General features: G+C 45.9%; 51 protein-coding genes, 1 tRNA gene and 1 pseudogene (1 of these 53 running past the window's edge). 30 read left to right on the forward strand and 23 right to left on the reverse strand.

All coding sequences use genetic code 11. The features are described from left to right. Positions 1-133: 133 nt before the first annotated feature. Both nagA and ACTTKA_RS03340 read right to left on the reverse strand, forming a co-directional pair. Positions 134-1312, reverse strand: a complete 1179-nt coding sequence (nagA, locus tag ACTTKA_RS03335) for an N-acetylglucosamine-6-phosphate deacetylase (RefSeq protein ID WP_442723967.1) — start codon at positions 1310-1312, stop codon at positions 134-136. Between the two features lie 30 nt (positions 1313-1342). After that, positions 1343-2527, reverse strand: a complete 1185-nt coding sequence (locus tag ACTTKA_RS03340) for an iron-containing alcohol dehydrogenase (protein WP_442723968.1) — start codon at positions 2525-2527, stop codon at positions 1343-1345. 338 nt (positions 2528-2865) lie between these two features. Between ACTTKA_RS03340 and ACTTKA_RS03345 the strand changes: the two genes are divergently transcribed. From ACTTKA_RS03345 to ACTTKA_RS03360, 4 genes are all read left to right on the forward strand, one after another. After that, on the forward strand, positions 2866-4269 hold the full coding sequence (locus ACTTKA_RS03345) for a 3' terminal RNA ribose 2'-O-methyltransferase Hen1 (RefSeq protein ID WP_442723969.1): 1404 nt from the start codon (positions 2866-2868) through the stop codon (positions 4267-4269). After that, on the forward strand, positions 4259-6835 hold the full coding sequence (locus tag ACTTKA_RS03350) for a polynucleotide kinase-phosphatase (RefSeq protein WP_442723970.1): 2577 nt from the start codon (positions 4259-4261) through the stop codon (positions 6833-6835). The genes ACTTKA_RS03345 and ACTTKA_RS03350 overlap by 11 nt, the downstream gene beginning before the upstream one ends. A gap of 222 nt (positions 6836-7057) precedes the next feature. After that, entirely contained in the window at positions 7058-8284 is a 1227-nt protein-coding gene (locus ACTTKA_RS03355; protein ID WP_442723971.1) for a beta-ketoacyl-[acyl-carrier-protein] synthase family protein, read from the forward strand. 37 nt (positions 8285-8321) lie between these two features. Then, positions 8322-9782: a phytoene desaturase family protein gene (locus tag ACTTKA_RS03360; RefSeq protein WP_442723972.1), complete on the forward strand. Its 1461-nt coding sequence runs from the start codon at positions 8322-8324 to the stop codon at positions 9780-9782. A 238-nt stretch (positions 9783-10020) separates the two neighbouring features. Here ACTTKA_RS03360 and ACTTKA_RS03365 read toward each other — a convergent pair. Both ACTTKA_RS03365 and ACTTKA_RS03370 read right to left on the reverse strand, forming a co-directional pair. Further along, a pseudogene (locus tag ACTTKA_RS03365) lies at positions 10021-10126 on the reverse strand (transposase); the annotation flags it as partial. Positions 10127-10140: 14 nt separating this feature from the next. After that, entirely contained in the window at positions 10141-11679 is a 1539-nt protein-coding gene (locus tag ACTTKA_RS03370) for a capsule assembly Wzi family protein (protein ID WP_442723973.1), read from the reverse strand. Between the two features lie 115 nt (positions 11680-11794). Between ACTTKA_RS03370 and rpsF the strand changes: the two genes are divergently transcribed. The 6 genes from rpsF (at position 11795) to dnaA (ending at position 16826) form a co-directional block, all read left to right on the forward strand. Continuing rightward, positions 11795-12151 (forward strand): 30S ribosomal protein S6, encoded by a 357-nt coding sequence (rpsF, locus tag ACTTKA_RS03375; protein WP_014226424.1) that lies wholly within the window; start codon positions 11795-11797, stop codon positions 12149-12151. A gap of 2 nt (positions 12152-12153) precedes the next feature. After that, positions 12154-12438: a 30S ribosomal protein S18 gene (gene rpsR / locus ACTTKA_RS03380; RefSeq protein ID WP_014226425.1), complete on the forward strand. Its 285-nt coding sequence runs from the start codon at positions 12154-12156 to the stop codon at positions 12436-12438. Between the two features lie 20 nt (positions 12439-12458). Beyond that, positions 12459-12905 (forward strand): 50S ribosomal protein L9, encoded by a 447-nt coding sequence (gene rplI, locus ACTTKA_RS03385; RefSeq protein ID WP_014226426.1) that lies wholly within the window; start codon positions 12459-12461, stop codon positions 12903-12905. Positions 12906-13010: 105 nt separating this feature from the next. Then, positions 13011-14153: an N-acetylmuramoyl-L-alanine amidase family protein gene (locus tag ACTTKA_RS03390; protein ID WP_442723974.1), complete on the forward strand. Its 1143-nt coding sequence runs from the start codon at positions 13011-13013 to the stop codon at positions 14151-14153. A 21-nt stretch (positions 14154-14174) separates the two neighbouring features. Then, positions 14175-15059, forward strand: coding sequence for an MlaD family protein (locus ACTTKA_RS03395; RefSeq protein WP_442723975.1), 885 nt, complete (start codon positions 14175-14177; stop codon positions 15057-15059). Between the two features lie 363 nt (positions 15060-15422). Then, positions 15423-16826 carry a chromosomal replication initiator protein DnaA gene (dnaA, locus tag ACTTKA_RS03400; RefSeq protein ID WP_442723976.1) on the forward strand — a complete coding sequence of 468 codons (1404 nt, stop codon included), beginning with the start codon at positions 15423-15425 and terminating at the stop codon, positions 16824-16826. Between the two features lie 11 nt (positions 16827-16837). On the opposite strand, the gene ACTTKA_RS03405 is transcribed toward dnaA, so the two are convergent. Continuing rightward, the gene (locus ACTTKA_RS03405; protein WP_442723977.1) at positions 16838-19198 is read right to left on the reverse strand and encodes an ABC transporter permease; all 2361 of its coding nucleotides are present in this window, start codon (positions 19196-19198) and stop codon (positions 16838-16840) included. 609 nt (positions 19199-19807) lie between these two features. Here ACTTKA_RS03405 and ACTTKA_RS03410 point away from each other — a divergent pair. The 5 genes from ACTTKA_RS03410 to ACTTKA_RS03430 all read left to right on the forward strand — a co-directional run bounded on the left by ACTTKA_RS03410 (position 19808) and on the right by ACTTKA_RS03430 (position 22709). Beyond that, a complete protein-coding gene (locus tag ACTTKA_RS03410) occupies positions 19808-20089 on the forward strand; it encodes a hypothetical protein (RefSeq protein ID WP_442723978.1) in 282 nt (93 codons plus the stop codon). Then, entirely contained in the window at positions 20068-20337 is a 270-nt protein-coding gene (locus ACTTKA_RS03415; protein ID WP_442723979.1) for a hypothetical protein, read from the forward strand. Before ACTTKA_RS03410 ends, ACTTKA_RS03415 begins: the two co-directional genes overlap by 22 nt. Positions 20338-20407: 70 nt before the next feature. Continuing rightward, a complete protein-coding gene (locus ACTTKA_RS03420) occupies positions 20408-21256 on the forward strand; it encodes a helix-turn-helix domain-containing protein (RefSeq protein ID WP_442723980.1) in 849 nt (282 codons plus the stop codon). 91 nt (positions 21257-21347) lie between these two features. Then, a complete protein-coding gene (locus ACTTKA_RS03425) occupies positions 21348-22229 on the forward strand; it encodes a nuclear transport factor 2 family protein (protein ID WP_442723981.1) in 882 nt (293 codons plus the stop codon). A 69-nt stretch (positions 22230-22298) separates the two neighbouring features. Next, positions 22299-22709, forward strand: a complete 411-nt coding sequence (locus ACTTKA_RS03430) for a pyridoxamine 5'-phosphate oxidase family protein (RefSeq protein ID WP_442723982.1) — start codon at positions 22299-22301, stop codon at positions 22707-22709. A 245-nt stretch (positions 22710-22954) separates the two neighbouring features. On the opposite strand, the gene ACTTKA_RS03435 is transcribed toward ACTTKA_RS03430, so the two are convergent. The 4 genes from ACTTKA_RS03435 to ACTTKA_RS03450 form a co-directional block, all read right to left on the reverse strand. Continuing rightward, positions 22955-23041 (reverse strand) — tRNA-Ser (locus ACTTKA_RS03435). A 297-nt stretch (positions 23042-23338) separates the two neighbouring features. Continuing rightward, the gene (locus tag ACTTKA_RS03440; RefSeq protein WP_442723983.1) at positions 23339-23923 is read right to left on the reverse strand and encodes a uracil-DNA glycosylase family protein; all 585 of its coding nucleotides are present in this window, start codon (positions 23921-23923) and stop codon (positions 23339-23341) included. 1 nt (position 23924) lies between these two features. Beyond that, complete coding sequence (locus ACTTKA_RS03445) at positions 23925-25094, reverse strand: proline dehydrogenase family protein (protein ID WP_442713590.1); 1170 nt, start codon at positions 25092-25094, stop codon at positions 23925-23927. A 272-nt stretch (positions 25095-25366) separates the two neighbouring features. Then, positions 25367-26674 (reverse strand): alpha-L-fucosidase, encoded by a 1308-nt coding sequence (locus ACTTKA_RS03450; RefSeq protein WP_442724020.1) that lies wholly within the window; start codon positions 26672-26674, stop codon positions 25367-25369. A gap of 373 nt (positions 26675-27047) precedes the next feature. Here ACTTKA_RS03450 and lysS point away from each other — a divergent pair, with 373 nt between their 5' ends. Genes lysS through ACTTKA_RS03465 form a run of 3 tightly spaced genes read left to right on the forward strand, consistent with a single transcriptional unit; the run spans position 27048 to position 31198 of the window. Then, positions 27048-28784, forward strand: coding sequence for a lysine--tRNA ligase (gene lysS / locus ACTTKA_RS03455; protein ID WP_442723984.1), 1737 nt, complete (start codon positions 27048-27050; stop codon positions 28782-28784). A 31-nt stretch (positions 28785-28815) separates the two neighbouring features. After that, positions 28816-29814, forward strand: a complete 999-nt coding sequence (locus ACTTKA_RS03460) for an NAD(P)H-dependent glycerol-3-phosphate dehydrogenase (RefSeq protein ID WP_442723985.1) — start codon at positions 28816-28818, stop codon at positions 29812-29814. 37 nt (positions 29815-29851) lie between these two features. Then, complete coding sequence (locus ACTTKA_RS03465) at positions 29852-31198, forward strand: glucose-6-phosphate isomerase (protein ID WP_442723986.1); 1347 nt, start codon at positions 29852-29854, stop codon at positions 31196-31198. Positions 31199-31454: 256 nt separating this feature from the next. On the opposite strand, the gene ACTTKA_RS03470 is transcribed toward ACTTKA_RS03465, so the two are convergent. The 7 genes from ACTTKA_RS03470 to ACTTKA_RS03500 all read right to left on the reverse strand — a co-directional run bounded on the left by ACTTKA_RS03470 (position 31455) and on the right by ACTTKA_RS03500 (position 37368). Next, positions 31455-32936 (reverse strand): bifunctional metallophosphatase/5'-nucleotidase, encoded by a 1482-nt coding sequence (locus ACTTKA_RS03470; RefSeq protein WP_442723987.1) that lies wholly within the window; start codon positions 32934-32936, stop codon positions 31455-31457. Positions 32937-33048: 112 nt separating this feature from the next. Further along, positions 33049-33201: a hypothetical protein gene (locus ACTTKA_RS03475; protein WP_442713584.1), complete on the reverse strand. Its 153-nt coding sequence runs from the start codon at positions 33199-33201 to the stop codon at positions 33049-33051. Positions 33202-33630: 429 nt separating this feature from the next. Then, positions 33631-33993, reverse strand: coding sequence for a hypothetical protein (locus ACTTKA_RS03480; RefSeq protein WP_442723988.1), 363 nt, complete (start codon positions 33991-33993; stop codon positions 33631-33633). 221 nt (positions 33994-34214) lie between these two features. Beyond that, on the reverse strand, positions 34215-34757 hold the full coding sequence (locus ACTTKA_RS03485) for a pyruvoyl-dependent arginine decarboxylase (protein WP_442713582.1): 543 nt from the start codon (positions 34755-34757) through the stop codon (positions 34215-34217). A 179-nt stretch (positions 34758-34936) separates the two neighbouring features. After that, positions 34937-35815 (reverse strand): phosphatase PAP2 family protein, encoded by an 879-nt coding sequence (locus tag ACTTKA_RS03490; RefSeq protein ID WP_442723989.1) that lies wholly within the window; start codon positions 35813-35815, stop codon positions 34937-34939. Continuing rightward, on the reverse strand, positions 35812-36393 hold the full coding sequence (locus ACTTKA_RS03495; protein WP_442723990.1) for a phosphatase PAP2 family protein: 582 nt from the start codon (positions 36391-36393) through the stop codon (positions 35812-35814). Before ACTTKA_RS03495 ends, ACTTKA_RS03490 begins: the two co-directional genes overlap by 4 nt. An 18-nt stretch (positions 36394-36411) precedes the next feature. After that, complete coding sequence (locus ACTTKA_RS03500) at positions 36412-37368, reverse strand: NAD-dependent epimerase/dehydratase family protein (protein WP_442713579.1); 957 nt, start codon at positions 37366-37368, stop codon at positions 36412-36414. Positions 37369-37646: 278 nt separating this feature from the next. On the opposite strand from ACTTKA_RS03500, the gene ACTTKA_RS03505 reads away from it, so the two are divergent. The 6 genes from ACTTKA_RS03505 (at position 37647) to ACTTKA_RS03530 (ending at position 46432) form a co-directional block, all read left to right on the forward strand. Continuing rightward, positions 37647-38216 (forward strand): RNA polymerase sigma-70 factor, encoded by a 570-nt coding sequence (locus ACTTKA_RS03505; protein ID WP_442723991.1) that lies wholly within the window; start codon positions 37647-37649, stop codon positions 38214-38216. Positions 38217-38267: 51 nt separating this feature from the next. Then, positions 38268-39248: a FecR family protein gene (locus ACTTKA_RS03510; protein ID WP_442723992.1), complete on the forward strand. Its 981-nt coding sequence runs from the start codon at positions 38268-38270 to the stop codon at positions 39246-39248. Between the two features lie 202 nt (positions 39249-39450). Beyond that, a complete protein-coding gene (locus tag ACTTKA_RS03515; RefSeq protein WP_442723993.1) occupies positions 39451-42915 on the forward strand; it encodes a TonB-dependent receptor in 3465 nt (1154 codons plus the stop codon). Positions 42916-42939: 24 nt separating this feature from the next. After that, on the forward strand, positions 42940-44475 hold the full coding sequence (locus ACTTKA_RS03520; protein WP_314749160.1) for a RagB/SusD family nutrient uptake outer membrane protein: 1536 nt from the start codon (positions 42940-42942) through the stop codon (positions 44473-44475). 19 nt (positions 44476-44494) lie between these two features. Next, positions 44495-45481: a TIM barrel protein gene (locus ACTTKA_RS03525; protein ID WP_442713575.1), complete on the forward strand. Its 987-nt coding sequence runs from the start codon at positions 44495-44497 to the stop codon at positions 45479-45481. Between the two features lie 615 nt (positions 45482-46096). Further along, complete coding sequence (locus tag ACTTKA_RS03530) at positions 46097-46432, forward strand: hypothetical protein (RefSeq protein ID WP_442713574.1); 336 nt, start codon at positions 46097-46099, stop codon at positions 46430-46432. 84 nt (positions 46433-46516) lie between these two features. Here the strand turns inward: ACTTKA_RS03530 and ACTTKA_RS03535 are convergent, their stop codons facing one another. The 6 genes from ACTTKA_RS03535 to mutY form a co-directional block, all read right to left on the reverse strand. Next, positions 46517-46684, reverse strand: coding sequence for a hypothetical protein (locus tag ACTTKA_RS03535; RefSeq protein WP_442723994.1), 168 nt, complete (start codon positions 46682-46684; stop codon positions 46517-46519). A 392-nt stretch (positions 46685-47076) separates the two neighbouring features. Continuing rightward, positions 47077-47700: a 4'-phosphopantetheinyl transferase family protein gene (locus ACTTKA_RS03540; RefSeq protein ID WP_442723995.1), complete on the reverse strand. Its 624-nt coding sequence runs from the start codon at positions 47698-47700 to the stop codon at positions 47077-47079. 2 nt (positions 47701-47702) lie between these two features. Then, entirely contained in the window at positions 47703-48266 is a 564-nt protein-coding gene (gene gldD / locus ACTTKA_RS03545) for a gliding motility lipoprotein GldD (RefSeq protein ID WP_442723996.1), read from the reverse strand. Positions 48267-48268: 2 nt separating this feature from the next. Then, entirely contained in the window at positions 48269-49570 is a 1302-nt protein-coding gene (locus tag ACTTKA_RS03550; RefSeq protein ID WP_442723997.1) for a transporter associated domain-containing protein, read from the reverse strand. 29 nt (positions 49571-49599) lie between these two features. Next, positions 49600-50064: a single-stranded DNA-binding protein gene (locus ACTTKA_RS03555; RefSeq protein WP_442723998.1), complete on the reverse strand. Its 465-nt coding sequence runs from the start codon at positions 50062-50064 to the stop codon at positions 49600-49602. Positions 50065-50158: 94 nt separating this feature from the next. After that, positions 50159-51235 (reverse strand): A/G-specific adenine glycosylase, encoded by a 1077-nt coding sequence (gene mutY, locus ACTTKA_RS03560; RefSeq protein WP_442723999.1) that lies wholly within the window; start codon positions 51233-51235, stop codon positions 50159-50161. Between the two features lie 237 nt (positions 51236-51472). On the opposite strand from mutY, the gene ACTTKA_RS03565 reads away from it, so the two are divergent. From ACTTKA_RS03565 to ACTTKA_RS03580, 4 genes are all read left to right on the forward strand, one after another. Next, positions 51473-51751 carry an HU family DNA-binding protein gene (locus ACTTKA_RS03565; RefSeq protein ID WP_442713568.1) on the forward strand — a complete coding sequence of 93 codons (279 nt, stop codon included), beginning with the start codon at positions 51473-51475 and terminating at the stop codon, positions 51749-51751. 210 nt (positions 51752-51961) lie between these two features. Then, complete coding sequence (locus ACTTKA_RS03570) at positions 51962-53536, forward strand: Rne/Rng family ribonuclease (RefSeq protein WP_442724000.1); 1575 nt, start codon at positions 51962-51964, stop codon at positions 53534-53536. 80 nt (positions 53537-53616) lie between these two features. Beyond that, positions 53617-54501, forward strand: coding sequence for an alpha/beta hydrolase (locus ACTTKA_RS03575; RefSeq protein ID WP_442724001.1), 885 nt, complete (start codon positions 53617-53619; stop codon positions 54499-54501). Positions 54502-54615: 114 nt separating this feature from the next. Continuing rightward, the gene (locus ACTTKA_RS03580; RefSeq protein WP_442724002.1) at positions 54616-55353 is read left to right on the forward strand and encodes a DUF1266 domain-containing protein; all 738 of its coding nucleotides are present in this window, start codon (positions 54616-54618) and stop codon (positions 55351-55353) included. A 57-nt stretch (positions 55354-55410) separates the two neighbouring features. Here the strand turns inward: ACTTKA_RS03580 and ACTTKA_RS03585 are convergent, their stop codons facing one another. After that, on the reverse strand, positions 55411-55872 hold the full coding sequence (locus ACTTKA_RS03585; RefSeq protein ID WP_442713564.1) for a type I restriction enzyme HsdR N-terminal domain-containing protein: 462 nt from the start codon (positions 55870-55872) through the stop codon (positions 55411-55413). A 47-nt stretch (positions 55873-55919) separates the two neighbouring features. On the opposite strand from ACTTKA_RS03585, the gene ACTTKA_RS03590 reads away from it, so the two are divergent. Together ACTTKA_RS03590 and holA are read left to right on the forward strand one after the other, a co-directional pair. Beyond that, positions 55920-56696, forward strand: a complete 777-nt coding sequence (locus tag ACTTKA_RS03590) for an AMP nucleosidase (RefSeq protein WP_442713563.1) — start codon at positions 55920-55922, stop codon at positions 56694-56696. A gap of 11 nt (positions 56697-56707) precedes the next feature. Beyond that, a protein-coding gene (gene holA, locus ACTTKA_RS03595) for a DNA polymerase III subunit delta (protein WP_442724003.1) crosses the window boundary here: on the forward strand, positions 56708-57671 show its 5' portion. It continues 62 nt past the right edge of the window; only the first 964 of its 1026 coding nucleotides appear in the window; it begins with the start codon at positions 56708-56710; its stop codon lies beyond the right edge, outside the window.

Here is a 57671-nt window from a genome sequence, read left to right on the forward strand (position 1 = left end):
AAACGACTTTTAGTCGAAATCGAACCTATGGATTTTCAATCCATAGTGGTTCAGTCCTTCGCTAACCCTCTCTCCGGAGGTGATTCTTCCGGAACATCCATCATCCGGAAGGGATTTTAAGATTCGAGGAGACCTACTCTCTGTTCACCTCCACGCCTTTGCAAAAGGTTTTTACGACGTTGAACCGTGCATCGACGAGATTGATATCGGCGTCTTTGCCGACGGCAATCGAACCTTTGCGATCGAAGATTCCCATCATTTTGGCGGTCGTGCCGCTCGTCATCCTGACGACATCGGTCGCCTGCAGTCCGACGTTGAAGATGAGATGACGAACCATCCCGTCGATCGGAGTGATAGACGAGGCCAACGAAGTGCGCGCGCTGTTCATGACAACCCCGTTTTCGACGACGTACGTCTCTCCGCACGAATGAATCGTGTCGCCGTGCGTTACGACGCCGGCCGCTCTGCCGGCATCGGAGCAGACCGAGAGCCTATCCGCCCCTTTGCAGCGGTAAGCAATCTGAATCAGTTCGTTGGGCAAGTGATAGCCGTCGCAGATGATTTCGGCATACAGCGCGTCTTGCGTCAATGCCGCCTCAACGACACCACCGATGCGGAACGGCCCCGTTTTCTTCGTCTGCGACATGGCGTTGTAGAGATGCGTCACGCTCGTCGCTCCGGCCTCTATCGCCGCCAGCACTTCGCTGTATTCGGCACAGCTATGCCCTACCGACAGTTGGATGCTCATCGCCTGCAACGCCGGAAAATAATCGAGGTTATGCCCGACTTCGGGCGCGATGGTAGTGCGCCGGATGACATCGCTGTAAGTTTCGTAAAACCGCAGATGATCGTCTGTCATGGGGAGAATGGCGTCTTCGGACTGACTTCCTTTGTAGACCTTGTTCAGGAAAGGTCCTTCGAGATGACAGCCTGCGATCTCCGTCTCTCCCGCCTGGTTCTGCCGCATGACCGAACGGATGGCTTGCAGCCCTTGCTCAAGTGCGGGCAGCAGGTCGGCCGCCAACGTCGGGTAGAGCGTGGTCACGCCGTGCTTGCCGTAAAATGTACGCATCTTCACGACGGCTTCTTCCGTTCCCTGATTGCAGTCGTACCCGCCTCCTCCATGGCAATGCACGTCGATGTAGCCGGGCACCGCCGCAAGTCCTCTCCCGTCAATCACGGTCTCCGCGTCTGCCGTCTCTTCCGAAGTACGACAGACCGACGCAATAACACCGTCGGACAGCAGCAGACTTCCGTCGCGGATGATTTCCTGTTCGGTATAAATATCGATGTGAGTAATCCGAATATTCATCGGTGTTTTGTTGTTGAAGTGTTTGAGGGTTTATTGGTTGGCCATGCGGTAGATGGCTTCCATATCCTCACGATTCAGTTTCTTAAAGTTACCGGCCGTCACGCTGCCGTTCCGACTACATTTATCGGCCATCAGCCGGATCTCTTCGTCGGTAGCTTCGCGCTCGATCAATTCTCGGATGCCCACCGGCATATCGATAGCCCGGTAGAAGTCTTCCATTGCCTTGATGCCGGCTAGCGCCGTACCTTCGGGATCGGTAAAGTCGTTGTCGATCCTCATCACATTGACGGCAAAGCGAACGAAACGGGATACGTTCTCACGGTAGGTGTAACGCGCCCAGCTTCCCCAGAGGGCCGCCAGCCCCGCGCCGTGAGCTACGTCGAACAGAGCGCTCAGTTCGTGTTCGAGCATGTGCGTGGCAAAGTCGGGCGTTGTCCCGCATCCCGTCAGATCGTTGTGCGCAAGACTGCTGGCCCACATAATCTGAGCGCGATGTCGATAATTCGTCGGGTCGTCCAGCACCTTAAACGTACTGTCCCTGACGACGCGCAGCAATCCTTCGGCCAGCGTATCGGTAAGCGTCATATCGTCGTCGTGAGAGAAATAGCGCTCCATCGTGTGCATCATAATGTCTACTGCTCCGCAGGCTGTCTGATAGGGAGGCAACGTATAGGTGCGCTCCGGGTTCATGATGGCGAAACGGCAACGTCCCAAGTTGCTGTCGTAAGCCCGTTTAAGCTCTCCTTCTTCCTTCGAGATCACGCTGCCGCTGCTCATCTCACTCCCTGCCGCAGGGATGGTCAGTACGGCCGCCACGGGATAGCAGGCTCGTGCTTTCGCTTTACCCTCGAAGAAGTCCCACACATCGCCCTCGTAGGCCAGTCCGTAGGCAATCGCCTTGGCTGAGTCGATGACACTTCCTCCTCCCACGGCAAGGATAAAATCGACACGCTCGCTGCGTCCCAACTCGATACCTTCGTACACTTTCGACAGTCTGGGATTAGGCACGACACCGCCCAACTCTACGAAAGGAATCTGTTCGCCGTTGAGCAGGTCGCGAATTTTCCCAAGCAGACCGGAGCGCTCGGCGCTGCCTCCTCCGTAATGTATCAACACCTTGTTCCCTCCGTAACGCTTGATCAGCTTCGCAACCTTCTCTTCCGAGTTTGCTCCGAATACCACTTCGGTAGGAGCATAATAAGTAAAATCTTTCATGACGCGATTTATTTAAATTTTTGGAGAGACAAAATTAAGCGAAAATCCCTGCAAATCCAAACGCTCACAATCAAAATAATATTCAGCAACAAGCGTGAATATATGTATAAAATAAATGAAGTTTGTATCTTTGTACGTTAGAAAAAAATGATCAAAAGATCAGTCATAAAACAAACAGATATACGAATAAACAAACGAATCAATATTTCATCAACGTAAAAATAGTACAATCCCCATCATACCTTTGCGGCTTACGGATATGTTTCGATATATCGATAAAGGCATCGTAAGAAGCAAGTTTTGAATGGGATAAATATATAAAAAGACATCATCATAATATGATCTTAAACATTACAACAACACATCGACCGACTGCAGACTTCGGCTACTTGCTTCATAAACATCCGGACAAATTTCAAACGTTCGACTTGTCGGTTGGAAAAGTTCATGTGTTCTATCCGGAAAAGAGCGAGGAGAAGATTACCGTCAGCCTTTTGCTCGACATCGATCCGATAGAGATGGTTCGTAACGCAAGAAATTTGGGCAGAGACGGATTTGCCCTCGCACACTATGTAAACGACCGGCCTTATGTGGCTTCCTCGTTTATGAGTGTAGCTCTTTCGAAAGTCTTTTCATCGGCCATGAACGGCAAATGCAAAGAGAGGCCGGAACTTGTAGAGATGCAATTGCCTTTCGAGATTTCAATCGCCTCGCTCCCTGCACCCAAAGGTGGAGAAATGCTGATTCGAAAGTTATTTGTGCCTCTCGGATACAAGGTGGAAGTGAAAAATCATACGTTAGATGATAAATTTTCGGAATGGGGAGTCAGTAAATACTTCTCCTTAAGACTGGAACATACCATAACCACAAAGGAAATGCTTTCGCATCTGTACGTCTTAATCCCTGCGCTGGACAATGACAAGCATTATTTTGTGAGCAAAGACGAAATGGAGAAGCTGCTTCAAAAAGGAAAAGGATGGCTCAACGATCATCCCGAAAAAGAATCGATTATCAAGCGTTATTTGATTCATCTGCATTCGCTTTCGCGCCAAGCGCTCGAACGGTTAAGCGAAGGAGAAGAAATAGACCGTTCGATCGAAGCGCCCGCCGAAAAAACAGAATCGGAGAAACGGAAAGAAACGCTCCACGAAAAACGAATCAAGTTGGTGGCGCAGAAATTAGCCGAATCCGGTGCGGAACGCGTGTTGGACTTAGGATGCGGAGACGGAAAGCTGATTAGGGAACTTTTGCAACAAAAACAGTTCACTGAGATTGCGGGAATGGACGTTTCATATCAGGAATTGTTGAAAGCCAAAGAAAAGCTTCATTTCAATGAGATGTCTCCGAAGCAGCAAGAGCGGATTCATCTTTTTCAAGGCTCATTAACGTACAGAGACAAACGTCTCGAAGGGTTTGACGCGGCAGCCGTTGTAGAGGTGATCGAACATTTAGACCTAAACAGACTCCGGGCATTTGAACGTGTATTGTTTGAATGCGCTCAACCGCAAACCGTCGTCCTGACGACGCCCAACAAAGAATACAATGTGATGTGGGAGAAGTTGGATGCTGAAAACATGAGGCATGACGACCATCGCTTTGAGTGGACCAGAGAAGAGTTCGCCCAATGGGCAAACAAGATAGGAGAAACGTATAACTATAACGTGGAGATTTTACCGGTCGGTGACGAAGAAGCACAGATCGGAGCTCCGTCACAAATGGCAATCTTTCGATATGGAAATTAAAATCCCCGAACTTTCATTAGTCGTATTAATCGGTATTTCAGGCTCCGGAAAAAGCAGCTTGGCTAAAAAATTATTCAAACGCACGGAAATCTTATCGTCCGACGAATGCAGAGCGATCGTTTCGGACGATGAAAACAATCAGGCCTCTACGAACGACGCGTTTGATGTTTTATATTACATCGCGGGCAAACGTTTGAAGAATGGCTTATTGACCGTGATCGATGCGACCAATGTACAGAAAGAATCGCGAAAAGGATTGGTAGAGTTAGCCCGAACATACCATTGTTTACCGGTGGCCATTGTGTTGGACCTGCCTGAAAAAGTCTGCGAAGAAAGGAACAAAAACAGACTATCGCGTAACATCGGAGCACACGTTATTCATCAGCAAAGTCAACAGCTGAAAAAGAGCATCAAGCATTTAAAAGAAGAAGGCTTCAGACAGATTTATGTGTTAAAGTCGGTGGAAGAAGTAGAACAAGTGCTTGAAATCAAAAGGGAAAAACTGTATAACGATAAGAAGGATGAAACAGGGCCGTTCGATATCATCGGTGATGTGCACGGATGTTTCGATGAGCTATACGAACTTCTTACGACGCTCGGCTACCAAATAAACCATGTGGAAACGGACGATTCGAACTTCGGATTTGAGGTGCTCGCTCCTCACGATAGAAAGGCCGTCTTTGTCGGCGATCTCGTTGACCGGGGACCTGATTCGCCCGGTGTACTACGCTTGGTGATGAGCATGGTCCACTCCGGAGTGGCCTATTGCGTGCCGGGCAATCATGATATCAAACTGCTGAAATATCTGAGCGGCAAACAAGTTCAAATCAAACACGGCTTAGAAGTGACGGTAAAACAATTGGAAAGCGAATCTATCGCGTTTAAACAGAGCGTTAGGCAGTTTTTGTATGGCCTGATTAGTCACTATGTGCTTGACAAAGGCAATCTGGTTGTTGCCCATGCGGGACTGAAAGAGGAAATGCAAGGCCGTGCCTCCGGCGCTATTCGTTCTTTCTGTATGTATGGAGAAACGACGGGAGAAATCGATGAATTTGGGTTACCAGTCAGGTATAACTGGGCGAAAGAATACAGAGGGAAGGCCAAAGTCGTTTATGGGCATACTCCCGTTCCGGACGCCGAATGGTTAAACCGGACAATGGATATTGACACGGGTTGTGTGTTTGGAGGTAAACTGACGGCATTACGCTATCCGGAAGAAGAACTCGTCTCCGTCAAGGCCCAACAGGTCTATTACCAACCCGTAAAGCCCTTAGACTACCCTGCATCGGAAAAGAAACTCAGCTCACAACACGAATATGACGACTTACTGAACATTGAAGATGTTACAGGAAAGCGTATTGTGCAAACACGGCTCAGGAAAAACATCACCATTCGCGAAGAAAACTCGATTGTTGCCTTAGAAGTGATGAGCCGCTTTGCCATCAATCCCAAATGGCTGATTTATCTCCCCCCGACGATGTCTCCATGTGCCACCAGTGACTTACCCAACTTCCTTGAACATCCTGTACAGGCCTTGAATTATTACCAAAAAAGAGGTGTCGAGAAAGTTGTTTGTGAAGAAAAACACATGGGCTCAAGAGCTGTTTTGGTTATTTGTAAAGACGAAGAAACAGTCCTCAAACGATTTGGTATTGAAAATGAAGGTATCGGAGTTTGTTATACACGAACGGGCAGGAACTTTTTCAATGAGCCGGTCATGGAAAAGGCTTTTATGACAAGAGTCAATCAATGCCTGTCGGAAGCGAACATCTGGGAAAAATTCAACACAGACTGGATCTGTCTGGATGCGGAATTAATGCCATGGTCTGCCAAAGCGCAAGCTTTGCTGAAAGACCAGTATGCGTCGGTCGGCGCAGCAGCAGGAAACGCATTGACGGTCGTTGAACAGGTACTGCAAAAGGCTGTCGGCAGAGGCATGAAAGAGGCGCAGTCTTGTTTAGAGAAGTTTGAGGCTAAGGCTAAGGCGATCAATAAGTATGTAAAGGCCTATCAAAACTATTGTTGGACCGTTCGAAACATCGACGATTACAAATTAGCGCCTTTCCATATTTTAGCGACTGAAGGCCAAGTACACGTAGACAAAACGCATGAATGGCACATGGAGCACATCGCCAAGATATGCCAGAACGATCCTCGATTGTTTATGACAACTCCATACAAGATCGTCGAACTCAATGATCCGTCCAGCTTTGATGATGCCGTGCAATGGTGGCTCGACCTGACAAGCAAAGGAGGAGAAGGCATGGTGGTAAAACCGTATCACTTCATCGCTTATGGCTCGGAAGGTCTTTTGCAGCCGGCCGTAAAATGTCGGGGAAGCGAATATTTGAGAATTATCTACGGGCCTGAATACGATGCTCCCGAAAATATCGAACGACTTAAAAATAGGAGTCTTTCGAGAAAACAATCGTTGGCGCTCCGAGAATTTGCCCTTAGCATAGAAGGGCTGGAAAGATTTGTGAAAAAAGAACCTTTAAGACGAGTACATGAAAGTGTATTCGGGATATTGGCCTTGGAAAGTGAAGAAGTGGATCCGAGATTATAACTCCCAACTCGCTGTTATACAGATTGGGCAGGATTACTATCGGACGTATCGGCCGCGCACTTGGTAAAGAGTTTCCTTGCCAAGCGATGCGACCGGCAAATAACATGGGTCTCATTTTATACCTGAATCTGTGGATGTTTTTATTGGCTCATGTATCGGAATCTCGGCTTTTTTATCTATGTTTGCCGAGTTTTGCACAGACGATAACATAACAAGAACAACGTGAACAGAAGAGTAGTTATTACCGGAATGGGCATTTATTCGTGCCTCGGGAAGAATCTGGACGAAGTGCGAGAATCGCTTTATCATGGACAATCAGGAATAATCTTTGATCCTGTCCGGAAAGAGATGGGATTTCGTTCGGCGTTAACGGGGCATCTCGAAATTCCCGAATTGAAAGGGATACTCAGCCGCAGTCAACGCGGATATATGCCCGAGCAGGCCAAATATGCTTACGTAGCCACCTGTGAAGCGATGGCGCAGGCACGGTTGGATACCGATTATATCGAACAGCACGAAGTAGGTATTCTTTATGGGAATGACAGTACTTCCGAAGCCATGGTCAGAAGCGTGGACATCTTGCGTGAAAAGAAGGACACGACTTTGATCGGTGCAGGAGCTATTTTTCAGTCAATGAATTCGACGGTCACGATGAACCTCTCGTGCATCTTTAAGTTGAGAGGTATGAACCTGACGGTTTCGGGCGCTTGTGCCAGTGGATCGCATGCGATAGGTCTGGGCATGTTGCTGATCCGTGACGGACTGCAAAACTGTGTGATTTGTGGGGGCGCCCAAGAGATAAATCCATTTGCCGTTAGCAGCTTTGACGGAATCAGTGCGTTTTCGGTCAGGGAGAGTGAGCCGACGAAAGCTTCCCGCCCGTTCGACCGCGACCGTGACGGATTGGTGCCCGGTGGGGGTGCCGCAACGGTGATCCTCGAGGATTATGAATCGGCCGTACGCCGGGGGGCACCGATTCTCGCCGAAGTGTGCGGATACGGTTTTTCGTCGAACGGCGACCATATTTCGGTGCCGAACGTCGAAGGACCGGTACGCTCATTGCGTATGGCGCTTAAGCAAGCGGGCATAGACATCCGCGAGATCGGCTATGTGAATGCACATGCGACTTCAACCATTGTGGGCGATAAGAATGAAGCGAAATCTATCGACAGTGTGTTTGGCGACCGGAAGCCGGAAGTTACTTCGACCAAGTCTATGACCGGACATGAGATGTGGATGGCGGGAGCAAGCGAGGTCATCTACTCGATGCTGATGATGAAAAATGATTTTATCGCGCCGAATCTCAATTTTGAAAATCCTGATGAAGACTCGGCCAAACTCAATATTCCCGCAACACGCATCGATAAGCATTTTGAGATGTTTCTGTCGAACTCGTTTGGCTTCGGCGGAACAAACTCGACCCTTGTTATCCGAAACATGAACGGCTGACCGTTAGTATCACCTGCCTGTCAACATATATACTACAGTGAATTACGACGTAATTATTATCGGAGGAGGCTTGGGCGGTCTGGAATGCGGTTTTATATTAGCCCGTCACGGGTTGAATGTATGCGTACTGGAACAACATACACAGGTCGGCGGTTGCTTACAGACTTTTCGGCGAAAAGGCGTGACGTTCGACACGGGGTTTCATTATGTCGGAGGACTGGGCGAAGGTGAATCGCTTTATCCTTTCTTCCGTTATTTTGGACTGCTCGATTTGCCGTGGCAACGAATGGACGATCTGTTCGACGAAGTGATTATCGGGGAACAGCCTTACTTCTTTGCCAACGGACACGAACGTTTTGTCGATACATTGGCAGAATCCTTTCCGCATCAGCGCAAACAGTTGGAGGCTTATACCGCTTTTCTGAAAACGGTCGGCGAGCATCTGCTCGACGTGTTCAATCCAGACGTAATGAATGGAAAATATGTTCTTCCCTTGTTCGGACGTTCGGCGTATGAATTTCTGCATGAAACAATCGACGATCCGCTGTTGCGAAAGGTACTTTCGGGCACTTCGCTCAAGATGGAGCTGGATGCCGACAAGCTGCCGCTCTATACGTTTGCCCAGATTCATAATTCCTATATCCAGAGTGCGTGGCGGCTGCGTGGCGGAGGCTCACAGATTGCCGATCGTTTGGTGCAACAGATCGAGGCGATGGGAGGGACCGTGCGTACCCGGGCAGGTGCAACACGGCTGATTGAAACGAACGGACGAATCACCGCCGTCGAGGTGAACGGTGACGAACAGCTTACCGCTCGCTTCTTCATCTCTAACGCCCATCCTGCCTATACGTATTCGATGCTCGAAGAGAGTCGGTGTATTCGTAAAGCTTTCCGCAAACGTATCACTCATCTACCTAATACGGCCGGTGTATTTACGGCCAACATCCGGCTGCGTCCCGACAGTGTGCCTTACTGCAACCGCAACATTTACCTTCACGACGAGACGTCCGACCTTTGGCGATATCGTTTTGATAAAGAGCCTTCCGGTATGTTTATCAGTTATAAGATACCGGAAAACGGTGACAGCTATACACCGAACATCGATTTGCTTACCCCCATGTCATGGGCCGAGGTAGAACGATGGAAAGATGCGCCTCGTGATGCAGACTATGCCGCGATAAAGCGTGAAAAGGCCGAGGCATGCGTTGCTTTTGCTGCGCGCCGGCTGCCTTGGCTGCGCGATGCCGTCGAAGAGATATATACCAGTACGCCCTTGTCGTACCGCCGCTATACGAATACGGTCGACGGTTCGGCTTACGGTATCCAAAAAGACTGTACTTCTCCGATCAGTACCGTGCTAATGCCACGTACGCCGGTCCCTAACCTGTTTCTGACAGGACAGAACCTGAGTCTGCACGGTATCCTCGGGGTATCCGTAACATCTTTCTTTACTTGTGCCGAAATCCTCGGTATGAAGACGGTAACGAAAGACTTTTGAATAGAGTAGGGGAGAAGAGAGAAGCTATCTTTAAAGGGTGAAACCCGCTCGGATTTTACGTACATACGGACGCGCGTAAACTTACATACGGACGAAAATTTATTTTCTCCCGTATGTAAATTTTGCTGCATACGGACGCAAGTGTTTTTGCGTTTTTTCGCTCTTCTTTTTCTCGCGCCTTAAAGGTTCTGCACAATCTGCCAGAGCGTGATTTCTTTTGTTCTTTCTTCCATGGTTGAAATATGCCTGTTTAAGCATTGTCTGTTTAAAACGTGAAACTCTATTTCTGCCATATTGAGCCAACACCCATGCTTTGGGGTAAATACGAAATTAAATCGATCGACAGTCCGGACGTTTATCATCTTTGAAACGTACGATCGAATACCCCTTGTTTTGTTACAGAGAAGCTTAGTCCCCAATGATTTCCAAGCAACGAACCGCGGTCTATTCCGGCAGCTACTCCAAATTCCCAGTCAGGCAGTTCGCGCTCCTCTTTCCTGCTGCGTGAACGATACGTATAACGCCAGTCGGTCACTATCGAAAAAAGGGTAAGGTTACGCAAAGTCGGCGCATACGGTGTTCCAAAGCTCTCGACCGAAGAGGCTTTTACCCGGTAAGTCACATCCCTGCAAACTTGGCCCGAGATGCCCAGATGCCATGCACGTACCCGGTTATGACGGAAACCAAGCAGTCCGTTTTTATTATATTCCGGCGAAATCAGAAACGGAGAGCCAAGCGAACGGTTAAAATACGAAGCGCCTGTCGTATATTCGCCGTTATTGTAGTAATTATCTGCTCCGCCTCCGTAGCCCGGATACTTATCATGATTGAAATCAATAAAATGAAGCGGGCCGCTCTGATCCATGGTAGAGAGATGCTCCACAACCACCTTATTTAGCCATCGCAGACGAGGCAGACGGAGTTCAATCCCTCTCAGGCCATCCCACGTGTTGTACCACTCCATACCTGATCGGTCATCGAAAAAATGTTGGTAATATCCGAAAACCGACCAGTCTCCGGCCTCGTATCCGAGACGAAAATCGTAGGAACCGTAATGGTTTCCCAAGACATTGATCCGGTCCGAAATGCTCGCATCACTCCCCCCCGACGTACCCGCCACAATACGCAGGAAATCTTTCAGTGATTGGGGTTGTTTGCCCAACCGGGGATGAGTGGATGTTCCTCCCCATTGCGCAAAATGACGTGCGCCGAGTATCAGCGAAACGGGAAAATCTCCCTGCAAATCTTTTATTTGTAGATAAATCGACTTATGATGCCACAATACATTCCGTACGTATGTTTGCTTTGCTTCTCGGAACGACTCCAAATAGTCCGTATCGAACGAACGTCCGACGGCAAAATTTCCTTTTGCCTGCAACCACCCCGAGGTGCCGGGAATGCTCAGGAAACGGGGGACATACAGATTGATCTCCGGAATAGGACGAGCATTCGACGAAAGCACCAGATCGCCACTGCTCAACTGCCGGTCTCCAAGCGACTGATTATATCCGTCGTTTCTTCCTTCACGACTTCCTATACTCAAATGAAACCGTTCTTTATATGATAGCTCCGCATAAAGTTCTTGCAGATAAACATTTCGATAACGCGACGTTGAGGCGATCCATTGCATTCCCGCATCCCAGCGGAAGTTTCTCCCTATTTGTTGCCGGTGATAGACAGCGGTACAAAGGTAACCGTTATTAGCCTTCAAAGGCACTTTCCCGTATCGACCATTTACAATCCCAAAAGGCGTAAGGCCATTCGAAGCCACCGATCCGAATGCTCCGATATAATATAATGTACGAGGAGGTAAGGAATCCGGTTGTTCGGCATATCCCTCCCAATAGAAAACCGTACCAACAGCAGCTAAAAGATAGCGAAAAAATCGTATCATCATCCCGTATTACATGATAAACCGCCGCAAAGCTACGAAAAAAAACTTCATCGGGAAAAGTTGGATATATCAAGAAAATGACTACCTTTGCACCGCAAATTTTAAAACAGTAACATTTATGAACAATTACGAAACCGTTTTCATTTTAACTCCCGTTTTATCTGACGCACAGATGAAGGAAGCGGTAGACAAAATCAAAGCAGTGCTCTCTGCCGAGAATGCAGAGATTGTGAATGAAGAAGATTGGGGCTTGCGTAAATTGGCTTATCCGATCGAGAAAAAGACAACCGGCTTTTATTGGCTCATCGAGTTTAAGGCGAATCCGGAAACGATTACGACATTGGAAACACAATTCCGCCGCGACGAGCGCGTAATCCGCTTCCTGACTTTCCGTCAAGACAAATATGCGGCCGAATATGCTGCGAAGAGAAGAGGTTTGAAGAAAGCATCGAAAGAAACAGAAAAGGAAAATTAATCATGACAACAGCAAATACAAACAGCAATCAGACGGAAATCAGATACCTGACTCCGATGTCGTCGGATGTGAAGAAGAAAAAATATTGCCGTTTTAAAAAGAGCGGAATCAAGTATATCGATTATAAGGATCCTGAATTTCTGAAGAAATTTCTGAACGAACAGGGTAAGATTCTTCCGCGCCGTATCACCGGAACTTCATTGAAGTTTCAGCGTCGTGTGGCACAAGCCGTGAAGAGAGCGCGCCATTTGGCATTGCTTCCCTACGTAACCGATTTGATGAAATAATTTTAAGGAGGAGACAGAATATGCAAGTTATTTTGAAAGATGATGTAGTAAACTTAGGCTACAAAGACGATATCGTAAACGTGAAAGACGGTTACGGACGTAACTTTCTAATCCCGCAAGGTAAAGCAGTGATTGCTTCGGAGTCGGCACGTAAAGTGTTGGCTGAAAACCTGAAACAACGTGCGCACAAATTGGCCAAGATCAAAGAAGATGCACAGGCACTGGCTGCGAAACTCGAAGGCGTTTCGTTGACGATTGGCGCAAAAACAAGTTCGACCGGTACGATTTTCGGTTCGGTAACGAATATTCAGATTGCTGAAGAATTGGCTAAGAAAGGATTCGAAATAGACCGCAAGACAATCCTTATCAAGGATTCGGTAAAAGAAGTTGGCTCATATCGTGCCATACTGAAACTCCACAAGGAAGTTTCGGTCGAAATTCCGTTCGAAGTTATTTCGGAAGCCTGATATTCCGATTTGCCATAAATGTTAAAAAGGCCTCTATTGAGGCCTTTTTTTATATCTATTCGGAAATTATTATATTTGCTGCATGATTCGTAAAAGATATATACGATGAACAGATTACGGCTTCTTTTCGTCATATCGGCAATCTGTGTATTGCGCGGGATAGCTCAGCCTCTTTTAGCTAAAGGAGATACTTTTATCGTAGTAATCGATGCCGGTCATGGCGGGAAAGACCCCGGAGCCAAAGGGGTAAAGACGAATGAAAAGACAATCAACCTTGCCGTCGCCCTCAAGTTAGGGAAAATGATTGCCGCCGGACATGATGATGTGCAGGTAATTTACACCCGTAAAACAGATAAATTCGTGGAATTGAGCGAACGCGCCAATATCGCCAACCGGAATAAGGCCGATCTGTTTATCTCTATTCATACCAATTCGTTAAAGAAAAAAAATGCTTCGGTGAAAGGAGGAGAAACGTATACCCTTGGTTTGGCAAAGACGCAAGAAAATTTAGAGGTCGCCATGCTGGAAAACTCTGTTATTCTGTTAGAAGAGAATTATAGACAGCGTTATGAGGGCTTCGATCCGAATTCTTCGGAGTCATATATTATCTTCGAGTTTATGCAAAATAAGCATATGGAACAAAGTGTTTCGTTTGCCTCAGAGATTCAGAAAGAGTTCGTAGCAGCCCGACGTGTAAATCGCGGAGTTCGACAGGCCGGATTTCTTGTGTTGAAAGCTACCAGTATGCCCAGTGTACTTATCGAGTTGGGATTTATTTCCAACCATGAAGAAGAGCGTTACATGCGTTCGACCGAAGGGCAAAACAGATTGGCCAGAGCGATATATAATGCCTTTTCGCGTTATAAGCGAGATTATGTTCGTAAGCAGGGAGGAATCACGAATACTCAGATAATCGGCAAGGCCGAAAGCACGCTGCAGTCTCAGAAAAAGGAGCAGCAAAACGCAAAAGAAATGACGAAAAATAGACCTCGTCCTGAAACAAACGAAAAGAGTCACGGAACAATCGTTTACAAAGTACAGATTCTGACTTCCGACAAACGGTTACCGGCACACTCTCCCAAACTGAAGGGTTACAAAACAAACTTCTATCAGGAAGGTAAAATCTACAAATACACGTACGGAGAATCATCAGACTTCAAAGAAATTCAAAAGATCCAGCGAAAAATATCTAGCGATTTCCCGGAAGCCTTCATTATCCGGATGAAGGACGGAAAACGTTTAAAATAAATTTATAAAATTGCAAAAACAATGAAGATGAAATTTAGTAAAGAGGTAACAATTGGTGTTGTATCCATTATTAGCCTCGTATTGTTATATATTGGCGTGAATTATCTGAAAGGGATAAATCTCTTTCGTCCGGCCAATCATTATTACGTAGCTTGCTCGAATGTCAAAGACGTAACCATATCGAGCCCTGTTTTTGTTGAGGGCTTTAAAGTCGGACTCGTACGAAGTATCTCTTATGACTATTCAACAACCGGAAAAATTCTTGTCGAGATCAGTCTGGAAAAAAGCATGCGCATCAACAAAGGCAGTTATATCTCTTTGGAAAAAACGCTTTTGAGTGGAGGTGAATTGCATATTCACTTAAACAAATACGTGGATGAATACTTGAAGTCCGGCGATACGATCGAAGGACGGTCTCCCGAAGATATGATGGCCTCGGTACAAGAAAAGATGTTACCGCAAATCATCGACCTGCTCCCCAAGTTAGATTCAATCTTGTACAGCTTGCAGATATTGGTAAGTCATCCGGCGCTCTCGCAGTCGTTAGATCATATCGAGAAAACAACGGCAAGCCTCGAAATCTCGTCGCGGCGATTAAACCAGTTACTCGGTAATGATGTACCGGTGATTGCCTCAAACTTAAAAACAACAACCGATAATTTTGCCGCCTTGAGTGAGGAGATGAAAAATCTGAATTTAAAAGGCAGTATCCAGTCGTTGAATTTAACAATCGACAATTTGGGACAAACAACCACGAAATTAAATGCAAAAGACAACTCATTGGGACTTTTACTTAATGACACATCGCTATATAACAACCTGAATAAGACGGTTGTAAACGCTTCCGATCTGCTTATTGACTTGAAGCAGAACCCGAAACGGTATGTTCGTTTTTCATTGTTTTAATCCCATAAAAGAAAAATAAACTTAGAGCTATTCTATATAAAAAAAAAACTTGCTTTTTTAGAAATAGAAGAACAGACCGTTTGTTGGCGACTTTTCCGGGAAAAGAAGAAAAGTTTATGCAATGTGTAAAAAAAGAACACTCCGATATAAAACAGTCGTATTTTCAAGAAGTCATGTTCTCAAAGTAATCATAAGACATAAAAAATCAGTATAGTATACACAAACAGTTAGTATACAATCTCCTATTAGCCGTCAACCGGCTTATACCGGAGCACTCCTCATTTTTTATTTTGAAAATAATGTCGACCTTTACAACTCGAAAATCAAATTGAATATTGTGGAATTATTTATATACTGTTAAATATGGGATCAGACTGTCAATTATTATGGAGCAGATGCTTATCCATTATCAAAGATATCGTGCCGGAAGCCGCTTATAAGACATGGTTTTTACCGATTGTTCCTTTGTCTTACGAAGACCGTAAGGTCACAATTCAGGTACCCAGCCCTTTCTTTTACGAATATTTGGAAGCAAACTACGTCAGTGTACTCAAAATGACGATCCCCCGTGTCTTTGGCGAGGGAACGATTTTGAATTATCGCGTAATGGTTGATCAAGGTTCTTCAAACGGAACAGTGGATTATCCGACCGAAAACGGCGTTGCCGCTCCTCGACGGAACACGCCGATCGATGTGAACAAAGTTCCGTTCACTCCCTTTTCGCAGGTGGCTCCGCAAGATCTCGATTCACAATTGAACCGGAAATACACTTTTGAAACGTTCTTCGAAGGTGTCAGTAACAAATTGGCACGCACAGCTGGCGAGGCTATTGCAAACGACCCGGGAAAAACAACCTTTAATCCGTTGTTTGTCTATGGTCCGTCTGGGGTCGGGAAGACCCACTTGTGCCATGCCATCGGCGTTCGCATTCGGGAGTTACATCCGGAAAAACGCGTATTATACGTGTCGGCTAACCGTTTCCGCATACAATATACGGATGCTGTACGGAAAAATACGTCGAACGACTTTTTGAACTTCTACCAAAGTCTGGATGTCTTGATTCTGGACGATATCCACGAACTCGTGGGACTCGTCAAAACACAGCAGGCATTCTTTCATATATTCAACAATTTACACCAATTAGGCAAACAACTGGTACTGACGTCGGATAAGGCCCCGGTTGATATGCAGGGTATGGAAGAGCGACTGATCACGCGTCTCAAATGGGGACTCACGGCCGAACTGGGACGTCCCGATCCGGAATTACGCAGAAAAATTCTGCGTAATAAGATCGCTCACGAAGGATTAGTTATTAACGATGACGTGTTTAACTATATCGCCGAGAATGTAACGGATAATGTCCGTGATCTGGAAGGTGTCTTAGTCTCTCTGATGGCTAATTCATTGATAAACAATAAAAGCATTGATATGGCAATGGCTCAGCGGGTGATTGCCCAGACGGTAAGAATTGAGGAGAAGCAACTCTCTATTGAGAAGATTCAGGAGACGGTATGTCACTATTTTAACCTCGAAGAGGCGCTGATTCAAACGCCTTCGCGGAAAAGAGAAATTGTACAGGCACGTCAAATCACAATGTATCTGGCCAAGAAATATACCGAATCGTCATTTTCGCATATCGGTAAAATCGTTGGAGGAAAAGATCATGCAACCGTTTTGCATGCTTGTAAGACCGTCAAAGATCAGATGGAAATAAATAAAACTTTCCGTTCGACCGTTGAAACCATTGAAGGTTGTTTAAAAAACTAATGAATAAATCCCTATTCGCTTTTCAGCGTTTTAACAGGGTTGATCGTAGCGGCACGCCAACTTTGCCACGAGACCGCCGTAACGGAGAGCAGCAGTACAGATAATCCCGCGAACAGGAAAACCCACCAGTCAAGAGTGGTTTTGTATGCGAATATCTCGAGCCATTTTGTCATCGCCATATAAGCTCCCGGTACGGCTAACAAAAAGGCTATTCCTATCCAGATCACAAAGCGATAATTCAGCATACGAAGGATGTCGGAGGGCTGCGCTCCGTTTATTTTACGGATACCGATTTCTTTTGTCTTCCGTTTAACAATGAAGGCCATTATAATAATCAATCCCAATGTGGCCACTAGCAGACACAATGCCGAAAAGATATGGGTAAGTTGCTCTGCATGCAATTCGTTATAGTAGATGCTGTCGTACACATCGTGCAGGAAGGTGTACTGTGCCGGATATTCCGGGTTGATTTCCTGCCATACACGGTTAAATGTGCGGAGAGCTTCTTTTGTGTTATCGGGTGAGAGATAGACCATAAGGCAATGTTGAAAGAGGGCGCGTTGCAGCAACAATTGAGGGATAGCATCGTCATAAGTTGTCGTATAGTTAAAATTTTCCGTTACTCCTACAATCATTCCTTTGTTGATGTAATCAACTCCACCCTGCCCATGACGAATATGCAGCCGTTGCCCGACTGCTTCGTCCGGAGTGCTGAATCCGAGTATTTCCGCCGCTTTTCGGTTGATAACGTATTCTTCCGTTATGTCAGGCGCAGGTCTGCCGTCTATCAAATCGAAAAACATTTGCTCTTCTTCTTCGAGGGTACGTAATTCTTTGCTAAAGCTCGTTCCCGCAAGAAGACGGATATCGAAGAATGGGACAAAATCTTCACCGACAACCAGTACCGGTATTCGTCGACCTTCGTCTTCACTCTCCTGGTCGGTACGTACATATACGCCGTCGCGAATAGCTGATCCGGGTAACTGCATGGCTGAGGTTACTCGATGGATTTCTGGGTGTTTAACCAGTTCGGCTTTCAACAGGCCGTAGCGTCGTATCACACTCGACGGCTGTTCTTTCAACACTAAAATCGTGCGCTCTTTACCTCCGACCTGTATGGTACGGATCAGCCCGATTTGGCGTGAGATACAAACACTCACAATGACTACAAACATAACTATCGCATATTGCCCGATCAGCATATACCTGATATTCGACAGTGTAAAACCCGTACCGTGAGGATGAAACTGCATGCTTAAAAAACGTGTGGAAGACATCTGACGGATAACCGGTATAACGGACGTTATCACCACCAAGATCGGAAATAAAACGCAGAGCGAGAGTAGAACTTTTGTATTTGATATTACTTCGGAAAATAAACCGGGCATCACCGATTGTGCCAGAAGTAGCCCGGCAAGCACCGCAGCGCCTCCAAGAATCAGCGCCAGCAGACATTCGTCCCAAAAGACGCGCCACGATGAAGCACCATTGAGTCGTAACAACTGATAATATCGGCGATTGAACGAAAAAATCAGTCCGGCATTCAGCCATAGATTAAAAAGGACAATTAACAGCAAAAGTAGATTGGCGCAGGCAATTAAATAAATGTAATAGATGTTACTGTTGGGTTCGTGTTCACGCTGGAAATGGCTATGCAAATGAATATCGGTCAGCGGAAAAAGCAAAGGAAATACCTTACGCGGAGCATTGCTGTTCAGTTTTTCCAGATTGGCGGTAATCCCTTGTTGCAAGTCTGCTATATTGGTTTGAGGATGGAGCAACAGATAAACATATGAAAACAAATTCGTGGCATCATCCGGTAAATGAACAAGTAAATCCGTATGGAAGTGAGACGTTTCCGGAAAATCTTCAAAAACACCGCTGATAAACACTTTACGGTCGGCGAATTTACGTCCGTTAACAAGCTCCAACTCTTTCCCTATGGGGGAAGTGTCGCCAAACAGTCGATTTGCATAACTGCGGCTAATTACGGCTTTCTCCGGAGCGTTCAGGACGGTATGCGGATCACCATCCAAAAGGCTAAAATCAAACACCTCAAAGAAATTTTTGCTTACAAAATAGAAATGATCTGTCAGGTAATTTTTTCCTTCGTGCCGCAATTCTCCGCTCTCGCTTTTGTGCATCCTGACGACGGCTTCTATTCCTGTGATGCCTGCTAATGCCGGATCGGATGGTGCAAATCCGTAGATACGCACATCGGTCGGTTCATTATCTGTCTGGAAAGATAACCGGACGATCTGCTCGGCATACCGGTGAAACCGGTCATAGCTCGTTTCTTTGCGGATATAGGCATACGAAAGCAACAGACATGCAAAAATAACCGAAAGTCCCAACAAGTTGACTAATCTCAATGATTTACTTTTTTTCAACCGCCTTAATAACATCTTATTTCGTTTTTTAAATTCTTCCGATCATGTTCTTCCAAAAATGATGCCAATGTATTAATTAGTCAAGAAATCAGTTAATTGTCAAAATTCTATTTGCTTTATGGTGTCCAAAAAATGGACATCATTGTCTAATTTTTGGACACTTTAGTCTTTAGCATAAATGTGAACCATCCGGAAAATGAAATAATCTCAGATGATTAAGGACAACATTGGGAGTTGGAGCTCTTTACTAAGATAACATTTTATTTCTTAGATCTACTTCCTTCTTTTACTTTCCTCACAAAACGTTTAGGACAACATTGCCAGATAGTAAAATTGTGACTAAAAACATGCAGGAGGGAACAGGAAGCAAGTCGTTGGCCTTGTCTTTTTATCCGGCCGGTGTAGAATTGACTCCAATCAAAAATATCTGCTCGTTATGTTTATCGCCGATGCCAGCACAGCTGGCAAAGGAGCTAAAGCTCCGCTAATGCAGGGTCACGGCGGAATTATTTGGGCTACGGACGAAAGTCGAGCCAAAAATCCTGCTTTTGTGCTTGTACCTGCTTATGACACCAAAGCCACAAACGATGAATGGGAAGTGAGCAGGTAGTGGCAACTCCTAACTTGGTTCGCCAAATTATTAAAAATTACCCGATTGATGCCAACCGAGTCTATACCACGGGACAGTCAATGGACGGTATGATTTCGTTTTACCTTAACAGTGTAGAGCCCACTTTGTTTGCCGCCACTCTGTTTGCCGGTAGCCAGTGCGACATCAATGTTTTGAAACCGTTGAGAAAAGCCAAATTTATTTACATCGTTTCGGCAGGCGACCCCAAAGCATCGAAGGAATGGCAGAGGTTATTGCAATGATGAAACAACATGGTGTGAAATACGGCGAAATCGAATTCTCTGCCAAGCTACCCCAAGACCCAAAAAACCAAATAGTCAGTGAACTATTGGTACAAGGCAATAAAATCAATTTCATACGTTTTGAATCCTCTACCGTTTTACCTCCACAAGGGACAACGATGAAAGCAGGCGAGCATATGTACTCTTTTGATTATGCGTATTTGCTTGCTCCTGCCCGTGAATGGCTGTTTGAGCAGAGAAAAAAATAGTGTTTTTTAAAGACATGAAATTTTTCCTTTCACTACCTTTGTCTTTGGAAAACGGATAACTCATTTTACAATGCAACGGTACTTTTTCAGAGCCGACACCCCTTTTGAGTTCGAACTCAAAGACCTCGCCGAAATAACGCACAAGAAATCGCAACTTTCGGGCGTCCCTCATCGTACCGATTTTTATCAGATTATCCGTATCACATCGGGCGAGTTGGTGCAAACGGTCGATTTCAACAAAATAACCATCGGGCAGGGCAAGATCCTTTTCGTTGCCAAAAATCAGGTGGTGAAGTTCGATACACATTCCGATTACAAGGGGCAAATCGTGCTTTTTACCGATGACTTTTTCAACCGTTACGACACCGAAGAGGCTTTTCTCAAACGCTTGCAGTTGTTCAACCTCTTTTCCGTCAATCGCCCTGTAAATACTACACCCAATATTGATGCTTTGTGGGGCATGCTCACGCAAGAGGTCTCAGCAAAACGCGAATTTCAGCACCGACTTATCCATAGCTACCTAACAGCTATGCTTATTGAGGCGGATAGGCAGCTTGAAACTCCCGAGAATCAGGTGCGGTGCGAAAAGTTTGAACAGGTAATGCTCTTTACCGATTTGGTTGAAACTCACTATAAACAATGGCGAAAAGTCAATGACTATACCGACCATTTGGGCATTTCGGCAAAAAGCCTTTCGAAAAACCTGCAAGCCATAGTCGGTAAAACGCCCAAAGAGTATATCGACGACCGTATCCTGCTCGAAGCCAAACGTTTGCTTGCACACAGTTCGCTAAATATCAAAGAGATAACATTTGAGCTTGGCTTTGAAGAACCTACCAATTTCAGTAAATTTTTCCGTGAAAAATCGGGCAAAACGCCCTTAGAATTTAAACAGTCGGCACTCGCCGAAAGACCGTAGCCGTTTTTTATCCTTTTTTGCCCTTTTTCTATCCTTACCGTTTGATTTACAGGCAATATTTTTGCATTGTAATTTTAATTCAAAAAAGGATATGAAAAGGAGATTTATTATTATGTCGGTAATAGCCCTCAGCCTTGGGGTGGTTGCTTGCGGAAACAAAAAGGGCGATAATCAAGAACAAACTAATAACGATACAAGTATGCAAATTTCAAAAAAACAACAAGTAGTAGAATTGCTCAAAGCAATTGAAACAGGGGCAAGTGAGCCTGTAGGTTACATCAATGCTGATAATTACAAACAGCACAATTTAGGTATTGCCGATGGTTTGGCAGGATTTGGCGAGGCTCTTGCAGCATTGCCAAAAGGGTCGGCACGTGTCAATACCGTGCGTGTGTTCGAAGACGGCGACTATGTGTTTGCTCATACCGATTACAACTTTTTCGGCGATAAAATAGGTTTTGACATTTTCCGTTTCGAGGACGGCAAAATCGTGGAGCATTGGGACAATCTTCAAGAGACCCCCAAACAGCCCAACCCAAGCGGTCGCACTATGACCGACGGAACAACTGAAATCAAAGACCTCGACAAAACAGCGGATAACAAGGCGTTGGCACGTAATTTCGTAGATGATATTTTGGTAAATGGCAGAATGGAGAAACTCGCAGGCTATTTCGATGGCGACAACTACATTCAGCACAACCCCAGTATCCCCGACCAACTTTCGGGATTAGGCAAAGCATTGGAAGCAATGGCAAAACAGGGTATCACAATGACATACAGCCAAATTCACAAGGTGTTGGGCGAAGGTAATTTCGTGCTCGTGGTTAGCGAGGGGCAAATAGGCGGAGTACACAGTTCGTTTTACGACCTGTTCCGTATCGAAAACGGCAAAATAGCCGAACATTGGGACACCATCGAACCAATCGCGGCAAAAGCGACGTGGAAAAATCAAAACGGCAAATTCGGATTTTAAAAGAACAGTATTAATTTCATTACACCCTACCCGAAAACGGTGGGGTGTCTTTTCTGAAAAAATAGATTCATGGAAGCTATATTACGTTTTTTGAAAAGCCACCCAGACGTTGCATTGGCAACCGTAGGCGACGATGGATTACCCAAAATTCGTGTTTTTCAAATTATGAAGCAGGAAAGTCATACGCTTTACTTTGCCACAGCTCCGCATAAGGAGGTTTACCAACAACTGCAACGCAGACCGCAGGTAGAGTTGCTTGCCATGAGTGGGGACGTATCGGTACGCTTGGCGGGTACAATCTATTTTGATGTAGCCGATTCCGTCGGAGAGGAAATTTACAACTCTACGCCGGTACTCAAACGCCTGTATGCCAAGTATTCCGATATGGTATATATGCGTTTTCCCATTGTGCAGGCAACTTATTTTGACCTTGCCCCAACACCGCCTTTGGTTAAACATTATGATTTACGAAATGAGTGATAATATGCAGCCATAGCCGACAAAAAGCCCTTATAGATATGGAAAAACAAAAATGCATTTTCGATAATATTAAGCGAAAGGATGGTAAATATGTGTAAAACAGATCTTTGCAAGGATGAAAGGTGATTGTTTTTTGAATTACCAATATGATATTCAACTGTCCTTCAGGAGATAAAAAAATCCTGTAAAATATTGATTTTACAGGATTTGTTCACTGTTGACTTTTATAAGTCCTTATATTTCGGCGGAAGGAGGGGGATTCGAACCCCCGGTACGGTTACCCGTACGACAGTTTAGCAAACTGTTGGTTTCAGCCACTCACCCATCCTTCCTTCAGATATGCTTTTGAACGGCACTTTCTGAAAAAGCGTTGCAAAGATAGACCATTTTTTTGAATCTACAAATTTTTATGTTGGCTTAAAAATGTCTCATGCCAAAATTTCAATCAATGCTTGATCCGGAGTAATCACTAAATTGTTTAGCAGAATTCGGTAGTTATAATAACCGTATAACTTTTAAATATTTATAAGACCCATCTCCTTTTTATTCGGCGTTGCAAAGTCGAATGGCTCATACAGTTTACAATATCAAAGACAGGAAACGGACCTTACCCCACTATTATAACGCGCTTATGTTGCTATGCCAATTTCTTCAAACATTTTCTTATATACGACCGCTTTTTCTTCCAAAGGTTTTGGATAGGCTCTTGATGACGAAGGCATTCGGTATATTCGCAGTTGGCGAGAGCAAAAGACAGTGCCGGTCGACGAACCGACTTTCGGTTCTTTTGCTCCTGTCAGCATTAATAAGATATCTAATGCTTTCTGACCGGTTGTCACGATCGTTCGGCAGTCCGGTAGTTGGGACAAGACTTGTTCCAAATCAATCGGACGAAGCACCTCGAGGTACTTATCCGACGCATTTCCTTTTTGTCGATTTACCTCCATTGCCGTATCCCAGAGAGCAATGCCTTTTTCAGTCAGAAATTTACGGATTTTCGCTTCATGGAAGGATTTTTGATCTTCCGTCAAGAAATAATATTTGTCTTTAAAAAAGACGACCCCGAAAATCCGCCACATATCATTCTGAAAATTCGGGTAGAAAAAATCCATTTTCCAACGTGCTCTGGGTGGAGGAAAACTGCCAAGCATCAACATCTTTGCACCTTCCGGAGCAAAAGGAGGCAAAGGATGAACTTCTATCAATTGCTCCATCTTACTTCTTGTTGCGACGTTTCATTTCGAGACGAAGCATATTCAATTCACGTGTGGTTTGACCGACAACGGAAGTGTTCTCTTCGGCACGGCGAATAAGGTAAGGGATTACGTCTCTGACGCTCGCATAAGGTACATATTTAGTAACCCGATAGCCTTTGTGAGCAAGATTAAATGAGATATTGTCACTCATGCCTAATAATTGTGCGAAAAAGATTCGTTGATCGTCATGCTTTAAGCCTTTCTCCTCAATCAGCTCAGCCAGCCGATAGTTACTTTTTTCGTTATGTGTTCCCATAAAAAGCTCAAAATGTTCGAGATTATCCATAACATACTTTACGCCTGCATCAAAATTGTCGTCTGTTTCCTGCTTCGTTTTGAAAATCGGATCAGGATATCCCATCGCCGCGGCACGAGCACGTTCGTTTTCCATATAAGCTCCACGCACAAATTTTATTCCGGCAATGTATCCTTTTTCCTTGGCATCGGTAAGGATTCGATGCAGGTAGGGAAGTCGGTCATGACGATACATCTGAAGCGTAGCAAATACGATTGCACGCTCTTTATTAAAGAGCCGCATAGCTTCGTCCGTCATGCTGTCTATTGCATCTTGAAAACAATAATCCTCAGCGTCCACCAGAATACGTACTCCATTCTCGTACGCCCTTCGGCACAACGTCATAAAGCGCTGTTGAAAAATCTCATAATCGCTGCTTTCCGCATCAGTCAACTGATCCGGATGTTCGGATGCTTTCGATAACAAAGCATCGGTAGTTATCGTTGATGGTTTGAATACAGCATAAGCGATATCCGGATTATCCTTTGCATTATCGATTGAGCGTAAGGTTTCTTCCATGGTTGCCTTGATGCCATCGGAGCTCTGTTCTCCCTCTGCCGAAAAATCAAGCGTCGACTTAACACCGAAACGCTTCAACAGATGGATTGTTTTTTGGCAGTCTTGCAACGTTTCTCCTCCTACAAACTGTTTATATAATGTAGGCTTCACGATCCATCCTAAAGGAAAATGTATTTTCAATGCAAGATTGCTTCCCCACTTCGCAAGTTTTACGAGAGAAGGATACTTAATGGTATTAAATAATATGTACGCATTTCTCAATTCTGCGTCTGTCTTTGCTTCAAAAGCAATCTTTGTGTTATTAAAGTCCAACATATTGATGTGTATTTTCAGGTAAAAAACGCGCCGAATATATCATATTTTATTCGGATGAGCAATTTTTTTGTGTTATTTTTTTAGGCAGAAAAGAATGGGTGGATATATGTATTTGAATTTCAGATGTAAAATGTCGTGTTTTTTGGAAATTGCGCCTATTTATCTCAAGACTCCTATTCTTGTTTTATCTTAACTCATAATGTGGAATTAGATTTTTATATTGATCTTTATGAAACACCCGATCAATAGGATGTTTCATAAAGATATTTCTGTTAGTTTAAGGGCAATTCATTGGCAAATGTCAGCTCCAGCACATAATCGGGCGAATGGGGTTTATCGTTAAATTTTAGCAAAATACCATCTTTGTCCTGTGTAAATCGAACGGCATTACGGCTCTCAAACTCTACCGCACTTTTCAGTTTATTGCCCGCATAAGGAAGGAACAGGGCTTTATCGTCGAGATTCAGCACATGCACATACAGCGTTTTTCCTTTCTGAGTCGTTACTCCCCAGTCGCGCGGAGTGACTACTCCGCCCCGCGTACCCTGTATGGTGGGAGCGTAGATTTTCATCCATTCACCCATTTCGCGAAGCCGCTGCACTGCCACGGTCGGTAACTCACCATTTGGTTGAGGACCTACATTCATCAGCAGATTCGCATTTTTTCCGGCGGCTTTGACAAGATATTGAATCAATGTTTTCGTCGATTTATAATCTTGGTCGGTAATTTTGTAACCCCACATTCCATTCATTGTCTCGCATGTCTCAAGTGGCAATCGACTGATATCCTGTCCCGAAAGTCCAGCCTTGTTCTCGCCGGGCAGGTCTCGCTCAAAGATCTGTATATCCTCACCTGCGAACGGAGTGATGTGGTGATTATTCCCGATCAAACAAGCCGGTTGCAAACGATGTATTAAAGTATATTGTTCATTGAGATTCCATGTTTTGGCTGTCATCCCGTCGGGATGGATGTCCTTATCCCACATTCCGTCAAACCATATAGCTCCGATGGGGCCATAGTTAGTAAGCAGTTCCGTCAACTGATTGTTCATGAATGTACAATAATCTTCCCATTTGCCCTGTGTGGTACGACCGGTTCCTTTTCCTGTGCGTCCCAACGGATAATAATCATCGCGTCGCCAGTCCAAATGTGAATAATAAAGGTGCAGACGGATGCCCTGCTTACGGCATTCATCGGCCAATTCGTGAATCACGTCACGTTTAAACGGCGTGGCATCCACAATATTATAATCAGACTGTTTGGTGGCATACATGGAGAAACCGTCGTGATGACGTGAAGTAATCGTGATGTACTTCGCTCCCGAAGCCTTGATAGCAGCAATCCACTCTGCCGCATTAAACTTGACCGGATAGAAACCCGATGCCAGTTTGGCATATTCTTCCCAATTCAGGTTTTTGTTGTGCATAACCCATTCGCCATCTGCCAGCATACTATAAATACCCCAATGGATAAAGATCCCGAACTTATCATCCTGAAAAGTTTCCCGGGCTTTCAGATTGTCTGCCGAAGGAGTGTAGCCGGGCTGTGCCGGTGCGTGCATCAGGCTTGTGAGAGCCATTGTTGCACAAAGAAATAATGTTCTTGCTTTCATAGAATAGTTTTTGTTGATTATTAAAAAAATAACGGGCACATGCTGTCACCCGACCTCACAAAGGTAAGTGTTTTTTCGACAAAAACAAGAATCTCTTTAGTGTATTTATAGGAGATTCATATCCATGTATATAGTTCTTTGTTGTCCGAATTTAACATCATGCATCGATTGACGGTTATAACGAATGTATTCATCGATTATTTTGGAAAAGTTTCGGTCTATATTGTAATATGTATCGGGTCGGAAGGCATGTTTTTCGTAAGTCAAAAAAAAGAAAGACATGGACTATCCGAATATTTTTTTGTACTTTTGCACGATTATTACCATTTTTGACCAAGTAATGAACGTATTAGATTTAAGTGAACAGGAAATCATCCGGCGTGGCAGTCTCGAACAGTTGCGCAAGATGAATATCAACCCGTATCCGGCTGCCGCATATCCGGTTAACGGATATGCCGATGAAATAAAAGAAAACTTCAACGACGATGCCCAGCCACGGCAAGTAACGATTGCCGGACGCATCATGAGCCGTCGCATCATGGGTAAAGCCTCATTTATGGAATTGCAGGATTCGACCGGACGTATTCAAGTATATATCACTCGCGATGATATCTGCCCGGACGAAAACAACACGGAACTGTACAACACCGTGTTCAAAAAACTGCTCGACATCGGCGATTTTGTCGGTGTCAAAGGATTCGTTTTCCGCACGCAGATGGGCGAAATATCCGTTCATGCACAAGAGTTGACGGTACTCTCGAAGTCGTTACGTCCGTTACCCGTAGTCAAAGAAAAAGACGGTGTGGTGTACGACGGCTTCAATGATCCGGAGTTGCGTTATCGGCAGCGCTATGTCGATCTGGTCGTCAATAACGACGTGAAAAATATTTTCATCAAGCGTAACAAAATCTACGCTTCGATGCGTGAATATTTCAATACCCGGGGCTATCTGGAAGTGGAGACGCCAATTTTACAATCTATTCCGGGAGGAGCTGCAGCACGTCCGTTTATCACGCACCACAATGCTCTTGACATTGACCTGTATCTTCGTATTGCCAATGAGTTATACTTGAAACGTCTGATTGTCGGCGGATTTGAGGGCGTTTACGAGTTCTCGAAAAACTTCCGTAACGAAGGTATGGACCGCACGCATAATCCCGAATTTACCTGCATGGAAATTTATGTAGCGTACAAGGATTACCATTGGATGATGGAGTTTACCGAACAGATGATTGAAAAGATCTGTCTCGACGTGAACGGTACGACGGAAATAACGGTTGGCGATAAGACCATCAGTTTCAAGGCTCCGTTCAGGCGAGTAACAATGATCGAGGCGATCCGTGAATTTACGGGAGTCGACATTACAGGTATGGATGAAGCCCAGTTACGTGAAACGTGTAAACAACTCAACATCGAAGTAGACGAAACGATGGGTAAAGGCAAACAGATCGACGAAATATTCGGTGAAAAATGCGAAGGAAACTATATCCAACCTACGTTTATCATAGATTATCCGATCGAGATGTCGCCACTCTGCAAACGTCATCGGAACAATCCCGACTTAACCGAACGTTTCGAGCTTATCGTCAACGGGAAGGAACTTTGTAACGCATATTCGGAGTTGAATGATCCGATCGACCAGCTGGAGCGTTTTCAGGAACAGTTGCGCCTGAGTGAAAAAGGAGATGATGAAGCCATGTTTATCGATATGGATTTTGTACGTGCACTCGAATACGGTATGCCTCCGACGAGCGGCATGGGAATCGGCATAGACCGGCTTGTGATGTTGATGACCGGACAAACGACGATTCAGGAGGTGTTGTTCTTCCCCCAAATGCGTCCGGAGAAGACCATCAAGAAAGATGCGCCTGAAAAATATGCTCCTTTAGGGATACCGGCCGAATGGGTACCGGCTATACAGAAAGCAGGCTTTGTAACGGTCGACATGCTGGAAGGAGCTAATCCGCAATTGTTGAGACAATCGCTGTTTGAACTGAATAAGAAATACAACCTTGGTCTGGAATTACCGGCGTTACAAGCAGTCGAAGCATGGATCAAGGCTGTTACGTGTCATTAAAAACGAATCATCAATTACCAAATTCTACGACATGAAAGATATTATCGGAAAGGTGGCGATTATGGGAGGCGGAAGCTGGGCTACGGCATTGGCTAAAATCGTACTGTCAACTCAGCCGAATATTCACTGGTATATGCGTCGTCCGCAAGCGATCGAAGATTTCAGGCGGATGAAGCATAATCCCGGTTACCTGTCGGCCGTATCGTTCGATACCGATCGGATCGGTTTTTATTCGGATATCAACGAGGCCGCCGAACATTCCGACATCCTGATTTTTGCCACTCCCTCTCCTTTCCTTAAGCAGCATCTGCAAAAATTGGAAACACCGATACGGGACAAGGTCATCGTCTCAGCCATCAAAGGTATTGTGCCGGACGAGAATATGCTGATTACCGACTATTTCGCGCAGTGTTACCAGGTACCGTTGGAAAATCTTGCGATCGTCGCAGGACCGTGTCATGCCGAAGAGATCGCGCTCGAACGGCTTTCGTATATTACTTTGGCCTGCAAAGATCTGCAAAAGGCCGAAGATCTTGCCCGAATATTCCGCAACAATTATCTGAAAACGTCGTGTTGTCAGGATGTAAAAGGAATTGAATACGCTTCTGTGCTAAAAAACGTGTATGCGATTGTAGCGGGTATCTGCCATGGCATGAAGTACGGTGACAATTTTCAAGCTGTTCTGCTGTCGAACGCGATCAAAGAGATGCAGCGTTTTCTCGACTCGGCGCATATTCTGCCGCGCGACATTACCGCGTCAGCCTATTTGGGCGATCTGTTAGTGACCGCTTACTCACGTTACAGTCGCAACCGTACCTTCGGAACAATGATCGGGAAAGGCTATTCGGTCAAAACGGCACAACTGGAAATGGAGATGATCGCCGAAGGATATTACGGTGCCAAGTGTATTCACGAGATCAACGAGAAGTATCAGGTCGATATGCCCATCTTGAACGCATTGTACGATATTCTTTACGAACGGAAATCGCCGATGACGATCATCCGGCAACTGGCCGAAACTTTCACATAAAAACGGAATGTTGAAAATCAATATATAAAACAGAAAGATGAAAACAATAACATTAGACATTGATAAAGCACTTGGTGCAGTGACTCGCAAACAAATCGACGCACTTGCCCCGAAAGCGACCCAAAGCATGGAGATGCTGCACAAAGGTACAGGACCGGGAAACGATTTTCTCGGTTGGTTGAATCTCCCCTCATCGATCACCGATGAGGAGCTGAAAGACATTGAAAAAACGGCGTCTCAACTGCGCAAATGCAAGGTGGTGGTTATCATCGGTATCGGTGGCAGCTACCTTGGTACGAAAGCAGTCGTTGAGGCGTTGAACAACAGCTTTGATTGGCTGCAAACGTCGAAACGCAAAGACCCCGTACTGCTTTACGCCGGAAACAATATCGGTGAAGATTATCTTTTTGAGTTGTGCGCTACGTTGGAAGATAAAAAGTTCGGCATCATCAATATCTCCAAATCGGGCACGACGACCGAGCCGGCCATTGCCTTCCGCATCCTGAAAAAACAGCTGGAAAAGAATATCGGTGTCGAAGAAGCCCGGAAATACATCGTGGCCGTCACCGACCGTTCGCGAGGTGCACTACGTACATTGGCCGACAAGGAAGGGTATAAGACATTCGTGATTCCCGACGATGTAGGCGGACGCTACTCAGTACTTACTCCGGTGGGTTTGCTTCCGATCGCTGTGGCAGGTATCGATATCCGCGCCCTCGTACAAGGAGCTGTCGATATGGAAAAGGCTACCGATGTGAAAAAGCTGTTCGACCGGAATATCGCGGCCATTTATGCCGCAACCCGCAATGCCCTTTACGACAAAGGTAAAAAAATCGAGATTTTAGCGAATTTTCATCCGAAGCTACACTACATCGGTGAATGGTGGAAACAACTTTACGGCGAAAGTGAAGGAAAAGATCACAAAGGTATTTTCCCCGCATCAGTCGATTTGACTACCGATCTACATTCGATGGGGCAATGGATACAGGAAGGCGAGCGTACGATCTTTGAAACAGTGATCTCGGTTGCTAAACCTGATCATAAAATGACCGTTCCGAGCGATAAAGCCGATCTGGACGGTTTGAATTATCTGGCTGGTAAACGCGTGGATGAGGTCAACAAAATGGCTGAGTTGGGTACCCAGCTGGCACACGTAGACGGTGGCGTGCCTAACATTAAAATCACCTTGCCCGAACTGAATGCCTACTACATCGGACAGTTATTCTATTTCTTCGAAAAAGCATGCGGCATCAGCGGTTATATGTTGGGAGTTAATCCGTTCGATCAACCCGGAGTAGAGGCATACAAAAAGAATATGTTCGCTCTGCTCGACAAGCCCGGCTACGAAAAAGAAAGTAAAGCGATACGCAAAAAACTCAAATAAAGGAGAGTACAAAAAAAATGACGCCCCCCTTTCGGTTTTAAACCGAAAGGGGGCTCTCAAAAAAAATGGGTTAGAGACTGTGGTTTAATCTTCCCTATCACCAAACAAATCAACCATTAAACAAACCAAACTTACCAGTTTATTCTTCTTCATCCGAGGTTTTTGTCCATACACGGGGTAACCTTCCGTCATTTTCTTTTTCTCCTTATATCCCCTCACTTCCCGTTTGGAAAAAGAAGTGAGGGAAAGTAATCCGTTATTTCTTCAGCTCTACGCGTTGTTCGTTGCGATAGCTGGGAACGGTTTTCAACGCTTTCAGATAATTAATCATATTTTCAGCCGTAGGCTGGAAAAGTCCCGTGCCCGGATCTTTATGTTCGTACTTGTAAATCGAAGCCATATAGCTATTCATTGCTACGGTATAGGTGCGATTCATATCGGCCGGTGTGCCGTCTGTCATAAACAGTTCCACATTGCTGACGGTACCGTTAGGAGCAAAGACATAGCGTGTTTTCAGTCCCGAAGGATAAATCGGTAGTCCTTCGTCGAGCGGTAAAGCCGCGATGAAAAGAGCGCTCAGTTCGTGTCCGGTAAGTTTGAAGAGGACGGTTTCGTTGCCAAAAGGATCCATGGTGTACACATCACGCACGGTGATAGCTCCTTTCGATAGTTGATCAATACGTACCCCTCCGGGATTGATCAGCGCAATTTCAGCCTTCGTTCCTTCGCGCAGTGCGTCAACCATCAGGTAGCCAACCTGCTCGTAGCTTGTGAATTCGTCCGTCGCTTCGGCAACACGTTCATTCATTGTGGGATTATCGTTGTACTTATCTACCATCGCACGAACGGTGGCCTTCTCATTGCCTTTTTTCCCCACAGGCATCAGTTTCATGTGACGTTCTTTCGTTCCGTCGGGATTCACCTTGACCGTGATGAGCGTCGCATATTTGAGTTTGTTTTCAGCCTGAGTAATCAGTACGTCGTGGTGAAACTGCTCATTGTCGACCTTCGTATGCGAATGTCCGCCGATAATCAAGTCGGCAGCATCTTTCGGCAACTGACCGGCCAGCACGACATCATCTTCGAATCCCAAATGGTTGAGATAAATGAAGACATCGCAACGGTCGCGCATCGCCAGTTGTTTGAGAGCCGTTTCAAAAGGATTGTAAAAGGTGAATCCGACAGCATTGTTGGGATGAGTATCGGGAATTCCTCCTGCATTGATGGCCAATACCGATGTCAAACCGACCGTTAGTCCGTTAGGCATCTTGATTGTTTTGTCCGGAAGAATACGGTATGTTTTTCCTGCCGGGGGAGCAAGGTTAGCGCAGAGAAAATCGAACGACGCTTTTTCGAGCAAGAGCCGGAAGCCTTCGGGACCGGAGTCGAACTCGTGATTACCGACGGCCGAAACATCGAACTGTACGGCATTCATCAATTCGATCATGGGTAATCCTTTCGGCGAGTACTGGTCGTTGATCGGATTCCCCGTCTGATTGTCGCCGCCCGAGACAAGCAGCATGTCGGGATACAACGCGCGCAGGCTGTCGACCATAAAAGCGAAGCGCGGAAAATTATCGATCGCGGCATGCATGTCGTTTACAGCCAAAATATGTAACATTCTCGGCTCTTGCGATGCAGATGCTTGTTTGCGGCTCGTACCACAACTTGTCCACGAGAGCAGTACGATAACGGACAGCGCGATAGCTGTCCACGGTTTTCTATGTAAGACTTTCATTATGTTTTATTTTTAGATGATGTTACTGAATTATTTTTCTTCTTGGGTATACCACTTTTGCAAATCGCCCTTGACGAGATAGCCCTTTATTTCGAAATCGGTTGTTTTTGAGCTAGAAAATGTCTTCGATTTCATACACAAACGTGGCCGCTTCTTCTTCACCCTCTGCTTGTTCTTTCTGGGCACCACCACAACCGGTTCCCCATACGATTATCAACAACATAAGCAGCATACTTGCCGTTAAGTTACACTTTGCCTTTTTCATTGTTTTGCTCATATACAGGTTCAACGTTAAATAATAAAAGATATGATTCAAAATCATGATGCAAAGATAAAGGGAGAAGAGGAATATGTCAATGAGTAAAATTACTCATTTTTGCATGAGTAAATTACTCATTTTTGAGGAGGCATTCTTCCCCTTCGTTGCGACAAGGATTTGTCTGACAAGCGTTACGAGAATATCTTTCTTTAAGTTTGTTGTTTTTCTGCTCTTACAAATCTAAAGTTGGATTCTCCGAACGCAAATAACGCGAACGACGCAAAGGAAAAATAAAAGGAGTGAATAGTGAAAAACGAAAAGTGAAGCCTTTCGGACGTTTAGTCATTTTATTGTTTAAACAGTAAACATCTACAACAACTAAATATCCGAATGACTGACCGCTGAAAACTGATCGCTGAATGACAGTTTGCCGTATCAATGACTGTATTGTATCCGCGAAGAATAAGTGAGGTATTTCACTAACATCACGATGCCCATCACGAACGATGTGCCCATAATAAGCATTCCCACGATGAGCATCCGTATAGTTTCCCACGAGCCTGTTTCAAACTCGTAATATTCCGAAAGCAACGCAAGGGTCATGTATAAACTGCCCATTACGAAGAGTACCGAGAGAATCGATCCCAGAATAACAGTCGGAAGAGGTTGCTTACGAATCAGAAACAACACACCCAACAATACCGCCAGTCCGATTGTGATCGGATTGAATGCCCCGATCAGAAGAAGTGCGAAAAATGCTTCGGGAATCCATTTCGTCCATGATTTTGTTTTGCTCATGATTTTCTGTATTTGATTACATCCGATGATAAAACGGACACTGTCTTTTATTATTGTAACCCGTTCGGTTTTTTTTCTTGTTCTGCTGACCGACGCTTTTCTTCGCTCTAAAAAGAAAACGGCCGCAAGGAATCGTTTCCTTGCAGCCGTCTCTTAAACAGTACTTGGTTTATCGCTCCCTTAACGGTTCGGGAGCCAAATACTAACAAATAAAAACGTTTTTATTTCTCTTTGATTTCGGGCAAAAGAAAATCCGTAAAGCATAATGCCGCCAGCGCCGTACCGTAACGGCGTTCGATGGTCATTCCTTCGGTCACGAAATTCAGATCGCCCAGATAATACTTACTGTATGTACGTTGATGCAGATCGTTAATGACGCGAATCAGACGCGCTTCCAATTCTTCGATACGGTAACGTCCACTCACTTCGCAGACTAATCCGCCGACTTTCTCGTCGAAATTCTCGTCTTTATACATCCACGCATATACGAGTCCAGCCGAGATAAACTCATCCTGATAACCGTGCGAAACGGCCATAATCGTTTTCAACTCCGACCCGAACGGAGGCAGATCAACCTCGTCCATCGTCACCAAATGTGCCGTAGCCGGAATGACGGATGAATACGTCATGATGTTAAAATCGGCAATTCCCGCATCGAACAATGCCATGTGATACGAACCCGCATGCTTTTCCAGGTCGGAATCGCCGCTACCTTTTGCCATAAAAAAGGTATTCGGAATCAGATTTCCTACTTTCTTTACCATCTTTCAAATCTGTTTTTTTAATTCAATTAATATTCAATGTATGATTCATCCGCCTGCCGTTAATCATCCTTCGCAGACTTTCAACCCAAACGGGCGACAAAAGTACGAACATCTTTTGTATTTTAGGACGATAGACGCAAATATTTTATGATTTTTTTGGAAAAATGCGTCCGTCTTTCTTAAAAGACATACACCACCCCTAATCCGGCCGTGCAGAATCCCAGTTGAGGCATCAGGGCGAATTGTCGTCCGTCTTCGTGTATCCCCAGCAGCCGATGCCAGACAGGCAGCATCAGGTAACCTGCTTCGGCGCTTAAGATCCCGACACCGGCACCGGTGATCACGTCACTCACCCAATGAGCGTTGTTGATAACCCGCAGCGTACCCACCGCCGCAGCTGCGGCATAACCGCCTATGCCGATCCATGGCGAATGATCACGATATTCCTTGTACAGGATATGTGCTCCGGTGAAGGCTACCGCCGTATGCCCTGACGGGAAAGAGTTGTATTCGCCCCATTGACGCGGACGCTCTACGCCGGTCAGGCATTTCGTGGTGTAAACCAACGCGAACATAAGGCTGTACGACGTAGCCAGAATCAGCGTGCGGTCGCGAAAATTGTGTCGGGCCTTGATGCCCGGCATGAAATCGAGTCCCCATGCGACGGCGGCCGGCATGATTTGAAGTGAGTTGTCGATGCCGTAATGACGGTCGATATGTTTGTTGACCTGTCCGGCAATGTGTTTGTCGAAACGTCGGACAGGGCTTTCGTTGAAGCGTGCCACCGTGCCGTAAGCGAGGCATAATGTCGGAACAATGAATCGGGTGATGATGGGCCGACGCTTTTTCCCTTCGGATTCACCCAGCGAAACGGTAGAAAATCTATCCGACGAGAACGTTGGAGATATATTCGAATCCATTATCGTGGTGTGCGAATCTTTTTCGAGAAAGTGACGCTCCTCCGAGAAAGGAACAATACCGAGCGTGTCGCCTTCCGCATGCGTTGCGTGCAGCGAGCTGGCGATGCCGAGCAATAAAAGGAAGTACTTTTTTATCATCCTTCGGCGGGTGTATGGGAGATAAAATAACGTTGGGTTGCCCATCGGTAAAGGAGAAAGACAAGTACTCCGAGCAGACTCCCCGTAATCATTCCCGCCCATACGTCCGATACGAAATGAGCGCCTAAGTAGATGCGTGAATACCCCATCACCAATGCCCAGACGAAAACACCGATCGTGTACGGCTGTTTTTTAATCAGCAGCGACGAAAGCATGGCAAAACCGAACGCATTTGTCGTATGGCCGGAGATGAATCCGTACAGTCCGTTGGCGGTGTATTCTTTCAATAGCCTGACCTGTTCGAGGTAAAGGGGGTGCGTCGTCGGGCGGAAGCGCGAAAACAAGGGCTTGAAAACAAGGTCGGAGGCGACGCAGCAAAGCAGAATAATCAGTCCAATCGAAAGGGAAGCCGGTAGCCGGTCAGGTCTCTTACGAAAGTAGAACCAAAGCGGTACCAGCACTACCGGACACCAGATGAGCGTACCCGCAAACGGCCACAACAACGCGTCCGTCAGAGGAGTGTGCGTGCTGTTGATCCACATAAACAGATCATGCTCGTAGGCCAGCAGTTCTTCCATTTCAACCGGTTTTTTGGTTCATGACGACAAATCTTTTTGTTTCAGTTTTTCGAGCATGTCGCGGGTCATTGTATCTAAATCATATTGCGGCGCCCAATCCCATTCTTCGCGTGCGCAGGTGTCGTCCATCATGTTCGGCCACGATTCGGCGATGGCTTGACGCAACGGGTCGATGCGGTATTCCATTTCGAAATCGGGCAGGTATTTCCGGATCTGTGCGCAGATAATTTCGGGGTCGAAGCTCATCGAGGCGATGTTGAACGCGTTCCGGTGTTTGAGTCGCGACGGGTCAGCCTCCATAAGTTGGATGGCGGCATGGAGCGCGTCGGGCATGTACATCATATCCATAAAGGTGCCGGCGGCAATGGGGCAGAAGAACTTTTCCTGCTTCACGGCCGAGTAGAAGATGTCTACGGCATAGTCGGTCGTGCCGCCTCCCGGAGGAGCCACATACGAGATCAGTCCCGGAAAACGTACGGCGCGCGTATCTACCCCGAAACGACGGAAATAATAGTCACTCACCAGTTCGCCGGTCACTTTCGTTACTCCATACATCGTATGGGGGCTGCGCACCGTGTCCTGAGGCGTCTTATCTTTCGGCGCGTCCGGCCCGAATGCTCCGATCGAACTGGGGGTAAATACGGCGCATTGCTTCTCGCGCGCTACCTCAAGCACGTTCAACAGTCCGTCCACACCGATCTTCCACGCCAGCTGCGGTTTGGATTCCGCTACAGCCGAGAGTAACGCTGCCAGATTGTAAATCGTGTCGATCTGATACCGACTCACCGTGTCAGCAATCTGTTGTCTGTTTGTAATGTCTACCAAAGCCGAAGGTCCTGACTCGGCCAGGATTCCTTTAGGCTCCGCACCGGAAATATAGCCGGCTACCACATTCCCGTGGTAACGCTTTCTCAATTCCATGGTCAGCTCCGAACCGATTTGTCCGGTCGAGCCTATCACCAATATGTTCTTCATCTTTTTTGTTAATTTAGTTTAATTAACGAATTGCTTCGAATTTTCGAGGCGCAAATGTACACGATAAATTTTAATTTATGTACAGTGACATAAAAAGTTTTTGCGACGTCATGTAATTGGCTCATTTTGCGGTTACCTTTTTTCTCCTCAAACGATCCGATACAGGCGAAAAAATAAACGACGACCTTGTTTTACGAACCGATAGATAATTCGTATGTTTGCATCCGTTCGGGAAAGTGTATGTTTCCGGATGATAGCAAAAGACATTATACCATGATATGGACGACAAATCAATAAATAAGCCGGATATCCGGGAGTTTGAATCGCTGTTTCGCAGGATGCAGCCGCAACTGTTCGCTTTCTGCCGTAAATACGTCGATGACGAGGAATGTGCCAGAGATATCGTGCAGGAATGTTTTATCGGCTTGTGGGAGCATTATGATGACTCGATACATTCATACGAATCGTATCTGTTTCGATCCGTGCATAATCGCTGTTTGTCGTTTATCCGCTCGCAAAAAGTCGGAGCCACATATTATGAAGATGTTGTCAGATGGCGTATTCGCGAAATCGAATTGCATCCTGAGGAGCCCGCCCCCTTAGCCGATCTTTATGTTAAGGAACTGCACGGGATGGTGCACCGTATCGTGGAGAAACTACCCGCAAAATGCCGGCAGATATTTGAAATGAGCCGTTACAGAGGAATGAAAAATCAGGAAATAGCAACGCTGTTAGGGCTTAGCGTCAGAACCGTAGAAGTGCAGATATATAACGCACTGAAAATTTTTAAAACAGCATTTAACGACTATTTACTGATTCTGTTGATTATTTTTTTCGCTTTTCGCTAAGTACTTTCTGCTTTCTGTGTGTCATACTCTGAAAAGAATGATCCCAAAAACATGAAGCAGAACGATACGCTGATCATAAAATATCTGACGGGCAGTGCTTCTTTCGAGGAGCAGGCGGTGTTACTGAAATGGTTGGAAGATAGCGAAACGAACAGGGGGTATTTCCGTTCGATGAAGGATGCATATGATTCGGGGCGTTTGAAATACGAGCAAAAAAACAGTCGTGTTCAGTCGCAATGGGATATGTTTCGGAAAAACATTTCCGTCAATCGTCCTGCAGACAAACGACTCCTCAACCGTTTCGCTTGGATGCGTTATGTCGCTGTTCTTATATTGGGTATACTATTGGTTTATTGGATTCGTTACATTGTGGGAGAAAAATCGGAGCGTACCGTGGCTCAAACCCGTATAGAGACAGGGGTTGGCGATAAATCGAAAACAACACTGCCGGATGGGACCGCTGTGTGGCTAAATGCGTGCAGTTCGCTACGGTATGGCGACTTCTTCGGCAAGAGTGAACGGACCGTGTATCTGAAAGGGGAAGCGTATTTTGAGGTAAAAACGGATAAACAACGCCCTTTCTCCGTCTGTACCGAAAGACTGACTTACCGTGTGACAGGGACTTCATTTAATGTATACGCATTCGAAGAAGAAGAGACAAATTCGGTGGCCCTGCTTGAAGGAGGAGTTACGGTCGAAAGTGGAAAATGGGTGTATGCCATCAGCCCGGGAGAGGTGTTTACGTATGATAAGAACGCCGGTACTTTTACGGTCGAGAAGAGAGATGTGGAACATTTATCTTCATGGCGTCGGGGCGAATTTGTTTTCGATAAGATGACGTTCGGCGAGTTGATCCATCGTCTCGAACGACTGTATCATGTGAAATTCGTCTGTGACAACCTCGAAGTACAACAGACCGCTTTCGGAGGTACACTCAAAGATTATGACTCGCTCGAAACCGTCATGAACGTACTGAAGACAAGCCTCCGTATTAGTTATACCATAGAAGAAAATACAGTATTTATCCGGTGACGTTCAAATAGATTGAGAAATATATAAACCTTTAAAGATAGGAGGGATGTGTATGATATAGAGAAGAAAATAGGAACCAAATCAGGGGTGTTTCTGCTTATTCGGAAATAACCCGACTGACTGTTCGACAGGGACAGTCTGCGTTTTTTTAAATCAAATAATAACAATTGTTCAATTAAAATCGCAATACAACAAATAAAATATGGAAAATGCATTGAACTATAAGAAAGGTCATTTTCTTCGGACCTTACGAAAATTATGCTTGAAAATCGGTTTGACAGTCATTGTCATGTTGTCTGTCTCGCCCGTTTTACAGGCTGATGTAACGCATTCGCAGAATGCAAAAATCAATCTTGCTCTTGAGAACGTAACGCTCCCCGATGTTTTTCGTGAGATCGAGAAACAGTCGGAGTATCGTTTCTTTTACAATCGTGCAATCGTAGATACGGAATCCAGACTGAATATCCGGACAGGCGAGAAAGAACTGCCGGAGGTGCTTAATCAGTTGTTCGGAAATACTGATATGAGTTACAAGCTGGTGGATAAGTATATTGTGATCACTCACAAAGAGAAGGCCGGAACAGGCAAATCCGCTTTGCAGCAGGTTGCCGACAAAAAATCGGTTTCCGGACGGATTACCGATGCACAAGGCGAACCCGTGATAGGCGCTAACGTCGTAGAGGCGGGAACGACTAACGGTACGGTAACGGATATCGACGGACGTTTTACGCTCGAAATTTCTGCCGGAGCAACCTTGCATGTCTCGTACATCGGTTATGTTGAACAGACTGTCTCTACTGCAGGAAAAGATGTGATCGATGTGATTCTTCGCGAAGATACAAAGGCGCTCGAAGAAGTGGTAGTGGTCGGTTACGGTGTGCAGAAGAAAGCGAACCTGACCGGCTCCGTTTCGACCGTCAAATACAGTCAGGAACTGGAGAACCGGCCGATTACAGATCCTTCGCAGGCCCTTTCCGGAAAAGTATCTGGCGTATGGGCCAGCCAAAACTCCGGTGCTCCCGGTGCCGACGGTGCAACGATCCGTGTTCGTGGTTACGGCACGCTGAACAATACCGATCCGATGATACTCATTGACGGAGTGGAAGGACGTATGTCGGACGTGAATCCGAGCGACATCGCTTCGATCACGGTTCTTAAAGATGCGGCATCGGCAGCGATCTACGGTTCTCGTGCGGCGAACGGCGTCGTCCTGATCGAGACGAAGAAAGGTGAAGGCGAGCAGGTGCGTATCAATTATAACGGTTACTTCGGATTGCAGCAGCTCGGACGGAAATACGATTTGATTACCGACAGTCCGCATTATATGCAGCTATGGAATAAAGCCGTCACAAACGAAGGCGGCGATCCGTTGTTCCCACAGGATGTGATCGATGCTTTTGCTTCCGGAAACGATTCGTATAAATATCCGAGTACGAACTATTTCGATGAAGTATTTCGCAATGCGTTTACGACACAGCATAACGTGTCCGCAACGTTTGGCGGAAAAAAATCGAACAGCTATCTTTCGATGGGTTACCTGAAAAACAACGGAACGATTAAAAACACCGATTCGGAACGCTATAACCTCTCAATTAACAGCGAAGCCAAAGTAGGCGACTGGCTGACCTTCGGCGGGAGAGGACGTGTGATGCGTACCGTATCGAATCAGTCGTTTGTCGATTATGACGGAGGTTACACCTCAGGGATCGAACGTGCTTTCTACATGATGTCTAACGGACATCCGTTCTCTACCCCCTATTTGCAGGACGGTAAGACATACGGAGGCACGCAGGCGCTCTACCTTTCGGGACCGAAAGCCGGGCTGCCGATCGTCGATACCCGTAACCCGTTCCCCGATTTGTATAATGGAAAGAACGAAACGACAACGAACTTCCTCAAAGGAAATGTGTATGCTACATTACACCTGTTTGAGGGGCTGACACTGAGCGCGCATTACAGCGGGCAGTATTGGCATCGGAATATCGATAATTACAATCAACTGGCAACCTGCTATACGGACCTGAACCGGTCGAACCCCACGAAGCCGCTCGATTATCCGTCTACGTTGGAAATATCGCGTATTATGGTCGATGAATATTATTCGACATTCTTTACGAATTTGAATTACAATCGCGTGTTCAATAAGATTCATGATGTGAGTCTGTTGCTCGGATATCAGCAGGAGGCTACGACACGCCGCTATACGAAAGCGAAAAAAACGGATCCATCCAAGCCCGAACTGCATCAGATCGCTTCGGGAACGAAGAATCCTTTTGCCGATGGGAATAAATACATGTGGCGCATGATGTCGTGGTTCGGTCGGATCAACTACGCCCTGAATGGGAAATACCTGGCCGAGGTCAACCTGCGTGCCGACGCGTCTTCGCGTTTTGCCAAAGGACATCGCTGGGGTATCTTCCCGTCTTTCTCGGCCGGCTGGCGTCTGGGAGAAGAGCGGTTTATCAAAGACCTCGATCTGTTCAGCAATTTGAAATTGCGCGCTTCGTGGGGGAAACTCGGGAACCAGAACATCGGGAACATAGCCGATCCGAGCAATGCCGATTATTTCCCTTACCTGACTGTCCTTACACAGGATTATCCGAACAGTCATAATTTCAACAATACGTTGGCGCCTGGAGCGGCCATCACCGCGCTTGTCGATCCGAATATTACGTGGGAAACGACGACCTCGACCGACTTCGGGTTCGATATGGGATTCCTGAATAATCGCCTGAATCTCGAAGCCGATTATTTCCGGCGTCTGACAACCGATATTATCGTACAACTTCCTATTCCGTCGGTTTTGGGAAATATGGGAGCGCCGTTCGAGAATGTCGGTAAAATGAAGAATACCGGAATGGAGCTGGGGATAACATGGCAAGATCAAGACAAAGGATCAGGCTTGTCATACAGCATCGGAGCGAATCTGACGTATGTAGACAACGAGGTAACGAAATTCCGCGGAGGCAAATCGCCGGACCAGCTTTTCCTTATCCGCGAAGGTTATTCGTATAAGACATTGTACGGCTTTATTCAGGAGGGTATCTATCAGACCGACGAAGAAGGTGCAACACACATGAAAAACAATAGCTTTAAGCCTAAAGCCGGCTATATTCGCTACAAGGACGTAAACGGAGACGGCAAACTGGATTATCGCGATAAAGAGGAAATCGGTAATACAATCCCGAAATTTACGTATGGCATCAACGGAAGTCTGTCGTGGAAAGGTTTTGACCTGAATGTACAGTTCTCGGGAATAGCCGGAGTAAAGGGCTATTTTAGAAATGACTGGACTGTTCCATTGGGCGTATCCGGAGGAACGATCACGAAGAAGTGGGAAGGTGCATGGACACCGGAAAATAAGAACAATGAAATACCGCTGATTACGCTCGATGCCGACTGGCATCGTCAGGAATCATCGTTCTGGTCGGCCAACATGTCGTTTTTTAAGTTGAAAAATATTCAGTTAGGATACAACGTGCCGAGAGATATTACTCGTAGCCTGTTTTTGCAAAAGCTATACATTTATCTGAATGCAACGGATGTCTTCACGATCGTGAGCAGCAAATACGAAGGCTTTGATCCCGAAAGGGATTCGTTCGACAGAGGAGGCTATCACTATCCGATTCCTCGTGTTTTCTCTTTAGGACTGAATGTAAGTTTTTGATGTTTAACAATTCAAAATGAAAGAATGATGAAAAAAATAATCTATATGATGCTCACCGTCACATTGACGGGACTCAGCTCATGCGAAAGTTATCTGGATGTATTACCGGATGATAAGATTACGAACGAGATCTTTTGGACTTCGCCCGACGATGCCCAACTGGCCTTGAACGGGGTGTACAGTGTGTTGAGAAATAATTTTGTGTACGGCTACGGAGGCGGCTATGACGCCTGTACGCCGAATGCCTATCAGTGGGCGCATTGGGAAGGCAAACAGAAACAGGTCGGTAACGGAACGATTACGTCCGGTATCGGAGGAATCGTTTCCAATCGCTGGAAATATTGTTACGGGGGAATTTACCGTGCAAATTACTTCCTGGAAAACGTAGATAAGATTCCGAATATGGACGCGGCAGCAAAAGAAGTGATGTTGGGCGAAGTATATTTCTTACGAGCTTTGTTCTACGATCTGCTGGTACGTTCGTATGGAGGCGTTCCGCTAATTCTCAAAACAATCACGCCGGAGGAAGGACGTAAGGTAAGTCGCGCTTCCGCCGAAGATATCTGGAAACAGGTACGTCAAGACTTCGACGAAGCTATCAAGCGTCTGCCCAAAAACTCTCCGGATAATGGACGGGCGACATTGGGCGCAGCCTTAGGGATGAAGATGAAAACGTATATGTACACCTCCGAATGGGACAAAGTGCTGGAATATTGCGATAAAATTGACGCGTTGAATAAATATAAGCTTTTCCCCACGTATTACGGGCTGTTCCAGTATGAAAACGAAGGCAATGCCGAAACGCTCTTTGCCCTGAGTTTTATGGACGGGGTGTTTCAGCAGGGAAGTATTTTCGACCGTTACTGGCAGCCCCAGAATCTGAAATACGGAATCGACGGCTCCAACTCGGTTGCGCCGACTCAATTGCTGGTCGATGAGTATGAAACGCTCGACGGTAGTCCGGTCGACAAGAACGATCCTTACAAAAACAGAGATCCTCGTCTGGATTTTACCATCCTGCGTCCGGGCGCTTATTTTCAGGGGCAGTTGTATCCGACCGAGATCAAGAACCATACGGGGCAGAAGGTCGGTTTCGGTATCCGTAAATATACGATCGAGACTATGCCGGTCGTAGGGCGTCAATCTCCTCTCGATTTTATGATTCTGCGTTATGGCGACGTGCTGTTGTGTCGCGCCGAAGCGATGATCGAGCTGAATAAGGATATCGACGGAGCGATTGATCTGATTAACCGTATCCGTACCGAACGCAAAGACGTGAAGATGCCGCCGGTGAAGAAGGGAGTAGGGCAGGCCGAAGCCCGGAAAGCGTTGCGTCATGAACGGCGCATCGAACTCGCACTCGAGGGGCAATTCTGGGATGATATCAAGCGCTGGAACGCCGGACCGGAATACTATCCGTGTGACGTGTTCGGAGCCTTGGGCGAAAAACTGGAGACAAAGTTTCCGAACGGATATAATGTAAAGAAAGACAATGTACTTCCGATTCCCGACAGTGAGATTTCACTCAACAACAATTTGAAACAGAATGAAGGGTATTGATAGGAAAGGAGGATCAGTTATGAAATTATCGCGTCGTTCTTTTTTAGCGCAAAGCGCGGCCGGCATTGCGGCCGGATTGGGAGTACCGACATTTGCAGCAAACGCTGTCCCGGAAATTTCCGGGACAGCGTCCGGCAAGCAACAGATGCAGGGACGCCTCAAACTTGCGGTATCAACGTATTCGTATTGGGGCTTCCGTGAACGTAAAGATTCCATCGAATCGTGTATTCTCAAAGCAGCCGATATGGGTATCGAAGGGGTCGATGTACTGCATCGTCAGATGGAAAGCGAAGACAACAGTTATTTGCAGAAGCTGAAACGATTGGCCTACGAGAACGGAATCGCTCTGGTGTGCCTCTGCATTCATCAGGGATGGGTGAACCCCGATAAGGAATATCGTCAGCGGATGGTAGATCATACAATCCGTTGCATCCAATTGGCTTATAAGATGGGAATTCCTGCGTTGCGTCTGAATTCGGGCACATGGGGAACCAGCGGATCGTTCGATAACCTGATGAAAGCGCGTGGAATTGAAAAGCCTGTTGAAGGATATACGGATAATGACGCGTTCGGGTGGGTAGAAGATGCGATCTACAAATGCCTGCCCGTAGCCGAAGAGTGTGGCGTGACGCTCGCTCTGGAGAATCACTGGGGTATCGCCGGTACACCCGAAGGGATGCTTCGTATCAAGAATGATGTCCGTTCCAACTGGTTGAAATTACTGGTAGATACGGGTAATTTCCTCGAAGAGCCTTATGACAAACTGGCTCAGGTGCTTCCCGAAGCGATTTTTATCTCGGCCAAGACGTATAACGGAGGAGGAACCTGGTACACGCTCGATCTGGACTATGATCGTATCATCAAACAGATTTACGATGTCGGATTCAGAGGATACCTTACACTCGAGTTCGAAGGCAAGGAAAACCCCGATACGGCCGTACCTGCTTCGATAAAGATGCTGAAGGGCTATATCGACAAGTATTACACGGACTATATCGCCCGGTAGTTACGCTCTCTTCTCATAAAAAGAGCCTGCCCCACACGCCGTTGGGGTGGGCTTTTTTTGTAAGAGCAGTGTTTTTAGAAACTTTCGTTTTCTGTCATTTTTAACATAATGGGATGCAGCGTTCGACCGCTTGGTTTCATCATATACTCGTTATGCGTATAATTTATTTGGATATGTTAATAACTGGTTGAACTTATCCGAATCTCTTCGTTTAATACGATGGGTGATTTTTTTTGTATATGGCTGATAAAAAGATTGACAAGGTCGTTTGGGTTGTTTAATCTCCGCATAAAAATCGGAGAATATGGAAGTGGAAATGTTAGTAACAAGGTGAAAAATAGTAGTCGGTATGCAAGATAAAAAGAAAGACACAGACGTTAAAGCGGAATGATTATTGCTGATGGCAAACGATTATCTAAAGCAATAACCACGTTTCTAATCAAAAAAAACTATTTGTATCTTTGTCGTATCATATTTAAAAACAAAAAGCTATGAAAAAAACAACTGACACAGTGTTCTACAAACTGATGCACCTCGCAAACCGCACCGGAGGCGCAGCGTAAAAGAAATATCCGGAACGCGGAAAGCAAGTATAAACTTTAAAAATAAAAAAACATGAAAGCAAAAAACATTTTATGGATAGCTTCCCTGCTTCTGTTGATGGCAGGAACGGGGTGTGAAGTAAATAAATTAGAGAGCTCCGAAGAGCTTGGTGCTCGGACAGCAGAGGGCATAATGGTTTATGAGAATCCTGCGACAGACGGCTGTGGTTGGCTTGTACAGATCAATAATAAACCTTATTTCCCGGTAAACTTGGCTGATGAATACAAAATCGATAAGTTAAAAGTGTCTGTCGATTATCAGTTATTAGATTCGAAATTCACTTGTTGGCCGGGTAGATTAATACCTGAAATTAAAATCGTCTCCATCAAAAAGATTCAACAGCCATAGAAAGAATATTTTATGTATAGTATATACATTCCCGAACATGCCCAAAAGTATTCCCAAGGTCATCGGTGAGTATTTCCGAGCTTGTCAGCGAGTATTTCGGAAATACTTAACGGGTATTTCGGAGCTTGTCGGCAGGTAGTTCCATTGCCACCCGACGGATGCCTCCGAGCTACCCGTCGGACGGTTCTTTATTACCCGTCGGGTAGCTCCGAACATATCGACGAGTGATTCCGAAATACTCACCGATGACATCGGAACTACTTCGGGTACGTACCCGAACCACCCGACACCTGCTTCGGAACATATTCATGGGTGGCTCCGAACCGTATTAAATACCCCTCCGAACTATATTTAAGGTATTTCGGAATTATATTCCGGGTATTTCCGAACCTGATTTGGGTACGTTCCGAACCTAATTCCGATACGTCTCAAACCACCCGTCGACAAGTTCCAAACCACCCATCGACAGGTTCCAAACTACCCGTCGATACGTTCCGAACGTATCGAAATACCCCTCCGAACCACCCGAAATCAGGTTCCGAACCGGTCATAATTTATTTCCGAACAGTATTAAATACCCTTCCGGACGTATCGAAATACCCTTCGGAACGTACCTGAATACCGTTCCGAACCACCCCCAAAGATTATTGGGAGGTGCTTTGCGTCATGATAAATTCGGGGGGCGCGATGTAGCCGATCGAACAGAGCGTGGCGTGCGGTGTGAGGGTTTCGCGGATCGACAGCCGTCTGAGTTGCGGATCGAACGAGACGATTTGCAGGTCGTTCCGCCAGTCGACCGCTCTTTTTCTCATCATTTTAAATGCCGTTTCTTTCGCGCTCCAGCAAATTAACAACGTTTCGGTATCGGGATATTGGCCGATCAGGCGTTGCTCCGCCTTGCCGAGAAAGCGATCGTACAGCTTGCGGATACGTTCGGAGCGGTATTCGATATCAATGCCGATGCGGGGTTGCGTATCGAGCAGTACGGCGGCATAGCCTTTCGTGTGCGAGATGCTGATGTGCAGGTCTGCATCGGGCAGGTAAGGAATGCCGTCGGGATGATAGGCGACGGGTGTTTCACGGCCGAGCATGGTTTTCAACAATGTGCGCACGGCCAGCCATTCCGTTTGGCGGGTATCGGACTTGCAACCGGCCAGAAACGGCACGTAATCGTCTTTGCGCGTCAGCAGAGCCAGTAATTCATCGCGGCTTTCTTCGATTTTCCAGATTCCTCGCAGAGGAGTCGTATATTCGGGCAGAACGGGCATGGCTATTTCCAGTCGAACGATTGAATCAGTTCCATCACATCGTGGCGAAGGTATTCGGTCACGGGTGCCACCGAATCGGCATCGACACGATGTTGGTAGTAGATCGCCCCGCGGAAGAAGTGCGAAACACTGTCGGTGAGCATAAACTGGACAGGCGAGGGCGAGTCGCTATCGATCCGGAAGAGCATGCCGTACACACGGCGCTCGGGAGCTTCGTAAGCCTGTTCGGTAATGGCCTGAGCATCGCGGGCGCTGCGTGCGACGAGTTCACGACACTCCGCTTCGCAGCGAGGAAGCGTCTCACGGGTGATACTTCGGTAGCTGCAATACATTTTGACGTTGAGCGACGGGTAGGTGACGTTCAGCCAGTCTTCCGTCACATCGGCAGGAGGCATTTCGATGGTCACGAGCTGCGATACCCGAAAAGCATAAGCCAGTTCTCCGGCCGTGAACAACGTGTATTTCGCCTGCGGCAGATCGATGCGCAATACGCCGCGCGGCTTTGGCGTGGGTGTCGAGCAGGCTGCACAGCCTGCCAGTAAGAGAATCCATGACAAGATACGCATCGTTATTTCTCTTTTCCGGGAGCCGGAGGGATACGGTCGAATTTCACTTTCAATACACGTCGTTCATCTGCTTCGAGCACGCGAAAACGATAATTGTGATATTCGATAATCTCACGACGACGGGGTAAAGTGCCTTTGATTTTGAGCAGCAATCCCGTAAGTGTTTCGATATCTTCCGTCAGATCGCCGAACTCCTCCTCGTCGATGTCTGTTTCGCGGAAAAAATCATTCAATTGGATTTTGCCTTCAAAGATATAACTCCCATCCGGAAGTTGGAAATACTGTTTCGCGTCCGTGTCGTATTCGTCCGAAATATCTCCTACGATTTCTTCGATAATATCTTCCATCGTTACTAATCCCGAGGTACATCCGAACTCATCTACCACGATGGCGATATGCACCCGGTTGGTTCGAAACTCTTCCAGCAGTCCTTCGATCTTTTTTGTCTCAGGTACAAAATATGCCGGACGGATCAGCTTCTGCCATTCAAAATCGCTCGTGTTTTGAATGTAGGGGAGTAAATCCTTCGCATACAGGACACCCGTGACGTTATCTTCCGTCTCTTCGTAGATGGGGATACGTGAAAAACCGCTTCGGATGATGATGTCGAGCGCTTCTTTGAAAGTGCATTTCGCATTGATGGCTTTCATGTCGAGGCGTGGCACCATGATCTCATCGGCAGTCTTATTATAAAAATGTACGATCTCTTCAAGCATCTCTTTCTCGTCGGCCGATTCTTTCGAAATAATGGTAGATTCGGAGGGTTGCGATTCGTGCTTGTGTTGATTGGCCGGAGGAGCGCAAATCCATCGGCTGACCGGCCGGCAGAGCCAGTCGATCGTTTTGAGGAAAGGTGCCGTCCGACGTGCCGCATCAAGCTGTCTGCCCTGTGTCAAAAACTTGGGAAACCATCCTTTGAAGATGAACAGCAGCAGTACAAGGACGAGAATCCCGGCCACGCATCCGCCGACCGATTGAATAGTCGAACATACGGACTGAAGGCCGTACATTCCGGCTATCGTCATTGTAATGATCAGTATTGTCTGTATCATCGCAATAGCGGTACGCGTCTGTTGCGGACGGTCTGACAATTGTCTGATGAACTTGTCGCTCGTGCTTTTCTCTTCCCGTATTTCGTTCGTTTCATCGACCGACAAAGAGAACAAGGCGCGTTCTGCTGCGGCTAACCATCCGGAAATAACCAGCAGCAAAAGTATTACGACCAAAATAATCACAGCATTCCAAACAGGCTCGTGATGCACGGCCTGTAATAACATACTCGGGTAATAATCGTCTGAATCCAAGGTGTAATTTGTGATGTGTTAAGATAAGGTTAGAACGGCAGGTCGTCGATCTCGTCCGTTTCTGTATGAACTTCGCCCGATGGCATGGACGGAACGGACGGCGTTGGTGACGAGGCGGAAGCAGGCGTCTGTACCGGGTTGTCGCCGTCCTGCGGTCTGCGACCGGACGAGAAGAATTCGATGCGGTCGGCAAGAATTTCCGTCACATACCGTTTGATGCCGCTTTGGTCGTCGTAGCTTCGTGTCCTGATCTTTCCCTCGACATAAACCATCGAGCCTTTTTTAACATACCGCTCTACGAATTGCGCACGGTCACGATTGGCTACGATATTGTGCCATTCTGTCCGCTCGGGGATTTCCGTTCCGTTCGCAAGCTTATATCCGCGTTCGTTGGTAGCCAATGAAAAGTTGGCGACCGCATTTCCACTGTCGAAATAACGCACATCGGGGTCTTTCCCCACATTTCCAATCAAAATGACTTTGTTTAATGACATAGGAATTATTCTTTATAAAGGTTTGAGGAACAAATGTAGGCGTCTTTTATGAACTGTACAAATTTACAGATGGAAAAAAACAGCTCAGCCCGAATTATTTTTCTTCTATCTTTGATAAAAGATTGATAATCAGTTTTGGAAAAGGATATGCGTCAATCGCTTCCCGCGACGTTCGGACCATCTTTTTTAGAGCTGCATTTTCTTGCTGAACTTCTACCATATAGCACGTTACATGTAATGTCTGATGTGAAAGGATATGCCGGACGTCGTCGGCGACCATAGTAAATGTCGGCCGTCCTGTTTTTTGGAAAAGTTTCCCGAAGGCCGGTGTTTCCTGTAAAGCGTTCAAATCGGCTGGTATCTCGGTTTCTACCATCGGCAATTCAAACAAGCCTTTCCAAATGTCGTTCCCGATGCGTTGGTGCAGGTAAGTATCCGTGTCGTGTTTGATAAAGAAGTAATGAAAGAAACGATCGCGCGTTTTAGTTTTATGCTGTTTGACAGGAAAACGATGCGGATCGCCGGAGGCATGTCCGGCACATTGCCCCACCATCGGGCAACTTGTGCAATCGGGGTTTCGGGGGATGCAATGCAACGCTCCGAACTCCATCAGCGCCTGATTATGCTCGCCGGCATGTCGGGGAGGCATCACAAGCGTTGCCAGCTGACGATACTCGCCTTTACCTTTTCCGCTGTCTGCCGGTGTCTCTACGGCGAAGAGCCGTCCCAACACCCGAATCACATTGCCGTCGATGGCGGGATAGGGCAGATTCCATGCGAAAGAAGCAATAGCCGCCGCCGTATATTCACCGATACCTTTGAGCGAGCGGATCTCTTCGTACGACGAAGGGAAAACTCCGCCGAACCGTTGCCGGATATCTTGTGCTGCTTCGTGCAGATTGCGTGCGCGGGAGTAATACCCCAACCCCTGCCAGTATTTCAGTACCTCTTCCTGTGGAGCTTCGGCAAGGCTTCGGACATCGGGGAATCGCTCGATAAAACGATAATAGTAATCCAGCCCTTGGGCTACGCGTGTTTGCTGAAGGATAACTTCGGAGATCCAGATACGATACGGATCGGTCGTATTTCGCCATGGCAGATCGCGTTTGTTTGCTCTGTACCACGCCCGGATTTGTTCGCTTTCTTTATATATCTCGTTTTTTTGCTTCATGTTGCTGCTTTTTGGCAGGCAAAAATACGTATTTCCGGGCATTCCAAAAGCAGGCAAATGGCCCGTTGGCCGCATGAAATAACGGATAAAAATATGTTTTTATTCGTTTAATCTGTCTTAAGATCAGGAAGTTGGAAAATAAACAATCTTTTTCTTCAAAAAAGTGCATTAATTCGAATAAAACCTATATCTTTGCAGTCCAAAAAATTAGAAATTATTCATTTAATATTTATTGACATGACAAAAGCAGATATTGTTAGCGAGATCGCAAAGAGCACAGGTATTGACAAAAACACAGTGTTGGCAAGTGTTGAATCGTTTATGAGCGTAGTAAAGAAATCTTTGTCCGAAGGAGAAAACGTATATCTCCGCGGTTTCGGCAGTTTTGTGGTAAAGAGACGTGCACAGAAAACGGCGCGTAACATTTCGAAAAATACCACGATGATTATCCCGGAGCATGACATTCCGTCTTTCAAACCCGCTCGGGTATTCATGAATCAAGTGGCAAACAAATAATGATTTAATCACTAATTAATAGGAATTATGCCAAGCGGAAAAAAAAGAAAAAGACATAAAATGTCGACGCATAAGCGTAAGAAAAGACTTAAAAAGAATCGACACAAGAAGAAATAAGTCTTTGAAAGGATTTTGAAGAACAAACTTAATCAGATTTTTTAAGTTTGTTCTTTTTCATAATGAACAAGAACAACGAGAAATAGCATCATTGTGGTAAGCGAATTAGTAGTAGATGTCAAGTCGGACGAAATTTCCATCGCCGTATTGGAAGACAAAAGCCTGGTAGAGCTTCAGAAGGAGCCCCAGAGCGATTCTTTTGCGGTGGGCAACATTTACCTTGCACGGATAAAAAAGTTGTTGCCGGGCTTGAATGCCGCTTTCGTCGACGTGGGTTGCAAAAAAGATGCGTTTCTTCATTATCAGGATTTAGGGCCAAATTTCAACACGCAGCAGAAGTTTCTTAAACAATGGCGCGGCGATCCCAAAAAACGGCAGCCTGTGTCGAAGACTTCGATTCTTCCGGAGATTGAAAAAGACGGAAGTATCGGCAATATATTGACGGTAGGCGATGAGATTTTGGTACAGATTGCCAAGGAACCGATCTCAACCAAAGGGCCTCGACTGACGGCCGAATTGTCGTTCGCCGGACGTTTTTTAGTGTTGATACCGTTCTCCGACAAGATTTCTGTTTCAACAAAAATTAAATCGAACGAGGAACGGGCACGTCTTCGTCAGTTGATGCAAAGCGTAAAGCCCAAGAACTTCAGTGTGATTGTACGCACTTCGGCCGAAGGGAAACGTGTGGCCGAGTTGGATGGAGAATTGAAGACTTTGCTGAAACGGTGGGAAGATAATATACCCAAAGTCCCCAAATCAAAGGCTCCGACCCTTATATATGAAGAAACGGCTCGGACAGTGGCGCTTCTGCGCGATATTTTCAACTCGTCATTCGAGAATATTTATGTAAATAACAAACAGGTATACGAAAACGTATATGATTATGTGAGTCTGATTGCTCCTGAGCAGAAGAACATTGTCAAATTATATACGGGCGATGTGCCTATTTTTGATAAATTTGGTGTCACCAGACAGGTCAAGTCACTGTTTGGACGAACCGTAACCTATAAGAGTGGGGCTTATCTGATTATCGAGCATACGGAAGCGATGCACGTGATTGATGTCAATAGCGGTAATCGGATGAAAGGCAGCACGGAGCAGGAAAAGACGGCATTCGATGTGAATGTGGCTGCGGCCAATGAGATTGCCAGGCAGTTACGACTGCGCGATATGGGCGGGATTATTGTGATCGATTTTATCGATTTGGCAGAGGCGTCAAACCGGCAGCAATTGTACGAGCATATGACAAAAGCTATGGCAAATGACCGGGCTAAACACAATATCTTGCCACTTAGCAAATTTTGTCTGATGCAGATCACCCGTCAGCGGGTTCGGCCGATTCTGGATGTGAAGACAACCGAGAAGTGTCCGTCTTGCTTCGGAACAGGAACCATTAAATCTTCCATCTTGTTTACCGACAATCTGGAAGGAAAGATAGACTGTCTTGTTAACAAACATAATGTTAAAAAAATCACCCTGCATGTGCATCCTTATGTGGCTGCCTATATTAATAAAGGGTTTCTGTCACTGGCCATGAAATGGAAAATGAAATACTCTTTTCAACTAAAGGTGGTGCCAGACGAAAGCATGGCTTTTCTGGAATACCGATTCTACGATCAGGAGAAAAACGAATTGGATATGCAGGAAGAAAAAGAAACAATAAAATAGAGCAAAAGATTTTTTATCTTTTGCTCTATTTTATATTTTTGCTGCCGTTAACGAAACAAATCAAAAACAAAGATTGAAAAATGAGCAAGTTGATATTATCGTATGTCTGTCTGCTTTTCATGGAGGTTGTCGCGACGGCACAGGAAAAAATTGTTCGGCTTTTTCCGGAAGGAGCTCCCGGAGAAACTGTTCGAATGGCTGAAAAGATTAGTAAGGAAGGAAATAGAGTGGCCGGAGAAATTGTATGTCGGGTTACGAATGTCAGTGATCCGACGATTGCTATTTATCAACCGTCCGAAGAATTAGCCAGTGGATCGGCTATGATTGTCTGTCCGGGTGGAGGATACGATATTCTGGCGTATGATCTGGAGGGCGATGAAGTTTGTCTTTGGCTAAACGAATTGGGTATTACTGCTGTATTATTAAAATATCGTGTGCCTCGTCGTGAAGGACGACCAAAACATGAAGCTCCATTGCAGGATTTACAACGTGCCATTAGCTACGTACGTGCGAATGCTTCAGAGTTGAATGTCGATGCAAACCGGATTGGAGTGATGGGTTTTTCGGCAGGAGCACATCTGGCTGTAATGGCTTCTACCTCATTTAATAAAAGAACGTATCTTGCGAATAACGCGATTGATAAGGTCAGCTGTCGTCCGAATTTCTGCCTGCTGATTTATCCGGCGTATTTGGATGGCGAACACTTCGGACTGGCTCCTGAGATTCAAATAGCTCCGAAAACACCGCCGACCATGCTGATTCAGACCGAAGATGATCGTTCGTTTATCAACAGCAGCCTCTTTTATTACTATGCGCTGAAGGAAGCAAATATCCCGGTATGGATGCATCTTTACGGAAAAGGAGGCCATGGCTATGGCTTGCGTGATACAGGTGTGATGGTCAACAGTTGGCCGGATCGTGCCGAAGATTGGTTTCGGGAAATCGGCGTGATCGAGACCGAGTAAGGGCTTCCTTTCGATCATCTGTCTCCGGTGTCCGTTGTAATTTTTATTTTTCGGCATAGATAAAACCACTATTTTTTTGTAGATTTGTCGGTATTATTTCAAAAACGTATCAATATGGAAAATGTGATTTATATCGTCATCGCCATTGTTGCGGCGGGGATTGGTGGATATATGTTGTATTTGAATTTTCAGACGAAGAAGGCTCGAAAAACACAACTGGCCGAGTTTAATACACGCTATTCGGGTAAACTGTTGGGCGAAAATTATCAACGAGCCATGGGGTATGGGGCTATTTTGGCATGTTACCGTGGCGAACAGATTTTGTCGCTGATACCCAAAGAGCCTACGGATGTCTACCGTCAGGGAATGAATAAGCAATGGGAAATTGTAGACGAACAGTCGGCTGTAAACGCCATTAACGGATTATTGAGCCTGCAACGGAGTCAGCAATACGACGAGTTTATTCGTACACGTCAGACAAATAAAGATCTGAATAAAATCTATGTCCGGATAGCTCAAGAGTTGAACTTACCGGAAGAGGACGTGAGAGCTATTCAGTCAACGTATGCATGGGACATCGGACGTGCTGTAAGTGTGGCAAAATGGTGCTTCTGGATCGGATATCTCACCGAAGAACAGTTCTACCGTTGTCTCGATCAATGTATAAACATCGTATTGCAACGTGGAAGAGATTGGACGGAATACACGTGCTCATTCCTTTTGGGACGCTGTATTCACGGGTTTAAATTAGACGATGTGATCTCGGCTGCGCAGAGTTTGCTCTCACCTTCCGAAAATATGAAGAAGAAAGATTCTGATATTGCAATATATCAGGATGTTACGTTTAAATAGAAGAGAGTAGGGGGGACAATGTTTTTTGTCCCTCTTTTTTTACAAAGTCTGCAATGATTAATCTCTTGCCAATAGTTCGGTATATGAAGGTATCGCTTTCAGATGGCTGTAAGAATGTGTGTCATAGTCAATACGGCAACAGTAATGTTCCATGCCATTGCTGACAATTAGGTAGTGTACCTTCAACACCAGATTATAACGTGCAATCTGCTCAAAGACGTCTTGGGTAATCCGCACGGAAGGAGCCTTGTATTCAACAATAGCCAGAGGCTTCAAGTAAGTGTCGTAAATGACGGTGTCACATCGGCGGGAGAGAGTGTTGAGCGTAATAGCCACTTCATTAGCCATTAATTCTTTCGGCACGTTTTTTTCTGTGAGTAGATAGTTTACAAAATGTTGCCGTACCCATTCCTCCGGAGTCAGCACCACTTTTTTCCGGCGCAAAAGATCGAAGACGTAATACTTTCCGTTTTTTTCTGTTATTTTTAGCGGATATTTGGGCAGATTTAACGAGTACATTGCTTATATTTGCTTGCAAATTTACCAACAAAGATAGAAAAGGATTTATGAAAACGAAACAGGAGATTGTTGAAAACTGGCTTCCGCGATACACAGACCGCAAACTGGAAGAATTTTCGGAGTATATATTGTTGACGAATTTCACCAAATACGTCGAACTGTTTGCGGATCATTTCAAAGTACCGATCCTGGGACTTCGAAATTCCATGCCAAACGCCACCGGAGGAGGAATTACGATTATCAACTTCGGTATGGGAAGTTCGAATGCCGCAACAATTATGGATTTATTGTCGGCCGTGATGCCAAAAGCTGTACTTTTTCTGGGTAAATGTGGCGGACTGAAAAGAGCCAACTCGCTCGGTGACTATGTACTGCCAATAGCGGCCATACGCGGGGAAGGAACCTCGAACGATTATCTTCCGCCCGAAGTACCTTCGCTACCGGCATTTTCGATGCTCCGCGCGATCTCGTCGTCCATACGCGACAAAGGGCATGACTATTGGACCGGCACGATCTACACGACCAATCGCCGCGTGTGGGAATATGATACGGCATTTAAGGAGTATCTGAAGAAGACGCATGCAACAGGCATTGATATGGAAACAGCTACGTTACTGACTGCCGGTTTTGCCAACCAGATACCTACCGGTGCTCTGTTGATGATCTCCGACAAGCCGCTTGAAGAACATGGAGTAAAGACGCAGGAGAGCGACAAAAGTGTAACACAAAAGTTTGCTCCCGAACATGTTGAGCTGGGTATCAGTGCGCTGGAGATGATGATCGGAGGGAAGAAAACCGTGCAGCACATCAAATTCAGCTGGTAAACACCTACAACATGGCCGGAAAAGAAGCGACGTACGAAGAAATCTGCCGAGACATCAAGGCTAAAAAATTCAGCCCCATCTATGTGTTGATGGGGGAAGAACCTTATTTTATCGATCGGATTTCGGAATTACTTCTGCAATGTGTACTCAATGAATCGGAGCGCGATTTTAACCAGATTATTCTGTATGGAGCTGATACGAAAGCGGTCGATATCATCAATGCCGCCCGACGCTTCCCGATGATGTCCGAGTATCAATTAGTCATCGTCCGGGAGGCGCAATTGGTTGCCAATATCGATTTGCTGACCAACTATGCCAAAAATCCGCTTGCTTCGACTATTCTCGTGATCGAATATAAATATAAAAAGCTGGATGGGCGTAAAAGCCTGAGTGCTGCAGTTGCGAAAACAGGCGTTCTGTTCGACTCGAAAAAGATTCCGGACTATAAAATCGAAGATTATATCTCATCGGTGCTTCGTGAACGTGCTTTCGAGGCAGATCGCAAGGCGGCGGCCATGTTATCCGAATATCTGGGAAACGATCTGTCTTTGCTTCACCAAACCTTGGATAAACTGCGGATTCTTGTGACAGATTCTCCCGAAAAAAAAATCACTCCAGAGCTGATCGAAAAAAACGTAGGCATCAGTAAGGAATACAATAATTTTGAATTGCAGCGAGCGATCGCCGATAAAGATGTGTTGAAAGCGAATCGTATAGCACGCTATTTTGAACAAAATCCGAACAGTCATCCTATTCAGGCAACGCTTCCTGTGCTGTTTAACTATTTCTCCAACCTGCTGATCGGTTATTATTCCAAAGATCGCTCGGAAAGAGGACTGATGAATGCCCTGAATCTGCGTTTCCCCATTCAGGTAAAGGATTATCAGAGCGGTATGAGGAATTATAGCGCAATGAAAGTTTTTCAGGCGATTCATGAAATTCGGATGGCAGACGCCCGATCGAAAGGAATTGACG

The organism is Tannerella sp. (genome assembly GCF_052170195.1).
Classification (GTDB): domain Bacteria; phylum Bacteroidota; class Bacteroidia; order Bacteroidales; family Tannerellaceae; genus Tannerella.

Coding starts and splice junctions, on each gene's coding strand:
- ACTTKA_RS03430 (WP_442723982.1), top strand. CDS start 22,299: ATGGAAGCTATATTACGTTTTTTGAAAAGCCACCCAGACGTTGCATTG.
- ACTTKA_RS03425 (WP_442723981.1), top strand. CDS start 21,348: ATGAAAAGGAGATTTATTATTATGTCGGTAATAGCCCTCAGCCTTGGG.
- ACTTKA_RS03340 (WP_442723968.1), bottom strand. CDS start 2,527: ATGAAAGATTTTACTTATTATGCTCCTACCGAAGTGGTATTCGGAGCA.
- ACTTKA_RS03535 (WP_442723994.1), bottom strand. CDS start 46,684: ATGTCATCGGTGAGTATTTCGGAATCACTCGTCGATATGTTCGGAGCT.
- ACTTKA_RS03580 (WP_442724002.1), top strand. CDS start 54,616: ATGGAAAATGTGATTTATATCGTCATCGCCATTGTTGCGGCGGGGATT.
- ACTTKA_RS03395 (WP_442723975.1), top strand. CDS start 14,175: ATGAAGATGAAATTTAGTAAAGAGGTAACAATTGGTGTTGTATCCATT.
- ACTTKA_RS03575 (WP_442724001.1), top strand. CDS start 53,617: ATGAGCAAGTTGATATTATCGTATGTCTGTCTGCTTTTCATGGAGGTT.
- ACTTKA_RS03445 (WP_442713590.1), bottom strand. CDS start 25,094: ATGTTGGACTTTAATAACACAAAGATTGCTTTTGAAGCAAAGACAGAC.
- mutY (WP_442723999.1), bottom strand. CDS start 51,235: ATGAAGCAAAAAAACGAGATATATAAAGAAAGCGAACAAATCCGGGCG.
- ACTTKA_RS03505 (WP_442723991.1), top strand. CDS start 37,647: ATGGACGACAAATCAATAAATAAGCCGGATATCCGGGAGTTTGAATCG.
- ACTTKA_RS03470 (WP_442723987.1), bottom strand. CDS start 32,936: ATGAAAGTCTTACATAGAAAACCGTGGACAGCTATCGCGCTGTCCGTT.
- ACTTKA_RS03440 (WP_442723983.1), bottom strand. CDS start 23,923: ATGGAGCAATTGATAGAAGTTCATCCTTTGCCTCCTTTTGCTCCGGAA.
- ACTTKA_RS03490 (WP_442723989.1), bottom strand. CDS start 35,815: ATGATAAAAAAGTACTTCCTTTTATTGCTCGGCATCGCCAGCTCGCTG.
- ACTTKA_RS03460 (WP_442723985.1), top strand. CDS start 28,816: ATGAAAGATATTATCGGAAAGGTGGCGATTATGGGAGGCGGAAGCTGG.
- ACTTKA_RS03500 (WP_442713579.1), bottom strand. CDS start 37,368: ATGAAGAACATATTGGTGATAGGCTCGACCGGACAAATCGGTTCGGAG.
- ACTTKA_RS03530 (WP_442713574.1), top strand. CDS start 46,097: ATGAAAGCAAAAAACATTTTATGGATAGCTTCCCTGCTTCTGTTGATG.
- ACTTKA_RS03495 (WP_442723990.1), bottom strand. CDS start 36,393: ATGGAAGAACTGCTGGCCTACGAGCATGATCTGTTTATGTGGATCAAC.
- ACTTKA_RS03450 (WP_442724020.1), bottom strand. CDS start 26,674: ATGGCTCTCACAAGCCTGATGCACGCACCGGCACAGCCCGGCTACACT.
- ACTTKA_RS03510 (WP_442723992.1), top strand. CDS start 38,268: ATGAAGCAGAACGATACGCTGATCATAAAATATCTGACGGGCAGTGCT.
- ACTTKA_RS03415 (WP_442723979.1), top strand. CDS start 20,068: ATGGCAGAGGTTATTGCAATGATGAAACAACATGGTGTGAAATACGGC.
- ACTTKA_RS03565 (WP_442713568.1), top strand. CDS start 51,473: ATGACAAAAGCAGATATTGTTAGCGAGATCGCAAAGAGCACAGGTATT.
- ACTTKA_RS03585 (WP_442713564.1), bottom strand. CDS start 55,872: ATGTACTCGTTAAATCTGCCCAAATATCCGCTAAAAATAACAGAAAAA.
- ACTTKA_RS03475 (WP_442713584.1), bottom strand. CDS start 33,201: ATGAAAAAGGCAAAGTGTAACTTAACGGCAAGTATGCTGCTTATGTTG.
- ACTTKA_RS03390 (WP_442723974.1), top strand. CDS start 13,011: ATGAACAGATTACGGCTTCTTTTCGTCATATCGGCAATCTGTGTATTG.
- gldD (WP_442723996.1), bottom strand. CDS start 48,266: ATGCGTATCTTGTCATGGATTCTCTTACTGGCAGGCTGTGCAGCCTGC.
- ACTTKA_RS03480 (WP_442723988.1), bottom strand. CDS start 33,993: ATGAGCAAAACAAAATCATGGACGAAATGGATTCCCGAAGCATTTTTC.
- ACTTKA_RS03410 (WP_442723978.1), top strand. CDS start 19,808: ATGGGAAGTGAGCAGGTAGTGGCAACTCCTAACTTGGTTCGCCAAATT.
- ACTTKA_RS03345 (WP_442723969.1), top strand. CDS start 2,866: ATGATCTTAAACATTACAACAACACATCGACCGACTGCAGACTTCGGC.
- ACTTKA_RS03465 (WP_442723986.1), top strand. CDS start 29,852: ATGAAAACAATAACATTAGACATTGATAAAGCACTTGGTGCAGTGACT.
- rplI (WP_014226426.1), top strand. CDS start 12,459: ATGCAAGTTATTTTGAAAGATGATGTAGTAAACTTAGGCTACAAAGAC.
- nagA (WP_442723967.1), bottom strand. CDS start 1,312: ATGAATATTCGGATTACTCACATCGATATTTATACCGAACAGGAAATC.
- ACTTKA_RS03420 (WP_442723980.1), top strand. CDS start 20,408: ATGCAACGGTACTTTTTCAGAGCCGACACCCCTTTTGAGTTCGAACTC.
- dnaA (WP_442723976.1), top strand. CDS start 15,423: ATGGGATCAGACTGTCAATTATTATGGAGCAGATGCTTATCCATTATC.
- ACTTKA_RS03555 (WP_442723998.1), bottom strand. CDS start 50,064: ATGTCATTAAACAAAGTCATTTTGATTGGAAATGTGGGGAAAGACCCC.
- rpsR (WP_014226425.1), top strand. CDS start 12,154: ATGACAACAGCAAATACAAACAGCAATCAGACGGAAATCAGATACCTG.
- ACTTKA_RS03350 (WP_442723970.1), top strand. CDS start 4,259: ATGGAAATTAAAATCCCCGAACTTTCATTAGTCGTATTAATCGGTATT.
- ACTTKA_RS03515 (WP_442723993.1), top strand. CDS start 39,451: ATGGAAAATGCATTGAACTATAAGAAAGGTCATTTTCTTCGGACCTTA.
- ACTTKA_RS03540 (WP_442723995.1), bottom strand. CDS start 47,700: ATGCCCGTTCTGCCCGAATATACGACTCCTCTGCGAGGAATCTGGAAA.
- lysS (WP_442723984.1), top strand. CDS start 27,048: ATGAACGTATTAGATTTAAGTGAACAGGAAATCATCCGGCGTGGCAGT.
- ACTTKA_RS03520 (WP_314749160.1), top strand. CDS start 42,940: ATGATGAAAAAAATAATCTATATGATGCTCACCGTCACATTGACGGGA.
- ACTTKA_RS03590 (WP_442713563.1), top strand. CDS start 55,920: ATGAAAACGAAACAGGAGATTGTTGAAAACTGGCTTCCGCGATACACA.
- ACTTKA_RS03485 (WP_442713582.1), bottom strand. CDS start 34,757: ATGGTAAAGAAAGTAGGAAATCTGATTCCGAATACCTTTTTTATGGCA.
- ACTTKA_RS03525 (WP_442713575.1), top strand. CDS start 44,495: ATGAAATTATCGCGTCGTTCTTTTTTAGCGCAAAGCGCGGCCGGCATT.
- rpsF (WP_014226424.1), top strand. CDS start 11,795: ATGAACAATTACGAAACCGTTTTCATTTTAACTCCCGTTTTATCTGAC.
- ACTTKA_RS03370 (WP_442723973.1), bottom strand. CDS start 11,679: ATGATGATACGATTTTTTCGCTATCTTTTAGCTGCTGTTGGTACGGTT.